This is a genomic window from Pseudomonas sp. SC11, assembly GCF_047039205.1.
Classification (GTDB): domain Bacteria; phylum Pseudomonadota; class Gammaproteobacteria; order Pseudomonadales; family Pseudomonadaceae; genus Aquipseudomonas; species Aquipseudomonas boreofloridensis.
On the sequence record NZ_CP178183.1, the window covers coordinates 4,044,768 to 4,099,911 of the forward strand.

The window sequence follows — 55,144 nt, forward strand, 5'->3', positions numbered from 1 at the left end:
CACCCAGGACACCTCGCTGCTGCACCGCTCGATCCGCGAGAACCTGCTGTACGGGCGACCGGAGGCGAGCGAGGAAGAGGTCTGGGAGGCGGTGCGCGGCGCCCGTGCCGACGCGTTCATCCCGCAGTTGTCCGATGCTCAGGGCCGTACCGGCTTCGATGCCCATGTGGGCGAGCGCGGGGTCAAGCTGTCCGGCGGCCAGCGTCAGCGCATCGCCATTGCGCGGGTGCTGCTGAAGAACGCGCCGATCCTGATCATGGACGAAGCCACCTCGGCGCTGGACTCGGAGGTGGAGGCGGCGATCCAGGAAAGCCTGGAGACGCTGATGCAGGGCAAGACGGTCATCGCCATCGCCCACCGCCTGTCGACCATCGCGCGCATGGACAGGCTGGTGGTGCTGGAGCAGGGGCGCATCGTCGAAAGCGGCAGCCATGCCGAGTTGCTGGCGCAGCGGGGTCTGTATGCGCGGCTGTGGCATCACCAGACAGGCGGGTTCGTCGGGGTGGATTGAGGGGTTCTAACCGACCCTATCGCGGGACAAGCCCGCTCCCACAGGTACCGCGCTGTCCGTCAGTGCAACGCGGTACCTGTGGGAGACAGGCGGGTTCGTCGGGGTGGATTGAGGGGTTCTAACCGGCCCTATCGCGGGACAAGCCCGCTCCCACAGGTACCGCGCTGTCCGTCAGTGCAACGCGGTACCTGTGGGAGCGGGCTTGTCCCGCGATAGGGCCGGCACAAACCCCACTCAACCTCGCCGATACGGCAGCATCTCGCGTGCCTGCTCGGCATACGCCCTCACCCCGTCGCGCTCCTGCTGCAAAAATTCGTCCACCGCTCGGCGCAGGCCGGGGTGACGCAGGTAATGCCAGGAGCGTGTCAGTACCGGCTCGAAGCCTCGGATCAGCTTGTGTTCGCCCTGGGCGCCGGCGTCGAAACGTTGCAGACCGTGGGCGATGGCGTAGTCCATGCCTTGGTAGAAACAGGTTTCGAAGTGCAGCCGGTCGAACTCATCCAGGCAGCCCCAGTAGCGACCATACAGGCTGTCGCCGCCCACCAGGCTCAAGGCCATGGCTACGTCGCGCCCGTTCTGCCGGGCGATCACCACCCGCAGCGCCTCGGGCATGCGTTCGGCCAGCAGGCTGAAAAATTCACGGGTCAGGTAGGGTGCGCGGCGGCGCACCGCGTAGGTGTTGGCGTAGCAGCGATAGACGAAGTCCCAGCGCACCGGGTCCAGTTCATCGCCACGCAGCCAGTGGAAGTCGATGCCCTGCCCGGCCACCTGCTCGCGCTCCTTGCGCATCTGCTTGCGCTTGCGCGAGGCCAGGGTGTCGAGGAAGTCCTGGAAATCGCGGTAGCCCCGGTTGCGCCAATGGAACTGGCAACCCAGGCGCTCCATCCACCCAGGCTGCCCCATCATCTGCTGGTCCAGGGCGCTGTCGGTGAAATTGATATGCGCCCCGGACAGTTCGCCCTTGACCAGGTACTCGGGCAAGGCCTGCAACAGCAGCGAAGCATCGGCCGACTCGGCACTGAGCAAGCGCGGCCCACTCACCGGGCTGAACGGCACCGCGCCGAGCAGCTTGGGGTAATAGGCGATGCCGGCGCGCTCGCAGGCCTCTGCCCAGCCGTGGTCGAACACGTACTCGCCGAACGAATGCCATTTGCGGTACGCCGGCAGCACGGCGCGCACCTGGCCGTCGCGCTCCAGCACCAGATGCTCGGCGGCCCAGCCGGTCTGCGGGCTGACGCTGCCGCTGTCTTCGAGGGCGCTGAGAAACGCATGGCGCAGAAAGGGCTGGCCGGCAGGCACCAGCGCGTCCCACTGCGGCGCCGCAAGGTCGCGCAGGTGGGCAAGACTGTAGAGGCTGGTCACGACGTCGACTCCCTGGACACAAGCGGCCAGTATCGCCAAAGGCGTCGACTCGCTCAAATTGTGACGATTTCGCTTATAGCCAAAGGTTAGCTGACTTAACCGCAGCGCCATCAAAAAGACATTATTCTGTCATCCGCCCCCGCAATACTTGCGCCTGTTTTCGGGAAGCCAAGAACCTGTCTAGCCAGGCACTTTCCGTCGACATGCCAACTCGGGGCGAGGCGTACACGGGCCTCCCCACACCTTTTCAACAGGGAGAACCTTATGCGTCTTGTTTCTACACTTACCGGAGTTAGCCTCACCGGCATGATGCTGGCACTGAGCGCCCCGGCCAGTGCTGCAGTCGACGCCAAGCTGCTCGAAATGCTCCGCGCCAATGGCTCGATCAACCAGGCGCAGTACAGCGAACTGCAGGCCGACCTGGCAAAAGAAACCAAGGAAAAGGTCGACCAGAAAGCCCAGGCCGATCGCCTGAGCTCCTTTGAACAGAAAGTCGCCTGGGCTGCCAAGACCCAGATCAAGGGCGATGTGCGCCTGCGCTACGAAGACGTCAACGTCGACAACCCACGCAGCGGCAGTGGCAACCAGGACCGCGAACGCGTTCGCGCCCGTGTTGGCTTCTACAGCGAGATCAACCCGCAGGTCGACGCTGGCGTGCGTATCGCCACCGGCAGCAGCGCCGACGGCCGCTCCACCAACCAGAGCCTGGACAACTACTTCGAGAAGAAATCCCTGTGGGTCGACCTGGCCTACCTCGACTGGCACCCCACCGCCATCCCCAACCTGCACCTGATCGGCGGCAAGATGCAGCAGCCGTGGGTGAGCATGGGCGACATCATCTGGGACAGCGACCTGAACCCCGAAGGCGTGGCCGTCACCTACAAGACCAACCTGGGCGGCACCGAACTGTTCGGCAGCGCCGGTCACTACATGCTCAAGGACAACGTCGACGGCGACGGCGTGCAGTTCAAGCACGACGCTCAGCTGTACCACGGTCAGTTGGGTGCTCGCTTCGCGCCAGCCGATACCCTCAAGCTCACCGTCGGCGGCAGCGTCTACGGCTATGACAACGACAAGGAATCGGCGGCCCTGCGCCAGTTCGGCAACACCACCAACGAGTTCAACCTGGTCGAAGGTTTCGGTCAGATCGACTTCACCGGCTTCGCCATCCCGTTGGCCGCCTACGGTCAGTTCGTCAAGAACACCGAAAGCACAGACGGCGAAGACAAAGGTTGGTTGGCCGGTCTGAAGACCAAGGTCGGTGCCTGGAGCATGGACTACAACTACCGCGACGTGCAGCGCAACGCTGTGGTCAGCGCCTTCACCGATTCGGACTTCGGTAACGGCTTCACCGGTGCTCGCGGTCACAAGTTCAAGGTCGGCTACGAGATCGACAAGAACTTCGCCGTCGGCGCAGCCTATCTGATGGCCAAGACCGACCGTTCGCAACTGCCGAACACCGATGCAGACGTCGATACCCTGCAGGTCGACCTGGAAGCCAAGTTCTAACCGAACGCTCCCCTGCGTAGCTCAGCGGGAAGTGCCGAACCCCATCCGGCGCTTTCCGCTTTTTTTCGTCTGCTGCACAGGCGGGCGGCGATCAACGCCGCCGCGATCAACGCTTGCGCAGAATCACGCTGCCGATCGAATAGCCCGCGCCGAACGAGCTCAGCACCGCCACCGAACCCGGCGCCAGGTCATCCTGATACAGGTGGAAGGCGATCACCGAACCGGCCGAACTGGTGTTGGCATAGCGGTCGAGGATCACCGGCGCTTCCTGCTCGCTCACTTCGCGCCCCAGCAGCTTCTTGACGATCAGGTGGTTCATGCTGAGGTTGGCCTGGTGCAGCCAGAAGCGCTTGACGTCGGCAGGCTGCAGTTGATTGTCGGCCAGGTGCTTGCCGATCAGCTCGGCGACCATCGGGCAGACTTCCTTGAACACCTTGCGGCCTTCCTGCACGAACAGTTTGTCCGTGCTGCCCTCGCCCTCTTCAGCCGCGCGGTTGAGGAAACCGAAGTTGTTGCGGATGTTGTTGGAGAAGGTGGTCAGCAGCTTGGTGCTGACGACGTCGAACTGGTGCGCCGAGGTGGCCTGGTCGGCCCGCTCGAGCAGCACCGCCGTGGCCGCGTCGCCGAAGATGAAGTGGCTGTCGCGATCGCGGAAATTCAAATGCCCGGTGCAGATCTCCGGATTGACCACCAGGATCGCCCGGGCCTGGCCGAGTTGAATGGCGTTGGCGGCGTTCTGGATGCCGAAGGTGGCCGAGGAACAGGCCACGTTCATGTCGAAGCCGAAGCCCTGGATGCCCAGCGCCTGCTGCACTTCGATGGCGATGGCCGGGTAGGCGCGCTGCAGGTTGGAGCAGGCGACGATCACCCCGTCGACATCGGCGGCGCTGCGCCCGGCACGTTCCAGCGCCTGGCGGGCGGCGGCCACGGCCATTTCGCAGAGAATCGACGGCTCGTCGTTGGCGCGCTCCGGCAGGCGTGGCTTCATGCGCTGCGGGTCGAGGATGCCGGCCTTGTCCATGACGAAGCGGCTCTTGATGCCCGAGGCTTTCTCGATGAACGCCGCGTCGGACAGCGGCGCGGCCTCCAGTTCGCCACGCTCGATGGCTTCGGCGTTGTCATAGTTGAACTGTTGCGACCAGGTGTTGAAAGACTCCACCAGTTCTTCGTTGGAAATGCTCTGGGCCGGGGTAAACAGGCCGGTGCCGCTGATCACGACGTTGTGCACGGTCGTTCCTCTGGTCTGTGGCACGTCAGTGCCAATTTGTAGTCGGATGGACAGCTTGCAGCAGGATCGCGACCGAACCCGCCGCCCGCAGGCGCGGGCTCAACCGCGACGAGGCCCGCATCGCCGGACCAAAATTGCGCCAAGTGTGCCACAAATCGGCGCAGTTTAACCCTCCACCAGCGCCCATTGCTTGCTCAGACGTTTGTCTGAAATCGCCACCTTGGTCCCCAGTTGCTGGGCGAACAGCGACACCCGGTACTCCTCCAGCAGCCAGCGGTAGAGCGTGAGTTCCGGATCGCGCTTGCCCTCCTGGGCGTGCTTGTCGGCACGGGCTTTGTACTGGGTCCACAGGGTGCCCAACTCGCCGCTCCACACCCGGTCCTTCTGCACCTGCGCGCCTAGCTTCTCGAGCCGCAGTTCGACGGCCTTGAGGTAGCGCGGCAGCTCCTTGAACCACTGCGTCGGGGTTTCGCGCACGAAGCCTGGGTAGACCAGGTTGGCCAACTGCTGCTTGATGTCGTTCAAGGCCACGGCCTGGCTCAGGTCGATCTTGCCCTTGAAGCGCTTCTGCAGCCCGTGCCAGAGCTTGAGCACCTCCAGCGTCTGGCGCGCCAGGCGCTCGGCATGCTCGGTCCAGTCACCGCGCTTGCGCTCGGCCAGCGAAGCGAGCGCGGCGCCGTCTCGCGGCAACGTGGTTTCGCCTTCCAGCACGCAGCTGTCGAGGCTGGCCAGCAGGATATCTTCGACCAGCGCGTCGATGCGGCCCAGCTCGCGGTATAGCAGCCCCAGTTCGGTCAGCCCCGGCAGCTTGCCGCGCAGGAACTTGGCGGGCTCGGCCAGTTGCTGCAGCAACAGGCGCTGCAGGGCACGGCGGTGCTGGAATTGTGCTTCGGCCTGGGTCGAGAAGCGCCCCTCGCGCACACGCCCCGCGTCTTCAACCAAGGCCGGGTACACGGTCAGCGACAGGCCGGCGATCTTCTGCTGGGCGGTCTGCGCCACTTCGGAGAACGCCTTGGCCTGCACCGGCTGCTCGGTCTTTTCAGTGCGTGGCAAGGCCAGCGCCGCTTGGCTGGCGGCGGCGAAGCGGGCGGTGAGTTCGGCCAGGTCGCGGCCCTCGCCGAGAAACTTGCCCTGGCCATCGACCACTTCGACATTCATGCGCAGGTGCCCTTCGACCTGCCCGGCCGCTTCTGCCCAGGCTTCGTCGGACACGCGGGCACCGGTCATGCGCAACAGCTCGTGACCCAGCGCCTGGGGCAGCGCACCCTGGCCGAAGCCCAGTCGCGCCAGCGCGGCCTTGACGAAGTCCGGCACCGGCACGAAGTTCTTGCGCAACGCCTTGGGCAGATTACGCACCAACGCCACGCACTTGGCCTCCAGCAGCCCCGGCACCAGCCACTCCAGGCGCTCGCCCGGCAAGGTCGGCAGCAACGGCGCCGGCACCCGCACGGTGACCCCGTCGCGCGGGTGATTGGGTTCGAAGTGGTAACTCAGCGGCAGGCGCAGATCGCCCACCTGCAGGTGATCCGGGTACTGCGCGGCGGTGACTTCGCTGGCTTCGCGGGCCAGCACGTCTTCCTCGCGCATGATCAGCAGGTCGGCGTCCTTCTGGCTGTTCATCCGGTACCAACTGTCGAAGGTCGCGCTCTGGTGGATCTCCTGTGGCAGGCGCGCCTCGTAGAAGGCGTAGAGGGTTTCTTCGTCGGCCAGGATGTCGCGTCGGCGCGCCTTGGCTTCCAGTTCGTCGAGTTGTTCGAGCAGGCGCTTGTTGGCCGCCAGGCACTTGGCCCTGGACTGGATTTCGCCGCCCACCAAGCCTTCGCGGATGAACAGCTCGCGTGAGGTCGCCGGATCGATCGGCCCGAAATGCACCGGGCGACGGCCGACGATGATCAGCCCGTACAGGGTGATCTGCTCGTAGGCCACCACCTGGCCACGCTTCTTCTCCCAATGCGGCTCGAAGTGGTTCTTCTTGATCAGGTGCCCGGCCAGCGGTTCGATCCAGTCCGGCTCGATCTTGGCCACCATGCGCGCGTACAGCTTGGTGGTCTCGACCAATTCCGCCGCCATCAGCCATTGCGGGCGCTTGCGGCCGATGCCGGAGGACGGATGGACCCAGAAGCGGCGCTGGCGCGCGCCCTGGTAGTCGCCCTCTTCGGCCTTGTGGCCGATCTGGCTGAGCAGGCCGCTGAGGATCGCCTTGTGCAGGCGCGGGTAGTCGCACGGCTCCTTGTTCACCGTCAGCTGCAAGTCGCGGCAGATCAGCGACAACTGCCGGTGGGCATCGCGCCACTCGCGCAGGCGCAGGTAGTTGAGGAACTGCTTGCGGCACCAGTTGCGCAGCGGATTGGCGGTGAGGGCCTGGCGCTGCTCCTCGAAGCCGCGCCACAGGTTGACCAGCGCGGCGAAGTCCGAATCGACGTCCTTCCACTGGGCATGGGCCTGGTCGGCGGCCTGCTGGCGCTCCGGCGGACGTTCGCGCGGGTCTTGCACCGACAGCGCGCTGGCGACGATCAGCACTTCCTGCAAGCTGCCCTGGCGGGCGCCTTCGAGCAGCATGCGGCCCAGGCGTGGGTCGATCGGCAGGCGCGCCAGCTGGCGACCCAGCGGGGTCAACTGGTTCTCGCGGTTGACCGCCGACAGCTCCTGCAACAGGTTGAAACCATCGCTGATGGCCTTGCCATCCGGCGGTTCGATGAACGGGAAGGCGTCGATGGCGCCCAGGCGCAGGTGCAGCATCTGCAGGATCACCGCCGCCAGGTTGGTGCGCAGGATCTCGGGATCGGTGAACGCCGGGCGGCCGTTGAAATCCTCTTCGCTGTACAGGCGGATGCAGATCCCCGGCTCGACCCGTCCGCAGCGACCTTTACGCTGGTTGGCGCTGGCTTGCGACACGGCCTCGATGGGCAAGCGCTGGACTTTGGCGCGGTAGCTGTAGCGGCTGATACGAGCGGTGCCGCTGTCGATCACGTAGCGGATGCCGGGCACCGTCAGCGAGGTTTCGGCGACGTTGGTGGCCAGCACCACGCGTCGGCCGCTGTGGGACTGGAAGATCTTCTGCTGTTCGGCCGGGGTGAGCCGCGCGTACAGCGGCAGGATCTCGGTATGGCGCAACTGCGCCTTGCGCAGGATCTCGGCGGCATCTCGAATCTCGCGCTCGCCGGGCAGGAACACCAGCACATCGCCCGGGCCCTTGCCCTGGCTGCGCTCGTGCGCGGCAATTTCGTCCAGCGTGGCGAGGATCGCCTGATCGACGCTGAGGTCGTCCTCGACCACGTTGCCTTCCTCGTCCTGCTCGCTGGTCAGTGGGCGATACCAGGTGTCCACCGGATAGGTGCGCCCGGACACCTCGATGATCGGCGCGCCGTCGAAGTGCTGGGAGAAGCGCTCCAGGTCGATGGTCGCCGAGGTGATGATCAGCTTGAGGTCGGGACGGCGGGGCAGCAGTGTCTTGAGGTAGCCGAGCAGGAAGTCGATGTTCAGGCTGCGCTCGTGGGCTTCGTCGACGATGATCGTGTCGTAGCGTTCGAGGAAGCGGTCGTGCTGGGTTTCGGCCAGCAGGATACCGTCGGTCATCAGCTTGACCAGGGTGTTGGCATCGCTCTGGTCTTCGAAGCGCACCTGGTAGCCGACCAGCGCCCCCAAGGGCGTGCCCAGTTCCTCCGCCACCCGCGTGGCGACGCTGCGCGCGGCAATTCGCCGTGGCTGGGTGTGGGCGATCAGGCCATGGCTGCCACGGCCCAGCTCCAGGCAGATCTTCGGCAACTGGGTGGTCTTGCCCGAGCCGGTCTCGCCGGCGATCACCAGCACCTGGTGTTCGGCCAGGGCTTTCTTGATCTCGTCGCGCTTGGCGGCGATGGGCAGGTTGTCGTCGTAGCGGATGCTCGGCACGCTCTGCTGGCGCGCGGTGACCTGGGCGCAGGAGGCCTGGACCTTCTGCGCCCACTGCGCCAGCTTGGCCTCGTCGGGGCGCTTGCGCAGCTCGTGCAATTGCCGCCGCAGGCGGTGGCGGTCGGCGAGCATGGCGTGGTCGAGGGTGTGCAGCAGTGTATCGATGGCGTGGTCAGTCATGGGGCTTCTGGGTGATGCAGGTGGCCCTGCTTTCTCATGATCGGCATTCGGAAGGTGGGCGATTGTCGCAGATTTGCCGGGGCTTTGCTGGATGGGGTGGCTGAGCCGGGGGCTGTTGCAGCGCAGCGGGCTTGGACGTCAGGGGCGACGACGCTCGAACACCGCCGAACGCTCGAACAGCAGTCGCGTGCCGATCAGGGTGAAGAAAATGGTCCAGTCCAGACCGTCCAGCCACAGGATTTCGCGCTCGCCCAACTGCGTGCAACTGGTGATGCTGGCCACCATGAACAGCAGACACACCGCATCGCGCAGACGCGCCGATCGGCACAGCCAGTCCAGCACGCAGCCGGCGACCAGGATGAAGGCCAGGGTGGAAAGGGTGGACATGGAAGCTCCTGCATTGACGATGTCGGCGTCGCGGCGTGCATCGGAAGTGAAACCTTCACCCGATCATGCGACGCGGCCTACCCGACAAATCCGAAAAGGGCAGCGCAAAGACTTCTCTATTGGCAGGACAGATTCCGAATGTTTAGTGATAACAGGAGTGAACGTCGCCACTCATCGCTTTAATCACCCTTCCAGCGCATGTGAGTATCCAACCCATGACCGCCGAGCCGATCACCCCGCCCCCGCCTTCACGTCCTTCGCTAGCGAAGGCCAGGGCGCGTGCCGGTGAGAATCCGCTGGTGCACGTCATCCTGGCCTTCTGGGCGCTGTGGCACTGCCGCCATGCACGCCCGCCGGACACCTCGCTCGCCTTTTCCTGACGCCCACCGCAGCCCTGTGGCTGCCTGACTTCGTCCGACGCACCGCGCCTGTTTCGCGGTGGTCCCGTGCGCACCCTCACCCAGGGCGCGCGAGCGAGCGCTTACATGCATTTTGCCGATCCCAATCACGCCCGCCAGTTTCTGGCGAGCAACCCCGATATCGAGTTGTTCGAGCTGTTCATCCTCGACGCCAACGGTGTACCACGCGGCAAGCTGCTGCACCGCGACGAGCTGTTGGCGGTGTATGAACAGGGCCGACCGTTGCCCAGCACCATCCTCGGCCTGACTATCCAGGGTGACGACGTGGAAAACTCCGGCCTGGTGTGGGACGTCGGCGACATCGACTGCCGCGCCTACCCACTTGAAGGCAGCCTGGTGCGTCTGCCCTGGCGCAGGGTGCCCACTGCCGCCGTGCAGGTCAGCATGCATCCCAGCGAAGGGCTGCCGGCCAGTGTCGCCGACCCCCGGCATGTGCTGCTGCACAGCCTCCAGGCCCTGAAAGCCGACGGCTACCACCCGGTGATGGCCTGCGAGCTGGAGTTCTACCTGCTCGATCAGCAGCGCGATGCCCAGGGCCAACCGCAGCCGGCGCTGGACCGCGACGGTGGCAGACCGCGTGCCACTCAAGTGTATGGCTTGCGCGAACTGGAGCAGATCGAGCCCTTCCTCGCCGACCTCTACGCCGCCTGCAAGGCCCAGGGGATACCGGCGCGCACGGCGATTTCCGAGTATGCCCCCGGGCAAGTGGAAATCACCCTGGAGCATAGCGATGCGCTGACGGCGATGGACCAGGCCGTGCGCTACAAGCGCCTGGTCAAAGGCGTGGCTCACGCCCATGGCATGCAGGCGTGCTTCATGGCCAAACCCTTCGCCCACCTCGCCGGCACCGGCATGCACATGCACCTGAGCCTGGCCGATGCAGCCGGTCGCAACCTGTTCGCCAGCGACGATCCGGCCGGTACGCCGCTGCTGCGCCAGGCGGTGGCCGGGATGCTGCGTCACCTGCGCGAATCGTTGCTGCTGTTCTGCCCCACCGCCAACGCTTACCGTCGCTTCCAGGCCAACAGCTATGCACCGCTGGCGCCGACCTGGGGCGTCGACAACCGCACCGTGAGCCTGCGCGTGCCGGGCGGGCCGGCGGCCAGTCGGCATATCGAGCATCGCGTCTGTGGCGCCGATGCCAATCCCTACCTGGCCGCCGCTGCGATGCTCGCCGCCAGCCACGCCGGTATCCGCCAGCAGCTCGATCCGGGCGCACCGGTGCAGGGCAACGGCTACGCCCAGGCCCAGGAACACCTGCCCACCGACTGGCTGACTGCCCTTGAAGCCCTGGAGGGCTCGCAGTGGGCACGCGACGCCTTGGGCGACGCTTTTCTCGGCGTGTATCTGAAGGTCAAGCGCGCCGAATACCGCCAGTTCATGGCCGAAGTGGGCGAACAGGACTGGCGCTGGTATTTGCACCAGGCCTGATCCCCCGAACGACAAGGAATTTCTCATGCATGCAGCAGTGAACGGCGCCCAGGCGCAACGTGCCTCTTCCTACTACAGCGCCACGCTCAACGACCCCGTCGAGTACCCCCGCCTCGAGGGCACGGTCGAGGTCGATGTGGCGATCATCGGCGGCGGTTTCACTGGCGTCGCTACAGCGGTGGAGCTGGCCGAGCGCGGCCTGAAAGTGGCCATCGTCGACACCCACCGCATCGGCTGGGGCGCCAGCGGGCGCAATGGGGGTCAGGTCACCGGCAGCCTGTCGGGCGACGAGGCGATGCGTACACAGATGCGCCGGCGCCTCGGCGCCGAAGTGGACGACTTCATCTGGCAACTGCGCTGGCGCGGGCATCAGATCATCGAGCAGCGCGTGGCACGCTACGGCATTCAGTGCGACCTCAAGCACGGCCACCTGCACGCGGCCATGAAGCCCTCGCACCTGGATGAACTGCGCGCCTTCGAAGCCGAGGCCCAGCGCCGCGGCATGGGCGATCAGGTGCAGTTGCTCGACCGTCGCGGCGTCTCCCAGCACCTGCAGAGCCCGCTGTACCTGGGCGCGCTGAAGAACAGCCGCAACCTGCACCTGCACCCGCTCAACCTGTGCCTGGGCGAGGCCCGTGCCGCCGGCCAACTGGGGGCGTTGATCTTCGAGCAGTCCGAGGTGCTGGAGATCGTACACGGTGCGCGTCCGGCGGTGATCACGGCCCGCGGGCGCATCGACGCGCGCCAGGTGCTGCTGGCCGGCGACGTCTATCACAAGCTCGAGCAGCGTCAGCTCAAAGGCAAGATTTTCCCGGCCATGGGCGGGATCGTCACCACCGCTGCGCTGGGCGAGCTGGCCGAGCAGATCAATCCCCACGACCTGGCGGTGTACGACTGCCGCTTCGTCCTCGACTACTACCGCCTGACGGCCGACAAGCGCCTGCTGTTCGGCGGCGGCGCCCACTATTCCGGACGCGACTCACGGGACATCGAGGCCGAGCTGCGGCCATGCATCGAGCGCACCTTTCCCGCGCTCAAAGGCGTGCCGATCGAGTTCAAGTGGAGTTGCGCGATGGGGATCGTGGTCAACCGCATTCCGCAGTTGGGCAAGCTGTCGGACAACGTCTGGTATTGCCAGGGCTATTCCGGGCACGGCATCGCCACCAGCCACATCATGGGCGAAATCATGGCCGAAGCCTTGACCGGCACCCTGGAGCGCTTCGACACCTTCGCCCAATGCCGGCACATCAAGGTGCCGATGGGCGACCTGCTGGGCAACCCGTTGTTGTCGGTCGGGATGTGGTACTACCAGATGCTGGAAAAACTGCGCTGATCTCCGAGCCCCGCCCCTGCGGTAGGCGCGGGCTTGCGCCGCGTCTACAGCAGGGGTTGCCAGGGCTCAGGCAGTCTTCTTCAGGCCCAGCTTCTTCAGCTCTTCATCGCGCAGTTCGCGGCGCAGGATCTTGCCGACGTTGGTGGTCGGCAACGCATCGCGGAACTCGATGGCCTTGGGCACCTTGTAGCCGGTGACGTTGGCACGCATGTGGGTCATCACCTGCTCCTTGGTGAGGGTCACGCCGGGCTTGGCGACGATGAACATCTTGATCACCTCGCCCGACTTCTCGTCCGGTACACCGATGGCTGCGCACTGCAACACGCCAGGCAGCGTGACCAGCACATCTTCCAGCTCGTTGGGGTACACGTTGAAACCCGAGACCAGGATCATGTCCTTCTTGCGGTCGACGATGCGCATGTAACCATCCGGCTGGATCACCGCGATGTCACCGGTCTTCAGCCAGCCGTCGCTGTCAAGGATCTCGGCGGTGGCATCTTCGCGCTGCCAGTAGCCCTTCATCACCTGCGGCCCCTTGATGCACAACTCGCCGATCTCGCCCAACGGCAATTCCTGGCCGTTGTCGTCGATGACCTTGCACAGGGTGGACGGCACCGGAATGCCAATGGTGCCCACCTGGTTGGCTTCCGACGGGTTGACCGCCGCCACCGGGCTGGTCTCGGTCATGCCGTAGCCTTCGCAGATAGCGCAACCGGTGACCGCCTTCCAGCGCTCGGCCACGCTCAATTGCAGGGCCATGCCGCCGGACAGGGTGACCTTCAGAGCGGAGAAATCCAGGCTGCGGAAGGTGTCGTTGTTGCACAGCGCGACGAACAAGGTGTTGAGCCCGACGAAGCCGCTGAACTTCCACTTGCTCAGTTCCTTGACCATGGCGGGCAGGTCACGCGGGTTGCTGATCAGCACGTTGTGGTTGCCGATCAGCATCATCGCCATGCAATGGAAGGTGAAGGCGTAGATGTGGTAAAGCGGCAGCGGCGTGATGATGATTTCCGAGCCTTCCTGCAGGTTCGAGCCCATCAGGGCGCGGCACTGCAGCATGTTGGCGACCAGGTTGCGGTGGGTCAGCATCGCCCCCTTGGCCACGCCCGTGGTGCCGCCGGTGTATTGCAGCACGGCCACGTCGTTGGCCTCGGGGCTGGCTTCGGTCACCGGCTGGCCCTTGCCCTTGGCCAAGGCCTCGTTGAAGCGCACCGCCTGCGGCAGGTGGTAGGCCGGCACCATCTTCTTCACGTACTTGATGACGCTGTTGATCAGCACGCGCTTGAGCGGCGGCAGCAAGTCGGCCACCTCGGTGACGATCACGTGCTTGACCTGGGTCTTGGGCAGCACCTTCTCGACCAAATGGGCCATGTTCGCCAGGCACACCACCGCCTTGGCCCCGGAGTCGGTGAACTGGTGTTCCAATTCGCGGGCGGTGTACAGCGGGTTGGTGTTGACCACGACCAGACCGGCGCGCATGGCGCCGAATACCGCGACGGGGTATTGCAGGACGTTGGGCAGTTGCACGGCGATACGATCGCCGGGCTTGAGATCGGTGTGCTGCTGCAGCCATGCGGCGAAGGCGCCGGACAGGGTGTACAGCTCACCGTAGGTGAGGGTCTTGCCGAGGTTGCTGAACGCCGGCTTGTCGGCAAAGCGCTGGCAGGATTGCTTCAATACGGCCTGAATGTTGGGAAATTCGTCAGGATTGATTTCCGCCGTAATTCCGGCTGGGTACTTATCCTTCCAAAAATGTTCGATCATGGAAGCCCACTCCTTTAGCAACAGCGAATGCTCTACGCGTCGATGCGCTTATTATTGATATGGGATGAGGGCTCAGTGCAAACCGCATCATCCGAAGCGCGCCGAGAGTAGCAGCTTTGCCGGGGGCCGCCTAGGGCCGTGGCGGCCCGCACAGTCACAAAAATGACCTTAAATTACATTTTGGTCACATTTTGAATTTCGCCCTCCTGCGGCGAACAAGCACTGAACCTCTCCGACTGCGCGGTGGCAGCAGCGACCCACCCCCGCTGCTGCCATCGGCACCTCAGGCAATGTTGCGCAATTCGCGGCGCAGGATCTTGCCCACCGGGGTCATGGGCAGCGAGTCGCGCAGCACGATGTGCTTGGGGACTTTGTAGCCGGTGAGGTTGGCCTTGCAGAAGGTTTTCAGTTCCTCGACGCTGACTCCGCCCGCTCGCGGCACCACGAACAACTTCACCGCCTCGCCGGAGCGCTCGTCCGGCACGCCGATCACCGCACAACTGGCCACCTGCGGGTGGCCCATGAGCACATCTTCGATTTCATTGGGGTACACGTTGAAGCCCGAGACGATGATCATGTCCTTCTTGCGGTCGACGATACGGGTGAAGCCTTCGGCATCGATCACCGCGATGTCACCGGTCTTGAACCAGCCCTCGGCATCCAGCGCCTCGGCCGTGGCCTCGGGTTGTTGCCAATAGCCCTTCATCACCTGCGGTCCCTGGATGCACAGCTCGCCGCGCTCGCCCAGCGGCAGCTCCTGACCCTGGTCATCGACGACCTTGAACGCCGTGCCCACCACCGGGATACCCACCGTACCCAATCGCGCCAGCGTGCCGTAGGGATTGGTGCTGGCCACCGGTGAGGTTTCGGTGAGGCCATACCCTTCGACGATGCGACAGCCCGTGAGCGTTTCCCAGCGCTCGGCCGTGGCCTTGACCAGTGCCGTGCCCCCCGAATTGGTGACCTTCAGCGACGAGAAGTCCAGCGACGCGAAGCCTGGGTGGTCCATCAGCGCGACGAACAACGTGTTGAGCCCCAGCAACGCCGAGAAACGCCACTTGCCCAACTCCTTGATGAAACCAGGAATGTCGCGGGGATTGGTGATCAGCACGTTGTGATTGCCGGTGGCGGTCATGCACATGCAGTTCGCGGTGAAGGCATAGATGTGATAAAGCGGCAGCGGCGCGATCATCACCTCCTGCCCTTCCTTGATCAGCGGCTGGCCGTCAGGGCCATGCTGGGAAAAGCAGGCCAGCACCTGCTGCATGTTGGCCACCAGGTTGCGGTGGGTCAGCATCGCGCCTTTGGCCAGGCCTGTGGTGCCGCCGGTGTACTGCAGCACGGCGACGTCATCGAGCGTGCGCGATACCGGGGTGCGGCGAAGGTCGCGGCCCTGGCGCAGCACCTGCTTGAACGACAGCGCCTGGGGCAGACGATAGGCCGGCACCATCTTCTTCAATTTGTCGACGACGGTGTTGATCAGCCAGCCCTTGGCGGCAGGCAGCAAGTCGCCCATCTTCGCCTCGATCAGGTACTCGATGCCGGTGTCCGGCAGCACGTTCTGCACGCGCTGGCCAAACATGTTCAAGTACACCAGCGCGCGGGCGCCGGAGTCCTTGAACTGGTGACGCATCTCGCGTTCGGTGTACAGCGGGTTGGTATTGACCACGATGAGCCCAGCGCGCATGGCGCCGAACACGGCGATCGGATACTGCAGCACATTGGGCATCTGCACGGCGATGCGCTCGCCAGGCGCCAGATCGGTCTGGTGCTGCAACCAGGCGGCGAAGGCGGCCGAGTGGCGATCCAGGTCGGCATAGGTCAGGGTGACGCCCAGGTTGCTGAACGCCGGGCGCTCGGCGAAGCGCTTGCAGGCGCGCTCGAAAACCTCGACGACCGACGCATAGTCGCCCATGTCGAGGATGGAGGGCACGCCCGCCGGGCGTTTGTCGTTCCAGAAGTCGGCTTGCATTTATTGTTGTTCCTCAGCCTGAACCGTCCATGCCCTGATTGCCCTTGGCAAACAGGCGTTCAGCCGACGTTAGCAGGTAAGCCTGAGAGGACAAACACAGGAAGGGCTGCCATTAACATCGTGAATCTTATTTGTGCCCTCCCTGCAATTCTGGTCATTGTGCATACACTGATCTGAGGCCCGTGCGCAAAGGATCGGTCATGTCTCCCAACGCCTTTTGGCTACCCACCGGCGAGTGGTGCAGCCTGTATGTCCACCAGTGGTTGCCGCACACCCCGGTCAAGGCCGTCGTGCTGCTGGTCCACGGCATGGCCGAGCATGGCGGACGCTATGGACGACTGGGCCAGGCGCTGAACCAGGCCGGTTTCGCCCTGTTCGCACCCGACCTGCGCGGTCACGGCCGCACCGCCGCGCCGGCCGATCGGGGCCTGTTCGCCGAGCGCAATGGCTGGAGCACGGTGCTCGATGACCTGGGCTTGCTCAGCCAGTACATCGGCCAGCAGTTTCCCGGCACGCCTCTGTTTCTGTTCGGCCACAGCATGGGCAGCTACCTCGCCCAGGCCTATTTGCTGCACCACAGCGCCAGCCTGCAAGGCACCGTGCTCAGCGGCTCGAACAGCCGGCCGGCGGCGCTGTACCGTGCGGCGCGGCTGATCGCCCGCCTGGAAACCTGGCGCCAGGGACCGCGCGGGCGCAGCGGCGTGATCGACTGGCTGTCGTTCGGCGCCTTCAACAAGGCATTCAGGCCCAACCGCACCGCCTTCGACTGGCTCAGCCGCGATGCGCAGGAGGTGGACGCCTACCTCAACGACCCGCTGTGCGGCTTTCGCTGCTGCAATCAGCTATGGCTCGACCTGCTGCAAGGCCTGGTGCAGATCAGCCAGCCCCGCCACCTGGCGCAGATCGACCCAGACCTGCCGCTGCTGGTGATCGGCGGCGAATGTGATCCGGTCAGTGCCGGCGGACGTCTCACCCATCTGGCCGACGCGCTGCGCGCCACCGGTAACCGCCATGTACAATTGCGCGTCTACCCCGATGCCCGGCACGAAGTGCTCAATGAAACCCATCGCGACGAGGTCACCCGCGACATCATCGTCTGGCTGGAACAGGCCCTGGCCCTGAACCGTCCAGCCCGTAGCGAATGAACACCCGCCTCGTCCCTCTCAAGGAAGCCCTGATGACCCAGGTCAGCAACACGCCCTACGAAGCCCTCGAAGTCGGCCAGACGGCCAGTTACGAAAAAGCGGTGGAAGAACGCGACATCCAGCTGTTCGCTGCGATGTCCGGCGATCACAACCCGGTGCACCTGGATGCCGAGTTCGCCGCCAAGAGCATGTTCCGCGAGCGCATCGCCCACGGCATGTTCAGCGGTGCACTGATCAGTGCTGCGGTGGCCTGCACCCTGCCAGGGCCGGGCACCATCTACCTGGGTCAGCAAATGAGCTTCCAGAAGCCCGTGAAGATCGGCGACACCCTGACCGTGCGCCTGGAAATTCTCGAGAAGCTGCCCAAGTTCAAAGTGCGCATCGCCACCAACGTCTACAACCAGAACGACGAACTGGTGGTCTCCGGTGAGGCCGAGATTCTCGCCCCGCGCAAGCAGCAGACCGTCGAACTGGTGTCGCCGCCGAACTTCGTCGCCAGCTGAGGGCTCAGCCTGCCAGGACCTGCGCGTAGCGCGCACGGTCCACGTTTGCGCCGCTCAATACCACTGCCACACGCCTGCCGACCTGGCGTTCGCGCTCCTGCAGCAGCGCCGCCAACGCCGCAGCACCGGCGCCTTCGGCGGTGTTGTGGGTGGTTTCGTGGTACAGGCGCATGGCTTGGGCGATCTCGTCGTCGCTCACCCGCACGATCCGCGCCGCGTGCTCTCGCACCAGGGCGAAGGCCTCGGGGTTGGGCACGCGGCAGGCCATGCCGTCGGCGAAGGTGTGCGCGCTGGCGGTGGTGACGATACGCCCCGATTCGAAGCTGCGCGCATAGGCATCCGCCGCACTGGAGACCACGCCGACGATCTCGGTGCGCAGCCCCAGCAGGTTCCGCGCCTGGATCAACCCACAGATGCCCGAGCCCATGCCGATCGGCACGTAGACGGTGTCAAGACCGGTCACCGCCTCGAACAGCTCCAGGGCGTAAGTCGCCACGCCGCGTACCAGTTGCGCATGGAACGACGGCACCATCAGGTAGCCACGGGCCTGGGCCAGTTGTGCCGCGTGCTCGCGAGCCACGTCGAAATCGACGCCATGCTCGATCAGTTCCGCCCCCAGCGCGCGCATGGCCGCGTTCTTTTCCAGCGAATTGCCTTCAGGCACCACGATCACCAGCGGCAGGCCCGCTTGCCGCGCCGCCAGCGCCATGCTCTGCCCGTGATTGCCACGGGTCGCGGTCACCAGGCCAGCGGGCACTTCGCCGCTGTCGAGCAGTGAACGCACGTAGACCAGTCCGCCGCGCACCTTGAAGGCGCCGGTGGGGGCATGGTTTTCGTGCTTGACCCATACCTGGCATCCAGTCCGCTCGGCCAGCAGCGGCCAGGCCAACTGAGGCGTCGGCGGCACATGCTGATGAACGAAATCGGCGGCTTCGCGCAAGGCGGTGAGGTCGAACATGGCGGTCATCCTTCTCGGTTGCAGTTGCCTCGATCCTGAGTGCCCGGCATTGTATGGGTCAAACCTTATATTGCATGGGCAGCAATTTCGTGTGGACACCTCACCTGGTCGATGATGACCAACCCCGCTACCTGGCGCTGGTCGATGCCATCGCCATGGCCATCGAGCGCGGTGAACTGACAGTCGGCGAGCGCCTTCCCCCGCAGCGGCGCCTGGCGTGGAAGCTGGGGCTCAATCCGAGCACCACGCAGCAGGCCTACCGCGAGGCGGCCGCCCGCCACCTGGTGGCCGGCGAAGTCGGGCGCGGCACCTATGTGCTGGCGGGGAGCAAGGAAGCGACGCTGTTTCGCCTCAAGCAGCACGACCGCCATCCGACCTTAATCGACCTGTCGACCAACGTGCCGGTGGCCGACCTGGCCCCACAGGATCTGCAACAGAGTCTGCAATCGTTGCTGCAGGCAGGCGACTTCAACCTGCTGGATCACTACCTGGACCATGATCGACTGCTGCTGGGCCGCCTGCAGGGCGCCCATTGGCTCAGCCTGCGCGGCATCACCGTGGATGCCGACGATCTGCTGCTGTGCGGCGGCGCGCAACAGGCACTGACCTGCGTGTTGCAGTCGCTGTGCCAGCCCGGCGAGCCGGTGATGGTCGAAGCGCTGAGCGCGCCCGGCATCAAGGCGGCCTGTCGACAGCTGCGCCTTCCCGTGCAGGGCGTGGCCCTGGACGGTCAAGGCTTGCGCCCCGAGGCGCTGGAGCGGGTGGCGAGGGCCAGCGGCGCGCGGGTACTGGTGACCACGCCGACGCTGCACAACCCCACCGGAGCGTGCATGGACGATGCCCGTCGCCAGGCCATCGCCGACGTGGTCCGACGCAATGAGCTGTGGGTGATCGAGGACGATGTCTACGGTGCGTTCAGCGAACGGCCACCGTTGTATCCACTGCTCGATGGCCGTGGCGTGCTGGTCAGCAGCCTGTCGAAAACCGTGGCCGCCGGGCTGCGGGTGGGCTGGATCGCGGCGTCGCCGGACCTGCTCGAACGCATCGACCCCCACACCCGCGCCACCCACTGGTCGGTATCACCGCTGAATCTGCAGATCGCCTGCCAGTGGATCGGCGAGGGGACGGCAGCACGCCGGTTGGCCCAGCAGCGCGAGGAAGTCGAGCAACGCTGGCGTCTGGCCCGACGGTGGTTTGGCGAGGCCTTGCTCACCCGCGAGGCGCCGTCCCCGCATATCTGGGTGCGCACACCCGCCTGCGCCGAAACCTTGGCGGCAGCGTGTCGGCAACGGGGCGTGGAAGTGGTGCCAGCCAGCGTGTTCGCGGTGGGCGGCGAGGCAGTGAAAGCGGTGCGCATCAGCCTGTCGGCGGCCGTCAGCCGCGCGCAGCTCACACAGGGGCTGGAGATCGTGCGCGCAGTGCTGGACGACGGCAGTGACTCAGGTGCCTAGCCCTGCTGGCAACCCTCGCCCATGGCTCGGTATTGAAGGGTGTGCACCTGCCCCTGGTGATCTTCGTAGGTCATGGTCGCGGGTACCACCTCGCAGACATTGGGCAGGGTCGACAGATGGATGACCCGCTTGATATCGAGGTTGGTCGAGTAGTCGTATTGCACCGGGGGTTGGGCCTGGGCCGTCTTGACCTCATCCGCCAGGGCGAACGAAGACATCCCGACCAATGCGAGGATCAGTAATGGTTTCATGATTCAAGACCTTGAAGACAATCGGCTAGATCGACTTCTTGTGCCGTCACTGGCGTGGAGAAGTTGTCACCGAAGCGGTGACACGAAGCACGAATCCCGCTTCGGACAGTGCGAAAGGGATAGCTGAAATTTTACGCCCGCCACGCAATACGTGAACCCGGCAGTCGGAGTTTCACCCTTGCTCCAAATGCAACAATCTGCGACAAAGCTGCCCATGACTCCGCCTGACTATCAACGGCTATGCCACTCACAGCGCCGCTTGCTCGATCATTTCTATCGCCAGCAGGGCTCGCGCATGCGCGCCAGTGGCGACGGTGAGTCATGGGTAGCACGGGCTGACGGCCTGATCGGCGCGCTGAGCCTGACGCCGGTTGCCGGGGGTCAGTGGTTGACGGGATTGTTCGTCGCCGAACCCTGGCGCAGGAAAGGTATCGCGGCGGGATTGATCGAGGCGTCACTGGCAGCACGTCCAGGCCCGACCTGGCTGTTCTGCCACCCCGACCTGCAGACCTTCTATGCTCGGCTGGGTTTCGACTCAACCCATACCCTGCCCGCTGAACTGGCTTCTCGGTTGGCCCGCTACCAGCGCAGCAAGTCACTGGTGGCGCTGGTGCGGGCGGGGTTCACACCAGGCTGAATCGCGCTTCAGGCATCAGGCTGGCGCGGGTGCGACTCGGCCGATACCGGCTGCTCGTGGCCAAGCACGGTGATGGTCTCCTTGGGTTTCTCGCCGTCGAAGTCCTTCTCCCCAGGATCCTTGCCCTCGGCCGACATGTGCTCGATCACCGCATTCATCTCGGCGCCCAGCAGCAGCACCGCAGAGGAAATGTAGAAATACAGCAGCAGGACGATGATTGCCCCGATGCTGCCGTACATGGCGTTGTAGTCGGCGAAGGTTTTCACGTAATAGGCAAAGCCCAGTGAAGCCAGGATCCATACGACCACCGCCAGCACCGACCCCGGCGTGATGAAGCGGAATTTCTGTTTCACATCCGGCATGACGTAATACATCAACGCCACCGCGACCATCATCAGCAGGATGATGACCGGCCAACGGAGCACCGTCCAAACGGTGACGATCACCTCTTGCAGGCCGACCTGGGCGGCGATCCACTCCATCACCTGCGGGCCAAGTACCATCAGTGCCGCCGCCATCAGCAGCATGCCGGCGATACCGATGGTGTAGAAGATCGACAGGGGAATGCGCTTCCACACCGGACGGCCTTCGGGCACGTCATAAGCGGCGTTCATTGCGCTCATCATCAGGCGCACGCCGGCAGAGGCGGTCCACAGGGCGATGACGATACCCACCGACACCAGCCCACCCTTGGACTGCTGCAATTGGTCGATCACCGGATTGACCTGCTCCAGCGCCTGGGGCGGTAACACCAATTCGGTTTGCAGGCGCAGCCAGGAGAAGAAGTCGGGAAGGTGCAGGAAACCGATCAGGGCGATCAGGAACAGGATGAAGGGGAACAGCGAAAACAGCATCTGGTAGGCCAGTGCCGAGGCGTAGGTGGACATCTCGTCGTCAAGGAACTCCTGGACGGTGCGCACCATCACGCGGTGCAGAGGCAGCCCCTGCAAGGCGGGAAAAATCATAGCGTCTCCTTTCGCCGCTCGATCGTCGTGGTTGTCACAAGGCGGTCAAGTCTAATAGACCACGCGGCTGGTGTACTGCTCCCTGCCTATTTCAGGAAAAACCTACTCAGGTTGCGACAACCCACAGTAAAAGGCCGCCGCGTGAAAGAGCGTAGTCGCTCATCCACTTGGCGGCCTTGAGCGTTACAGGCAGTTACTTGTCGAGCTTGTCCTTGACCTTGCCGACTGTCTGCTGAGCTTCACCCTTCAGTTCCTGGGCTTTACCTTCGGCCTTCAGCTTGTCGCTGTCGGTGACCTTGCCAACACCTTGCTTGACGTTGCCGATGGCTTCGTTCGCCAGGCCCTTCGCTTTGTCTTTAGTGCCGCTCATGGTGAATCTCCTGATAGAGACACGTGAACCGTGCCGACAAAAGGTGGACCGCTGGGCTTGTCGGGGAGTTTCAAACTTTTTCACCTCGCCGAACCCGGCGGCAAACAACGGGCGAATACCGCACCGAATCGACCTTCGCTCACTGCAAGGACCTGACCCGCGCCTCTAGAATCGGCCGCTCATAACAACAACAGATTGCGGACCTACCTGCCCATGCGTCTGATCACCTTGCTCGCAGCCGCCCTGCCGCTGCTGCCCCTGCCTGCCCTGGCGGCAGACCCGACCACCCCTGAAATCCTGCGCGTCGATCGTTACAGCGACGATGGCCAGCCCGGCACCCTGCGCTGGGCGCTGGAAACCAGCAATGCAGCCCCTGGCCGTTATCGCATCGACATCGTGCCCGTGGGCGAGCCGCCTTATGTCATCCGCCCCAACCGGGCGCTGCCGGAGATCAAGGGGCCGCTGCGCATCACCGGGCTGTCCTGGGCGCGTGACGGTCAATACATCGCCATTGACGGCTCCGGCTACATCCGCGACCAGGGCGTGCGGACCTGCCCCGGCGCCCTGCCCGGCCAGTTCGGCACCAACGTGCGCACGACCCGCTACCCCGGCCTGGTGCTGCGCGACACCCAGGGCGTGCACTTGAGCGGTTTGGAGGTGCGCAATTTCTGCATCGGCATCCTGGTCAACCGCGCCAGCGGCAACGTGATAGAGGACAACCGCATCGTCGCCAACAAGGGCGGTGCCGGCATCATGCTCACCGGCGACGACGGCGCCGGTAATCCGACCGCCACCACCACGATCAACAACAAGGTGTTGCGCAATCAACTGATCGACAACGGCGACGGTCTGGAACTGACCCGTGGCGCGGCCTTCAACCTGGTGGCCGACAACCTGTTGCGCTCCACCGACGCCAATCCCGAGCCGTCCCAAGGCATCGAAATCCTGCTGGGCAACGACAACACCGTGGTGCGCAACCGCTTCGAGCACTACTCCGACGGTCTGCAGATCAACTGGGGCAAGCGCAACTACCTGGGCGCCAACACCTTCACCGGCAACTCCATCGGCGTCAGCGTCACGGGCGAAGACAACGTGCTCGACGGCAACCTGATCCACGGCAACCGCATCGGTGTGGCCCTGCGTCCAGAGCCACAAGTGACTGCCACGCGCCTGACCGCCAACCGCATCTGGGGCAACAGCCTGGACATTCGTCGCTGCCAGGCGGGCGGCTCGTGCGTGCCGAACCAGCGTACCGGGGCCATCGTCTTCGGCGTGCCGGCCCAGGCGCATGCGCTGTACGTCGGCTCGCGCGGCGTCGGAGCGGAATTGGCGAAGCAGGACCAAGCGATCATCTGCGATGCCAACGGCCAGCCCCAGCCGTGCCAGCCGCTGCCCAACCATAATCAACCCGCGCCACGACTGTTGGCGTTGGACGGCGCGTTGCTCAGAGGAGAGGTGCAGGGACCGGCCTCGAGCCGGCTGCGTATCGAAGTGTTCGGCAACCCCACGGCCGACGGCCAGGAGGCCGAACACTATCTGGGCGAGGTGCTGGCCAACAGCGATGCTCAGGGCCACGCACGCTTCGAGATGACGTTGAGCGACATCGACGCACTGCACAGTTTCACCGCCACGGTGACGACCGCCGATGGCGCGACCTCGGAGTTGAGCCCGTCATTACGGCGATGAGCCGGGCCACGGCCGCGACGGCCGGTGCGCCGTGGCTGCCGTGAACCCTGCAGACCTTGCCGCGCCCCGCGCCGCCTTGCACAATGTCAGGCCTTTCAGGCGTCAACCCGCAGGAACCTGCATGAAACTCGACAAACCCACCGCCATTGCCCGGCGCAACGAAGCGCTGGCCCGGCCGGTGCTCGACCGCGACAACACCCTGTTCGCCATCCTCGACAAGAAACGCAACCTGTGGTGGTTCGAGGTGCCGGTGGGCTTGCTGCGCAAAGGCCAGCCCGACTGGGTCAACCTGCTGCTGCACACCCCCGATACCGACACGCTGCAACACTTGAAGGTGCCGGTGAACTTCCTGCGCGCGCATCAGGAACAGATGGAAATCCGCAACCCCGGCAAGCGCCGCTCGACCATCAGCCTGGCACTCAGCGCCGACCGCGACTCGCTGCTGCGCGACACCCGCCCGGGCGGTGAGCAGTTGGACTTCAGCCCCTTCGTGCAGGGCTGATCAGGCGCGCTCGATGCGATCGTCATGGATGACGATCAGCCCTTGCCTGAACAAGCCACCGATCGCTTTCTTGAAGTTGCCCTTGCTGACGTTGAACAGCTTGGCGATGACGTCCGGCGCGCTCTTGTCGCACACCGGCAACACCCCACCGGCCTCCTCCAGGCGCTTGAGGATCTGCGCCTGCAGGTCGTCGGCCAGCGCCGCGCCCACCGGTTGCAGGCTCAGGGCAATCTTGCCGTCGTGGCGCACTTCCTTGATGAAGCCCTGTTCGTGCATCCCCGAACGCAGGAACTTGAACACCTCGTTCTTGTGGATCAGGCCCCAGTGGCGACTGTTGATGATGGCCTTGAAGCCCATCGGCGTCTCGCCAGCCACCAGCAGTTCCACCGGCTGACCCGGCGAATAGTCGGCCGGGGTGCGATCGAGGTAGCGGTCCAGGCGCGCGGTGGCGGTGATGCGCCGGGTGCGCTTGTCGAGGTAGGCGTGGACCACGCAGTAGTCGCCGATCTTCAGCGGCTGCACTTCTTCGGAGTAGGGCATCAGCAGGTCCTTGGACAGCCCCCAGTCGAGGAAGATACCGGCGCCGTTGATGTCCTTGACCTTGAGACTGGCGAAGCCACCGACCTGGATCTTGGGCTTTTCGGTGGTGGCGATCAGCTGATCTTCGCTGTCCAGGTAGATGAACACGTTGAGCCAGTCGTCCAGCTCCAGCTCAGCGTCTTTGGGGAAGTAGCGCCTGGGCAGGAGGATCTCGCCGTCGGCGCCGCCGTCCAGGTAGAGACCGAACTCCACGTGTTTCACGATTTGCAAACTGTTGTAACGCCCAAGCAGAGCCATTTCCGATGTTCCTCCAGACAAGGCGGCTATTCTACACCCGATGCGCCCAGGCTGCCGATCCGCTGGAACCGCCGAGCGTGCCGCCGCGTCTACTCCCTGGTCCGCCACCTGCAAGGATTCGCGCATGCCTGCCCAGCTCATCCGCACCCTGGTGCTCATCGTCGGCCTGGCCCTGACGCTGGGGGCCTGCACGCGTATCGACCTCGCCTACCGCAACCTCGACCGCCTGGTGCCCTGGTCGCTGGGCGACTACCTGGACATGAACCGACAGCAGAAGGCGCTGCTCGACGAACGGCTCAAGGATCACTTGGCCTGGCACTGCAAAACGCAGTTGCCGGGCTATCTCGACTGGCTCGACAAGGTCCGGCAGATGGTCGCCGACCAGGCGGTCACCGACCAGGCCTTGCAACAGCGCACCGCCGAGGCGCGCCTGGCCATCGGGCGGGTGGCCGAGGCGATCACCCCGTCGGCCGCCGAGTTGTTGCGCGACATGAGCGATGCCCAGGTGGCCGAGATGCGCAAGGCGTTCAGCGACGACATCGCCGAGCGCCAGAAAGAATACGTCAACACCCCGCTGCCCAGGCAGATAGAAGAGCGCGCCACGCGTATGCACAAGCGCCTCAAGCCCTGGCTGGGCGAGCTCAGCGCCGTCCAGCGTCAGCGGGTGATGAGTTGGTCCCAGGCGCTGGGCGATCAGAACCGCGAGTGGATCGCCAACCGCCAGGCCTGGCAGCAGCAGTTGCTGCTGGCCATGGACCAGCGCCAAACCCCAGCTTTCGAGCCGCGCCTGGCGCAGTTGCTACAAGACAAGCAGAGCCTGTGGTCGCCGGCCTACCGCGCTGCCTTCGACAACACCGAGCGCCAGGCCCGCAGCCTGTTGGTCGACTTGCTGCAGCAGAGCAGCGCGGCGCAGCGCCAGTTGCTGATCGAGCGGCTGGGCAAGGTGCGCCAGGACTTCAGCCAGTTGAAGTGCCTCAAGGGCTGACCGGTTCACATCGCAAGAAACGACAGGAAAGCCCCTCCCCGCTCACGTACACTCGCGCCCCTGTCCCGTCCACCGGAGATGTCCGTGAGCCCCATCGCCCTCGCCCGCCTGCTGATCCTCGCCGCCGTCTGGGGCGCGAGCTTCCTGTTCATGCGCATCATCGCGCCAGAGCTGGGCGCGCTGCCCACCGCCTTTTTCCGCGTGTCCATCGCCTGCCTCGGGCTGCTCGCCATCCTCGCCGCCGGGCGCGTGCGCTGGGACTTTCAGGGCAAGCTCGGCGCCTGTCTGGTGCTGGGCATGATCAACTCGGGCATTCCGGCGACCTTCTATTCGGTGGCCGCGCAAGTGCTGCCCGCCGGCTACTCGGCGATCTTCAACGCCACCACGCCGCTGATGGGCGTGCTGATCGGCGCGCTGTTCTTCCATGAGGCCATGACCCTGCCCAAGCTGTGCGGAATTTTCCTGGGGCTGTTCGGCGTGGCCATCCTCAGCGGTGCCGGCCCGGTCGCGCTGGACCTGGCGCTGCTGCAAGGCGCCCTGGCGTGCCTGGCCGCGACCACCTGCTATGGCTTCGCCGGCTTTCTCGCACGGCGCTGGATCAGCGGGCTGGACAGTCGGCTATCGGCCCTGGGCAGCATGCTCGGTGCCACCTTGCTGCTGGCCCCGCTGTTCGCCTGGAGCGCCTTGACCCAGCCGCCGCCCAGTTGGGGCGGCTGGTCGGTGTGGGGCTCGTTGCTGGGACTGGGGCTGGTGTGCACGGCGTTCGCCTACATCCTGTACTTCCGCCTGCTGGACGAGATCGGGCCGGTCAAGGCCACCACGGTGACCTTTCTGATTCCGGTATTCGGCGTGCTCTGGGGGGCGTGGCTGTTGGGCGAGCCGCTGTCGCTGGCGCACCTGTATGGCGGGGTGATGATCGGCGCGGCGTTGTGGCTGGTGCTGCGACCGGCGCGCCGCTGAGGGAAGGCACCGGCGTCGTCGACGACGCCGGGACAGGCAGATCAGAACAACCAGCGATACAACAGGTAGGCCACCAATACGGCCAGCACCGGTCGCAGCACACGGTAGGCCTTGGGGTTGGCCCGCTTGAACTGTTTCACATGGGTACTGATGCGGTTGCTGAAGCGCTTGCTCCAGGCGTAGGCCTGGTTGATGCCCCCCACGCGCTCGTCGTCGGTGTTCTGCGGCGCGGTGGCGCGGCCGAGGAACGCGCTGACCTTGCGGTTGATGCGGGTCATCAGCGCGCTGTTTAGCGGACGCTCGACGTCGCAGAACAGGATCACCCGGGTCACGTCGGTTTCGTTCTTCACCCAGTGCACGTAGGTTTCGTCGAACATCACGTCCTCGCCGTCACGCCAGGCGTAGACCTGGCCGTCGACGTAGATGCGGCAGTCGTCGGAGTTCGGCGTGGACAGCCCCAGGTGATAGCGCAGGGAGCCGGCGAACGGATCGCGGTGCGGATTGAGGTGGCTACCGCCCGGCAGCAGAGCGAACATCGCACCCTTGACGTTGGGAATGCTGTTGACCAGTTCCACGGTGCGTGGGCACAGCGCCTCGGCCGAAGGCAGGGCCTTGTCGTACCACTTCAGGTAGAACCGCTTCCAGCCCTTCTTGAAGAACGAACCGAAGCCGGCATCGTTGTCTTTTTCCGCGGCGCGGATGTAGCCCTCGTCGAACAGGCGCATGGCCTCTTCGCGAATTTCCTGCCAGTTGTTCTTCAGTACGTCCAGCTCGGGAAAGCGCTGACGGTCCAGGTACGGCTTGGACGGCACCCCGGAGAACAGGTACATCAGGCTGTTATAGGGCGCGAACAGCGCCGAATGGTTGACGAACTGGCGCAGCACCGGCAAGCGCGCCTTGCCCCGCAGGTGCACGAACAGCACACTGGCGAAGAACACCAGCAGGACACCCGCCTTGGCGAGGAAGGAAAAGGTCATGCAACACTCCTTTGGGGGAATCAGGCCGTCCCCGAATAGCCGGACATGATAAACCCATCCCAGACAGCTGCAACCTGATCCCGATCAAGCCTTTTTTTTGGAGCTACAAGTGGCGAGCTTCAAGCGGCAAGCTGATCGGTGGCGCTCCACGGTGCAGCTTGCAGCTTGTTGGCGCTTGGCGCTGAGCGCCTGCGCTCAGGGCTGGAGTTCCTGGTCGGTGAACAGGTCGCTGAAGAGCATGCTCGACAGGTAGCGCTCGCCGGAGTCAGGGAGAATCACCACCAGCGTCTTGCCTTGCATTTCCGGCTTTTCTGCCAGGCGGACGGCAGCGGCCATGGCGGCGCCGCAGGAGATGCCGCAGAGGATGCCCTCTTCCTGCATCAGACGGATGGCCATGGCCTTGGCTTCTTCGTCGGTGACCAACTCCACCTGATCGACGATCGACAGGTCCAGGTTCTTCGGGATGAAACCGGCACCGATGCCCTGGATCTTGTGCGGGCTTGGCTTGAGCTCCTCACCGGCCAGGGCCTGGGTGATCAGCGGCGAGGCCGCCGGCTCCACCGCCACCGACAGGATCGACTTGCCCTGGGTGTGCTTGAGGTAGCGTGATACGCCGGTGATCGTGCCGCCGGTGCCCACGCCCGCCACCAGCACATCGACCGCGCCGTCGGTGTCGTTCCAGATTTCCGGGCCGGTGGTCTTCTCGTGGATGGCCGGGTTGGCCGGGTTCTCGAACTGGCCTGGCAGGAAGTAACGCGCAGGGTCAGAGGCGACGATCTCGTCGGCCTTCTCGATCGCGCCCTTCATGCCCTTGGCCGGATCGGTCAGCACCAGCTCGGCGCCCAGCGCCTTGAGCACCTTGCGCCGCTCCAGGCTCATGGACGCCGGCATGGTCAGGATCAGCTTGTAGCCACGTGCAGCCGCGACGAAGGCCAGGCCGATGCCAGTGTTGCCCGAGGTCGGTTCGACCAAGGTCATGCCCGGCTTGAGCTTGCCGCTGCCTTCGGCGTCCCAGACCATGTTGGCGCCGATGCGGCACTTGACCGAATAGCCTGGGTTGCGTCCTTCGATCTTGGCCAGAATGGTCACCCCACGCGGGGCGATGCGATTGATCTGCACCAGCGGCGTGTTGCCGATGGAATGGGCGTTGTCGGCGTAGATACGGCTCATGGCTGCAGTCCTTGAATCGTGGGAAACAGGCGGAAAACCTCAAGGGTAAGCCTGCCCCCAGCACGGCGTAAAGCCCGGTCGAACCAAGCCGGGCAACGGGCGGTCAACCGCACAACCTGACCTGGAGACCCTGGGATGAAAGCTCGCTATCGCTGGCCGCTGCTCGGCCTGGCTGGCCTGGTCGTGCTGTTGGTGGCCCTACACCTGGCCCTGCCCTACCTGGTGCGCGACTACCTCAACGACAAGCTGGCCGACATGGGCGACTACCGCGGCCAGGTCAGCGACGTGGACTTGGCCTGGTGGCGCGGGGCCTACCAGATCAACGGGTTGAAGATCGTCAAGACCAGCGGCAAGGTGCCGGTGCCGCTGCTCGATGCACCGCTGATCGACCTGTCGGTGAGCTGGCATGCACTGTGGTACGACCAGGCGGTAGTGGCCGAAGTGGCCTTCGTGCGCCCGGAACTGAACTTCGTCGACGGCGGCAGCAAGCAGAACTCCCAGACCGGTCAGGGCACCGACTGGCGCGCGCAATTGGAAAAGCTGTTGCCGATCACCCTGAACGAGGTGCGCATCGACGACGGCACCCTGACCTTCCGCAACTTCAATTCCAAGCCCCCGGTCAATCTCAAGGCCACTCGACTGCAGGCCAGCATCCGTAACTTGACCAACGTGCGCGACGAGGCTGGCCGGCGCGATGCCAGCTTCCAGGCCACAGCCTTGATCGCCGGCGACGCCAAGGTGGAAAGCCGCGCCACCTTCGATCCGTTCAGCGACTTCGACGACTTCGAGTTCCGCCTGCGGGCCACGGGTATCGAACTGCGCCGCCTCAACGACTTCGCCAGCGCCTACGGCAAATTCGATTTCAATGCCGGTAATGGCGATGTGGTGATCGAAGCCCAGGCCGAAAACGGCCGGCTCAAAGGCTACATCAAGCCGCTGTTGCGCGACGTGGACGTGTTCGACTGGCAGCAGGACGTGGAGAACAAGAACAAGGGCGTGTTCCGCTCGATCTGGGAAGCGCTGGTCGGGGCCAGCGAAACCGTGCTCAAGAACCAGCCGAAGAATCAATTCGCCACCCGCGTCGAGCTCAGCGGCAGCGTTCACCAGCAGGACATCAGCGCTTTCGAGGCATTCCTGCAGATCCTGCGCAATGGCTTCGTCCAGGCCTTCAATGCCCGCTACGAACAGCCCGCGCCGACCTCGAATTGAGCACTGCCTGAAGGGGCATTCAGCCAGTGAATATCGGGTCTGCATTTTCGCTCGCCGGGGTGCGGGTTATAGTCGCGGGCACATTACCGACACGCGTCGTCAGCGGTGCAGCCTTCGCGGATGAACCCGCTCCCCCAAGGCTACCGCTGAGACCTCATAAAGGAACGGCACCATGAAATTCGAAGGCACCCGCAACTACGTCGCCACCGACGACCTGAAGCTGGCGGTCAATGCGGCCATCACCCTCGAACGCCCGCTGCTGGTCAAGGGCGAGCCCGGCACCGGCAAGACCCTGCTCGCCGAACAACTGGCCGAGGCCCTGGGCGCGCGCCTGATCACCTGGCACATCAAGTCCACCACCAAGGCCCAGCAGGGCCTGTACGAGTACGATGCCGTCAGCCGTTTGCGCGACTCGCAGTTGGGCGTGGACAAGGTCCACGACGTGCGCAACTACCTGAAGAAAGGCAAGCTCTGGGAAGCCTTCGAGGCCCAGGAACGGGTCATCCTGCTGATCGACGAAATCGACAAGGCCGACATCGAATTCCCCAACGACCTGTTGCAGGAACTCGACCGCATGGAGTTCTACGTCTACGAGACCGACGAAACCATCAAGGCCGCCCAGCGCCCGATCATCATCATCACCTCCAACAACGAGAAAGAACTGCCCGACGCGTTCCTGCGCCGCTGCTTCTTCCACTACATCGCCTTCCCCGACCGCGACACCCTGCAGCGCATCGTCGATGTGCATTACCCGAACATCAAGGCCTCGCTGGTCAGCGAAGCGCTGGATGTGTTCTTCGACGTGCGCAAGGTGCCGGGCCTGAAGAAAAAGCCTTCCACTTCCGAGCTGGTCGACTGGCTCAAGCTGCTGATGGCCGACGACATCGGCGAAGCGGTGCTGCGCGAGCGCGATCCAACCAAAGCCATTCCACCGCTGGCCGGCGCGCTGGTGAAGAACGAGCAGGACGTGCAACTGCTCGAACGCCTGGCCTTCATGAGCCGTCGCGGCAACCGCTGAGGGCCTGGCCATGCTGCTCAACCTGTTCAACGAACTGCGCGCAGCCAAGGTGCCGGTGTCGCTGCGCGAACTGCTCGACCTGCTCGACGCCCTGCAGCAGCGTGTGGTCTTCGCCGACATGGACGCGTTCTACTACTTGGCCAGGGCCATTCTGGTCAAGGACGAACGGCATTTCGACAAGTTCGACCGCGCCTTTTCCGCCTATTTCAACGGTCTGGAACGCCTCGACCATCACCTTGAGGCGCTGATCCCCGAAGACTGGCTGCGCAAGGAGTTCGAGCGTTCGCTCAGCGCCGAAGAGCGTGCGCAGATCCAGTCCCTGGGCGGGCTGGACAAGCTGATCGAAGCCTTCAAGCAGCGCCTGCAAGAGCAGAAGGAACGTCACGCCGGCGGCAACAAATGGATCGGCACCGGCGGCACCAGCCCGTTCGGCTCGGGCGGTTTCAACCCCGAGGGCATTCGCGTGGGCGATGCCGGGCAGCGCCAGGGCAAGGCGGTCAAGGTGTGGGATCAGCGTGAGTACAAGAACCTCGACGACCAGGTCGAACTGGGCACACGCACCATCAAGATGGCCCTGCGCCGCTTGCGCAAGTTCGCCCGTGAAGGCGCCGCCGAGGAACTCGACATCGACGGCACCATCGACCATACCGCCCGCGATGCCGGGCTGCTGAACATCCAGATGCGCCCGCAGCGACGCAACACCGTCAAGCTGCTGTTGCTGTTCGACATCGGCGGCTCGATGGACGCCCACGTCAAGGTCTGCGAGGAGCTGTTCTCGGCCTGCAAGACCGAGTTCAAGCACCTGGAGTACTACTACTTCCACAACTTCGTCTACGAGACGGTGTGGCGGAACAACCTGCGCCGCAACGCCGAACGCTTCGCCACGTTCGACCTGCTGCACAAGTACGGCGACGACTACAAGGTGGTGTTCGTCGGCGACGCCGCCATGGCGCCGTATGAAATTACCCAGCCGGGCGGCAGTGTCGAGCACTGGAACGAAGAAGCGGGTTATGTGTGGATGCAGCGCTTCAGGGAGAAATTCCGCAAGATCGTGTGGATCAACCCGTATCCCCGGCAGACCTGGGACTACACCGCGTCCACGCACCTGGTGCGTGAACTGATGGAAGACCGCATGTACCCGCTGACCTTGCAGGGCCTGGAAGAAGCGATGCGCTACCTGTCGAAGTAGCGCGACCATTCATCCGCGATGGGCCTTACTGCCAACGTTGCAGATACGCCTGCTGCTCGCGCCATGCAGTGTCCTGCACCACCGCCCTGAAGCGCACTACCGCCCCCGGCATGCACTGCGCCAACTGCGCCAGCGCCAGGGGCGTGAGTGCCCCGAGTCGCGGATAGCCGCCGATGGTCTGGCGGTCGTTGAGCAGCACGATCGGCTGCCCATCCGGCGGCACCTGCACGGCGCCCAGGGGAATGCCTTCGGAAATCATCGGCGGTCCTTGGTACACCAAGGGCGGCCCCAGCAGACGGCTGCCCATGCGGTCCGCTCGGCTGTCCAGGGTCCAGTCGCGGTTGAACGCCTCGAACAGGCTGAGGCCGCTGAACGCGCCGATCTGCGCGCCCATCACCAGGTCCAGTTGTGGCTTGGCCGAAGGGGTCGGGCGCAGGGCGGCAGGCACCTCACGCACCGCTGGCGTGCCCTCGCCGAAGCGCAACGTCTGCCCTTTGGCCAATGGCCCGCCGCAGCCGTCCAGGCCGCCGAGTTGCTCACGTGCCACGGTGGCGCAACTGCCCAGCACCGCCGCCCCGTGAAAACCGCCGGGCGCAGCCACGTAGGCGCGCACGCCCTGGCGGGGCTGCCTGAGGGTCAGGCGCTGGCCTTTACCCAAGGCCAGGCTGCGCCAAGGGGCAACTGGCTGGTCATCGATGCGCGCGTCCAGGTCGGCGCCGGCCAGGGCCACCACGCAGTCCTGCTCGGCCAGCACCGTGAAACCGCCCAGCGCCACCTCCAGCACCGGGGCGTCCAGGGCATTGCCCAGCAGCCAGTTGGCCCAGTACATCGCCACCCAGTCCAGCGCGCCACCCTGGGTCACGCCCAAATGCCGCACACCCAGGCGCCCGCCATCCTGCAACTGGCACAGGGCGGTGCTGGCCTCGATCGTCAACTGCTTCATGCGTAGGCCTCCTGCGGGCGATCGTCGCCGCCCAAGGCGATGAACTCGGCGTGCGACACGGCCACGAAACGCACCCGGTCACCCGGCTGCAACAGGCTGTAGCCGTCACGGTCACGGTCGAACAGGCGCACCGGGGTGCGCCCGAGCAGGTTCCAGCCGCCCGGCGACACCGCCGGATAGGCCGCCGTCTGCCGCTCCGCGATCCCCACGCTGCCAGCGGCTACGCGCTTGCGTGGCGTACTCAGGCGCGGCGTGGCCAGGCGCTCGTCCACCAGGCCCATGAAGCCGAAACCCGGCGCGAAGCCCAGGGCGAACACCGGGTATTCGCGCTCGCTGTGCAGTTGCACGACCTCCTGCTCGCTCAGGCCACTGCGTGCGGCCAGCAAGGGCAGCTCGGGACCGACGCTGGGGTGGTACCACACCGGGATCTCATGGCGGCGTCCGCTGCTGCCTGCGTCAGGCGCAAGTCCCGCCAGCGCCTGGTCGATGCGCGCCCGCGCCGAGGCCGGGGCCAGATCGGACTGCAGCATCAGCGTGGTGTAGGACGGCACCAGGTCGATCAGGTGCGCGCCGAACGCCGCGCGCAGGCGCTGGCTGGCGGCGAGGATCCACGGCATGTTGGCCTCGTCGATGGCGTCGAACAGCCGCACCATCAGGCTGTCGATGGCCACCACTTCGATACGCGGGTTCATCGCGGCGCCCTCATGCCTGCAACGCGTCCAAGGCCTCGCGGATCTGCCGGACGGCCGCCACCGAGCTTTCGTTGTCACCATGCACGCACAGGGTGGCGGCGTTGAGCCGCAGCGCGCTGCCGTCATCGGCCACCAGCGCCTCACCGCGCGCCAGGCGGACAGCCTGCTCCACGACCAGTGCCGGATCGTGATGCACGGCGCCGGGCAGGCGTCGCGACATCAGGTGACCGCTGGCGGTGTAGGCGCGGTCGGCGAAGGCCTCGAACCACAGCGGCACGCCGACCTCCTCGCCCAAGGCCTGCGCGGCGCGGTCGTCGGCGGTGGCCATCAGCATCAGCGGCAGACCGGCCTCGTACGCCGCCACCGCTTCGAGCACGGTCCGCAACTGACGCGGGTCGGCCATCATGTCGTTGTACAGCGCGCCATGGGGCTTGACGTAGGCCACGCGCCCGCCGAGCACCTTGCAGATACCGTCCAGCGCGCCGATCTGGTAATGCAGCAGGTCACGGATCTCCTCGCTGCTGCAGGCCATGGAGCGGCGACCGAAGCCGTTGAGGTCGGGGTACGCCGGGTGTGCGCCGATGCTGACGCCATGCTCCAGCGCCAGGGCGACGGTGCGGCGCATGGTGCCGGGATCGCCGGCATGGTAGCCGCAGGCGATGTTGGCGCAGTCGACGAAGGGCATCACCTCGGCGTCCAGGCCGGTGCGCCAGTTGCCGAAACTTTCGCCCATGTCGCAGTTGAGCAGCAGGCGTTGGCGGTGTGTCGAGGGGTTCATCAGGGCCTCGTCTTGTTGGTATGGTTCGGGGCGAGCCGCGCTGCGGCGTGTGCGTCATTGTCGGAACGCCGCGCAACCGGCGTCCAATGAGAAAAACCTGCGGTCTGGAACAAGAAAAACCGATCGCCCAGCCTTGCGAGCCCTCCATGAACCTGCGCTTTCTCGAAACTTTCGTCTGGGTCGCCCGGCTCAAGAGCTTTCGCCTGACGGCCGAGAAGCTGTTCACCACCCAGGCCTCGGTGTCCAGCCGCATTGCCGCGCTGGAGGCCGACCTGGGCGTGAAGCTGCTGCTGCGCGACTCGCGCGGGGTGAGCCTGACGCCCGAAGGCAGCCGCGTGCTGGAATACGCCGAACGCATGCTCGACACCGCCCAGGCGATGAAGCAGTCGTTGGGCGCCGAGCGCACGCGGGTGGGCCGAGTGCGCCTGGGCATCATGGACACGGTGATCCACACCTGGATGAGCGCGCTGGTGGCTGAGCTGACCGCGCGCTATCCGCAGGTGGAGATCGAACTGGTCGCCGACACCGCGCTGAACCTGCGCGAGCACCTGCACAAGGGCTTCGTCGATGTGATCCTGCAGACCGACCTGCTGCGTGAAGAACGCATTCGCAGCCTGGACCTGGCGCGCTATCCCATGGGCTGGATCGTCGCCAGCGGCTCGGCCCTGCACCGCGAGTACGCCGACCTGGCCGAGCTGGCACGCGAGCGAATCCTCACTTTTTCACGCAACTCGCGTCCGCATCAGGACGTCGCCAGCCTGCTGCAGGCAGCGGGCGCGCACAGGTTGCGGCTCAATTGCGTGAATTCGGTGTCGGCGATCACCCGACTGCTGCGCGACGGCTTCGGCGTCGCTGCACTGCCCCCGGCGCTGGTGGCCAGCGAGCTGGCACGGGGCGAATTGGCCTTGCTCGACGGCCTGCTGGCGCCACCGAGCCTGGAACTGGTGGCGTCCTGGCAGACCGGCGTGGAGCTGGTGGAGGAAGTGGTGGGTGTGTGCCGGCAGGTGCTGGCGCGCTACGCGCAGGAGGCGGGCGAGCGCAGGATCGTGCTGGTGCAGGCAAGTAGAGCCTAGCGCCAGCTCTCCTTCACCGCGCCCCGCCGACCACCGAGGATCACCCAACCGATGCCCAGCAAAAGGCTCTCGACCAGCAGCGCCAGCAGGAACCCGCAACCGATGCCCCAGCCGATCGCCTCGGGCACCAGCAGGATCTGGTAGCTGTAGCCCTTGAGCGTTTCCTCGCGAAGCTGCGGATCGGCCTGCGCCACGACATGCCAGGTACGGCTGACCCAGTTGCCCTGCAACGCCTGCCACTCGCTCTCCAGCAACTGGTTACGGGTCATCAGGCTTTCGATGCTGTTGGCATCGCTGTTGAACACCGGGTCGTCGCTGCTGCGGTAGTGCCGCAGCAGCGCTTGCAGATCGCCGTTGAAGAAGCGCTCGGCGGTTTCCTGGAAGCCCGCCAGGGCCTCGCGCGACTCGAGCATGTGCGCTTCGACGCGCTGACTGTAGTCCTTGACCAACCCCGGCACCTGGATGCCGGCCAGCAGGCCGACGGTGAACAGCAGCAACCGCAGGTAACTTCTGAACATGCTCGCTCCTCAGCCGTTGGCGACGCACTCGCCATGGCGCCACAGGGCCCACTGGCCGGGGGTATAGCGCTGCCAGGTTTCGTTTTCGGTGAGCGCCTCGGTGGCGATCACCGTGACCACGTCGTTGGGGGTGGTTTGCGACTGGAAGTCGACGATCAGGTCGACATCCTTCAGGCGCGCGGCGCCGAACGGGGCGCGCCGGGTGATGTGTACCAGCTTGGTGGAGCAGTAGCAGAACAGCCAGTCGCCGTCGCTGAGCAGGCAGTTGAACACGCCTTTGTCACGGTAACCGGCGCACGCCTCGACCAGCACCGGCAGCAGCGCCTCGGCTTCGACCGGCTCGGGGAAGGCCTCGCGCACGCGGTTGAGCAAGTCGCAGAACGCCGCTTCGCTGTCGGTGTCGCCCACGGGGCGGTAAAAGGTCTTCTCGCCGACGAAGCCTGCCAGTTGACCGTTGTGCGCGAAGCACCAGTTACGCCCCCACAACTCGCGAACGAACGGGTGGGTGTTGGACAGGCAGACCTTGCCGACGTTGGCCTGGCGGATGTGGCCGATGACAACCTCGCTCTTGATCGGGTAGCGCTGCACCAGGTTGGCCACTTCCGATTCGCTGCTGGCGGTCGGGTCCTGGAACAGGCGCAGGCCACGCCCCTCGTAGAAGGCGATACCCCAGCCGTCGCGGTGCGGGCCGGTGCGCCCGCCGCGCTGCATCAGGCCGGTGAAGCTGAAAACGATATCGGTCGGGACGTTGGCGCTCATGCCCAGCAATTCACACATCGACCAGCGCTCCGTGTCAGATCCGGGGTTCGACGCGACCGCCGCCATTGGCGGGACGGCGCGGTGCCGGGGCGGGCGGCTCGCTGCGGTAGCGGTCGCGCGGGTCGACCTGCGGGGCGTCGTCGACCATCGCCTCGTCTTCGGCGGCGCGTCGGCTGGCAGCGGCCTCGGCCCGCGCCTTGCGCTCGCGAGCACGCTTTTCCAGCGGCCAGCGCACCAGCACGAACAGCAGGTACAGGGCGAAGGCGATCATGCCGTACATGGCCAGGTCCGACGCCGCGCGCCAGGCGTTGTTGCCCACCTTGAACGCCAGGTCCAAGGCGGTGATGGCAATGGCCGGGGCGAAGCTGTCCTTGACCGGATCGACGATGGTGGGGCTGAACAGCAGCACGGCCACCAAGACCCGCAGCGGCTCGCGCAGCCAGCGCCACATCCAGCCGGTGAGCTTGAAGGCCACCAGCAGGCAGCCCACGGCAGCAACGGCGTAGAGGCCCCAGGCCAGTGTGTAGTCTTGTTCGATCATGGTGTCCGTGCAAGGCAGGCGAAGAGGCGCCTATGATAAACACTTTTAGGGGCACAGGTGCCCTTTCCATCTCGGGACATTTCATGCCTATCAGACCCCAGCCCCCCATCGCCCGCCAAGCCCCCGGCCACGATCCCTACGCCTGGTTGCAGGAACGCGACAACGCCGAGGTACTGGCCTACCTGGAGCAGGAAAACGCCTACCAGCAGGCGTGCCTGGCCGACCAGGCCGAAATGCGCGAGCAGCTATTCGAGCAGATCAAGGGCCGCATTCTGGAAACCGACCTGTCGCTGCCCTCGCCCTGGGGCCCTTTCCTCTACTACACCCGCACCACCGCCGGCGACGAGTATCCACGTCACTACCGCTGCCCGCGTCCGGCCGACGACAGCCTGCAGGTCGACGAAAGCGCCGAGCAGTTGCTGCTCGACCCCAATGCCCTGGCCGAGGGCGGCTTCCTGGCCCTGGGCGCGTTCAACGTCAGCCCCGACCATCGCCTGCTGGCCTACAGCCTGGACACCCGTGGCGATGAAATCTACACGCTGTACGTCAAGGATCTGGACACCGGCGCCCTCACCGCCCTGCCCTTCGACGACTGCGACGGCAGCCTGACCTGGGCCAACGACAGCCGCACCCTGTTCTTCGCCGAACTGGACGAGACCCACCGGCCGTGGCGCCTGCTGCGCCACACCTTGGGCGAGGCCGACGCGACGCAGGTCTTCGAAGAAGCGGACGGACGCTTTTTCCTGCACTGCTACCGCAGCAGCTCGGAGCGTCAGTTGGTGCTGCTGCTCAACAGCAAGACCACCAGCGAGGCCTGGGTGCTCGATGCCCAGACGCCCAAGGCGCCCTTCACCTGCCTGGCGCCACGGGTCGAAGGCCACGAATACTTCCCCGACCACGGCCAACTCGACGGCCAATGGCGCTGGTTCATCCGCAGCAACCAGGATGGCATCAACTTCGCCCTGTTCCATGCGCCCGCCGACCGTGTTCCCACCCACGCCCAGTGGCAGGTGCTGGTGGCGCACCGCAACGAGATCATGCTCGAAGGCCTTAGCCTGAATGCCAGCGCGCTGACGCTGAGCCTGCGCGAAGGCGGTCTGCCGATCATCGAGGTGCGTCCCCAGGGTCTGCCGGCCTACCGCGTCGAACTGCCGGACGCGGCCTACAGCTTGTACGTGCAGGACAGCCTGGAGTTCGCCAGCGCGTCTATCCGCCTGCGCTACGAGGCCCTCAACCGCCCCGCCCAGGCGCGCCAGTTGACCCTGGCCAACGGCGCGCAGCAGGTGCTCAAGCAAACGCCAGTGCTGGGCCCGTTCGATGCCGACGACTACGTCAGCCAGCGCCTGTGGGCCACCGCGGCGGACGGCACGCAGGTGCCGATCAGCCTGGTGCGCCGACGCCAGGACCTGGGCCGCAGCGTGCCACTGTACCTGTATGGCTACGGCGCCTACGGCGAAAGCCTGGACCCCTGGTTCTCCCACGCTCGCCTGAGCCTGCTCGAGCGCGGCGTGGCCTTCGCCATCGCCCACGTGCGCGGCGGCGGTGAGCTGGGCGAAGCCTGGTATCGCGCCGGCAAGCAGGCGCACAAACAGAACAGTTTCGACGACTTCATCGCCTGTGCCGAACACTTGATCGCCCAAGGCGTGACCCGCTCCGAGCAATTGGCGATCAGCGGTGGCAGCGCCGGCGGCCTGCTGATCGGCGCCGTGCTCAACCAGCGTCCCGAGCTGTTCCGTTGCGCCATTGCCGAAGTACCCTTCGTCGATGTGCTCAACACCATGCTCGACCCCGAGCTGCCGTTGACCGTCACCGAGTACGACGAGTGGGGCAACCCCGAAGAGCCCGAGGTGTACGCGCGCATCCAGGCCTATGCGCCCTACGAGAACGTCAAGGCCCAGGCCTACCCGGCGATGCTGGTGGTGGCTGGCTATAACGACAGCCGCGTGCAGTACTGGGAGGCGGCCAAGTGGGTGGCCCGGCTGCGCACCCGCAAGACCGACGACAACCTGCTGCTGCTCAAGACCGAAATGGGCGCCGGCCACGGCGGCATGAGCGGGCGCTACCAGGGCTTGCGCGACGTGGCCCTGGAGTACGCCTTCGTGCTCGATGAGCTGGGCGTTACGCGCTAGCGTCAGTCGCTTTTGACCGGCGGCGCGGGCGACAGGCCCGGCAAGGGCTGATCCTTCGGCGGCCCTGGCTTGGGCATGGGCGGCAACAGCGGCCCGCCGGCCTCGCTGCCGCCGGCCTTAGGCGGCACGCTCGGGGTGATCTGTGGATAGGGCGTGGGCGTGGGCGTACCCGGCGCGCCGGGCGCCGGGGCCAAACCGCCCGAAGGCTGGCCGGCAAGCGCGGCGCACGGCGCGGCGAGCAGCCACACACTGGCAAGCAGTACAGGCAACATCGATCACCTCCCGTCCGGAACCTGCCTACAGGCTACGCCCAATCGCGCGCGTTTGCCTGTGCGCTGCACCGCAGTCGCGCTAGACTCAGCGCAACCACCGTCATAGCCCTGATAACGATAAAGGTAACACCATGAGCTCGGCCTCCACCTCCGCCGCCACCGCCCGTCTCGACCGCATCCTCGCCGACGCCAAGCGCGACAAGGAAATGGGCTACCGCGACAAGGCGCTGAAGATGTACCCGCACGTCTGCGGACGCTGCGCCCGTGAATTCGCCGGCAAGCGCCTGTCGGAACTCACCGTGCACCACCGCGACCACAACCACGACAACAATCCCCAGGACGGCTCGAACTGGGAACTGCTGTGCCTGTATTGCCACGACAACGAACACTCGCGCTACACCGACCAGCAATACTTCGGCGAAGGGTCGCTGAGCACGCCCAAGACCAATGTGGCCACGCACAACCCCTTCGCCGGCCTCGCCGCGCTGATGAACAAGGACTGACCGTCCAATCGCGCCCACACGACGTCGGCGAGCCCGTATAATCGCGCTCTTTTTTTGCGAAGGGCCCCGACTCGTGGCGAACAAACGGTACAGCTGCATCGGCCTGTTCAACCCCAAATCCGCGGAAAACGTCGGCTCGGTGATGCGCGCCGCAGGCTGCTACGGGGTCAACTCGGTGTTCTACACCGGCAAGCGCTACGAGCGCGCCCGCGACTTCGTCACCGACACCAAGCGCGTGCACTACGACATCCCGCTGATCGGCATCGACGATCTGCAGCGCATCATCCCGCTGGGCTGCACGCCGGTGGCGGTGGAGTTGGTCGAGGGCGCCCGGCCGCTGCCGGAATACACCCACCCCGACCGGGCGATCTACATCTTCGGCCCCGAAGACGGCAGCCTGGACGACAGCGTGCGCGCCTGGTGCGAGGAAACCATCTACATCCCCACCCACGGCTGCATGAACCTGGCCGCGACGGTCAACGTGGTGCTCTACGACCGCCTGGCCAAGGGCCTGAACACCCGCTCGGGGCCGAAGTTCAAGTAGTGGTGCGCAGCGGCCAGCGCCGCCGTGCACAGGACCGCGCGCCTTGGCACCTCCTCACGACGCGTTGATCCAGATGGTCTTGAGCTCGGTGTACTGATCGTGCGCCCAGATCGACTTGTCGCGCCCACCAAACCCGGACTCCTTGTAGCCGCCGAACGGCGTCGAGGCATCGCCTTCGCCGAAGCAGTTCACCGTCACCACACCGGCGCGGATTTCCCGCGACAGGCGCAACGCGTTGCGCAGACTGCCGGTATAGGCGGATGCGGCCAGTCCATAGACCGTGTCGTTGGCGATCTCGATCGCCTCGTCGAGGGTCTTGAAACTGGTCACGCTCAGCACCGGGCCGAAGATTTCTTCGACGAACAATCGGTTGTCCCTGCTCACGTTGTCGACGATGGTCGGCTGCACGAATACCCCAGCCTGGGTTTGCCCGCCCTGAACCACAGCAAGCTGCTGTTCAGCCGCATACGCCAGGTACGACTTGACCTTCTCGAAGTGCGCCTTGCTGACCATCGCCCCCAGACGATTCTGCGGATCGAGCGGATCACCCAGCTTCCAGTCCTGCAGATGCTTGCCGATCAGCCCCAGCAGCGCGTCCTTGACGTCCTCGTGAACGATCAGCCGCGAAGACGCCGAACAGTTCTCACCCATGTTCCAGAAAGCCCCGGCGGTCACGAACTGGGCCACCTCGTCGAGGTTCTCGCAATCGTTCATGACCACCGCAGGGTTCTTGCCGCCCAGCTCCAGGACGACGCGCTTGAGGTTGGATTCCGAGGCGTACTTGAGGAACAGCCTGCCGGTGTCGGTCGAACCGGTGAAACTGACCATCGAAATGTCCATGTGCCGGCCGATGGCCTCGCCCACTTCGCGGCCGCCGCCCGGCACCAGGTTGAACACCCCCGCCGGAATGCCCGCCTCATGGGCCAGTTCCGCCACACGCAGGGCGCTGAGCGTGGTTTCCTTGGCAGGTTTGACCACGATAGAGCAGCCCGCAGCCAACGACGGAGCGATCTTCCAGGCCAGCATCAGTAGCGGAAAGTTCCAGGGCAGCACCAGGCCGACCACGCCGATGGCTTCGCGCACCACCAACGTCACCGCGTCGTGACCGGTGGGCGCGGTCGCGTCGTAGATCTTGTCGATCAGTTCCGCGTGCCAGCGCAGGGTATGAATGGTTTCCGGGACATCGACGGTCTGGCATTCGCTCACCGGTTTGCCGCTGTCCAGGCTTTCCAGCACTGCCAGCTCATGGGCATTGTCCTCCAGCAGTTGGGCGAACCTGAGCAGCAAGCGCTTGCGCTCGCCGGGCTGCAGCTTGGACCAGGAGCCGGCCTCGAACACGCGCTTGGCAGCCGCCACGGCCACGTCGACGTCGTGCCTGTCGCAGGCGGCAACTTCGGCCAGTGGCTGGCCGGTGGCCGGATTGGTGGTGACGAAGGTTCTGCCGCCGATCGCATCGCGGAACTCACCGTCGATGAACGCCTGCGTGCGCGGTTGCAATCTGGCAGCGATGGCCGCGTATTCGGCCTTGCTCAACAATGGGGCCATGGTCCTGTTCTCCTCAATTGATCTTGGCGATGGTGGCCTTGAGTTCGCTGACCACTTGGGCGAGCACTTGCTGCTCGGCCACATCGAGGTCTTGCAACGGCTTGCGCACTCCTGCGCTCTTCAGGCCATTGAGCGCCACGCCATGCTTGATCGATTGCACGAACTTGCCGCCCTCGAGGACGTCCATCAGCGGCATCAGGGCGGCCATGATCCGGCGGCCCTTGTCGAAGTTCTTCTCGACCACGCAGGCCTCGTACAGCGCCACATGTTCACGCGGGATGAAGTTGGAGCCGGCGCAGACCCAGCTCTTCGCGCCCCAGGCGAAGAATTCGAGGGCCTGATCGTCCCAACCGCAGGACAACTGGATGTGCGGCCGGCGCGTCGCCAAGCGGTGCAACTGGCCCATGTCACCGGAGCTTTCCTTGATGGCGACGATGTTTCCGACTTCAGCCACGGCGTCGAAGAACGCATCGCCCATGCCCACGCCCATGCGGCCTGGGTAGTTGTAGAGCATGATCGGCAAACCGGCGGCGGCGTCCACCGCCTTCACGTGCAACGCGATTTCCTGCTGGGTGGGCAGTGCATAGGGTGGGGTTCCGACCAGCAGTGCGTCGGCCTGGATCTGCCTGGCGTGTTCGGCGAAGGCCACCGCATCTTCGGTGCGAATGCCACCGGTCCCGACGATCAGCGGCAAGCGCCCGTGGAGCACGTCCTTGGCCTTGGCAGCCAGGTCGATCCGCTCCTGGGCGGTGTGCGCGTAGTACTCCCCGGTCGAGCCGCCGATGATGACGCCATGGATTTTCGCCTCGACCAGGTATTCGAGGACTTCGGCGAATGCAGCCATGTCGATCGAGCCATCGGCAGCCAGCGGGGTGATAGCAGGGGTGTAGATACCTTCGAAGTGCATGACGGGTTCTCCTGTGAATGCAAAGGGTGTCGGCCGCACCGAGACATCGGCGCGGCCGGAGGGATCAGCTCAGCGAGGCTGCTTGTTGCAGATTCAGCGAACGGGTTTCAGGCGCCAGCGCCCAGGACACGACCAGGCCGAGCAAGGTGACCGCCGCAGCGGCGTACATGGTGAAGGCGATGCCGTAGCGATCGAGCACTATCGGCACCAGCCAGGTACCGATAGCCGCACCGACCCGTGACAGCGACGTCCCCACGCCGACGGCGTTGGCGCGGATCTCGGTGGGGAACAGTTCGTTGGGGTACACCAGTTGCAGGACCTGGGCGCCACCGATGAACAGCGCATAGGCACCGAACAAGGCGAGGATCAGCCACTCGGCGCCGGCGTGGAAAACGCCCAGCCCCAGCAATGCCAGGCCCGACCAGAAGAAGCTGTGGATCAGCATGCTGCGCCGGCCCATGCCATTGATCAGGCGCGTGGCGATGATGCACCCGACCACGAACAGCAAGGTGATCGCCACCGAGCCGAACGAGGCCCAGTCCCCTTTCAGGTTGAGCGCGCCGAGCACCTTGGGCGCGAAGGCGTACACGGCGAACACCGGGATCACCGAGCAGGACCAGAACACGGCGACGAACATCATGCGTTTGCCGTAGCCCGAGTGCAGCAGGCTGCGAAATGACAGCGTCTGCTGCTCGGGCTCCTCGGGCAGGTTGAGCAGGCCGAAATCGTTGCCGTATACGCTGCGAATCACGACCTCGGCTTGCTCCGCTCGCCCTTTGCTGAGCAACCAGCGTGGCGACTCGGGCGTGCCGATGCGCACCACGAACAACAGCGCACCGATCAACGCCGGGCTGGCCAGCACCAGACGCCAGGCATCGTCGCCCCCTTGGCGCAGGAGGAAATCGCCGAGCATGTAGGCGAAGGCGGCACCGGCGAACCACAGAATGGTCAACGTGGCCAGGCGCGGACCGCGGTTGCGCTTGGGCAGAAACTCGACCAGCAGCGAGGTCGCTACCGGGTACTCGATACCGACCGCGACGCCCACCACGAAGCGCAGCAGGAACAGCGCCATTGCCGACTCCACCCAGAACTGGCTGAGCGAAGCGAGAATGAACAAGGTCGGACCGACGAAGAACACCCGCTTGCGACCGAAACGGTCGGTCAGCCAGCCGCCCAGGAAACCACCGAAGAAAATGCCGATCAGCGCCGACGCGGCAATCATGCCCTGCCAGAAGCTGTCCAACGACAGTCCGGCGGTCATCTGCACCATGGCGACACCGATGATGCTCAGCACGTAACCATCGACGAAAGAGCCACCGCCGGAACGCACGGTGAGCCACTGATGAAAGCGATTAAGCGGTACGTCTTCGATTGATACAGTATTCGTTGTCATTATTTTTCCCCTGCCAATATCGAACGCAGGCCGTTTTCAGGACGCACGAACCCGCGACACTGAACTTGGCGTCAGCGACGGGAGCCCGAAGTTGTTCTTCGAACCGAAACAGCACGCAATGGAAAGTGCAGGCCGGACTTACCGAGTCCAGCGAATATCAAGTGATGTCGAACGCTTCAATGCCCTTCAGCTTTCTTGCCCGGCGCGGTATTGCCCCCACTTCAGATTGAAATTGAGCCCCAGCGACACCAGCGGCGCCGGGGGGTTGGCACTGGGTCCAGGCGTGTCGAGGACGAACTGGATCAATTCATTGCGTTGGCCTGCCAACCAGTCGCCGAGCAACTTTCCGGTCGCCGTGCCACGGGTCACGCCCAAGCCATTGCAGCCCAACGCACCGTAGACATTGGGCGCCAACTTGCCGAAATGCCCCATGTGATTGCGCGACATCGCCAATGCGCCACCCCAGGTGTATTCGAACGGCAGCGCCGGCAACATCGGAAACCGCCGGGCAAAGGATTGGCGATGCCGCTGGGCGACCCGGGCGAGGTATCTGGCGTTGGCCCGACCGTCCGGGTTGAAGCTGAAACTGTTGCGGATCAGCAACCGGTTATCCGGCGTGCGGCGCACCGTGGTGCCGAAAGGATCGGCCGGAATCAGCCCCCAGTAGGGCTTGCCGCCCAGGCTCGCCTGCTCTTGCGCCGTCATCGGCCGAGTCAGGCTGGCGTAGGTGAAGACCGGCAGCATGCGGCCTTTGAGAAATCCGAAATTCATACCAAAGGCGTTGGTGGTGAGCACCAACTGATCGGCCGTGATCGACCCTCGCGCATGGGTGAGCACCGTCTTGGTGCCGTACTGCACGTCGGTGATCGGCGTATGCTCGTACAGCGTCACGTTGGCCGGCAAGTTATCGGCCAGCCCCTTGACCAGCGCCGAGGGCTGGATCAAGGACGTGCCCGGGGTGAACAGCGCCTGGCGATAAAAATCGGTCCCGATGTGCTCCGGCAGTTCGCCGGCCTCGAGCATCTGATAAGGCTGATCGAGCCGGTCCAGGCCGCGGCGGTAAGCCTCGAGCACGGCAATGCCGCGTGGCTCGACAGCGGCCTGGTACTTGCCGCAATGCGTCATCTGGCACTCGATGGCGTAGCGCTGGACCAGTTCCTTGAGAAACGACTGGCCGCTGAGGTTGAGCTTGAGCGTCTTGCGGGCGATGGCGATATCACCGATGTAGTCTTCAGCGCCGATGTCATGGGGCAAGTCGATGGCGAAGCCCGCGTTGCGCCCGGATGCGCCATAGCCGACCTCCTGGGCTTCGATCAGCACCACCTGATCGTCAGGAAAATGCACAGCCAACTGACGCGCGGCGGCAAGCCCGGTAAAGCCGGCGCCGACCACGACCCACCGCGCCTGACTATGGCCGCTGTGGGCAGGCGCGACGCGGCGCCCTTGGCTGAGGTGATACCAGCCACAGGTGCTGTCGTCGGCGGGCAACGAGGTGATCTTTGTCATGTAGGAACCCGATATTGTTGTTAGCGTCTGTTCCTCATCACGCTCGCCCCTGCCAGCGTCCTGCCGGCGTCCAGGGTGACGGTGAGTGCTGCAGCTACAAGGCCAATGCCACTTCCATTCCCTGGGGCGCCGCGTATTCGGCCATGCGGCGCCGGGACAGCTCGAAGTGCTCGCGCACCAGCTCCCCAGCAGTCTGTGGATCGCGACCCTTGATCGCTTCGATCATCTGATCGTGCTGCACGCAGGCCAGCTCCAGGTCGCGCTGCATGTCATCGGTGGTCGGGTGACGGTAGAAAATCTTGCCCAGGCGGGTGTGGTCGATCAGCAGCCGTCGCAGGCTGGGCATCAGGTAGTCGTTGTGCGCCATCTTGCCGATCTGCAGGTGGAAAGCGTCGTTGTACAGCACGCGGTTCTCCACATCCTGTTGCTCGATCGCCGCACGAAACAGCGCCTGTATTCCCTTGAGCTCGTCGATTTCTTCGGCACTGGCATGGGTCGCCGCCAATTGCGTGGTGGCGATGTAGATCAGCGGCGCAGCCAGGAAAAAGCTGTGCAGAGAGTCATGGTTCATCGCCGCAACGCGCGGGGCGCGATTGGCTTCCAGTTCGATGTAGCCCTCGGCAGCGATCTGACGCAGCAGTTCACGCACTGGCGGTCGCGACAAACCGAATTCTTCGCACAGTGCCAGCTCGTCCACGCCGGCACCGGGCGCCAGCTCCATGCTCAGAATGCGTCGGCGCAGGGCATCGGCCAGCACCGCCTTGCGATCAGGCGCGACTGCGGGGGCGTGGTGGTCATCGTGACTGACGTTCATGGCGGCTTTTCGAGTGCTCATAGGTCTATGTCTACAATTTGTATAACGAATATAGGGACGCTTTAGACAATTTGTCTACAGCGAATCAGGCGAGGGGTCGGCCTCAGACAAAGGCGTCGCTATTTGACCATAAGTGGGTGTCGGCGCGAGGTAAACCCGCGTCTTGGCCAGACCTCGACGCAATGTATACACAAAGAATACAATCAGTCGCGCGCGCTTTTTCCTCCTCTTTCACTTTGCGAGGCGCCTCACGTTGATTGCCAAGAGAACGTTCGGTTCGGCCCTGCATGGCCCCAACTCCCGCTTCATTCCTGCCGACCTGGAGACCGACGGCCCTGCCCTGAACGTAGGCTTCCTGCTGCTGGAGCACTTCTCCCTGTTGGCCTTCACCCAGGCGCTGGACGCACTGGTCACCGCCAACCTGATCCAGCCCGGCGCCTTCAGCCACAGCACCTGCAGCCTGAATAGCGCAGCACTGACCAGTGACCTGGCCATCCTGATCGGCCCTAGCGCAAGCCTGAGCGAATGCGTGGCCCAGCCGTTGGACCTGCTGGTGATCTGTGGCGGGCTGCGGACCCCGTTGACGTTGCCCGAGGATCTGGCGACAAACTTGCAGGAACTGGCCCGCCGAAAGGTGGCTTTGGCCGGCCTGTGGAACGGTGCCTGGTTCCTCGGCAGGGCTGGGCTGCTCGACGGCTATCGATGTGCGGTACACCCAGAACATCGCGCGGCGCTCGCCGAAATTGCGCGCCATGGACAAGTGAGCAGCGAGGCCTACTGCATTGATCGCGACCGGCTCAGCGCGGCCAGTCCGGCGGGTGCGTTGAGCATGATGCTGGAGTGGATCGGCCAGCGCCGGGGCCCTGCCCTGGCCGAAGGCATCACAGCCATTCTTGCCTTCGAGTCCTCGCGCTACCGACGTACGACTCCGGCTGCGCAAGCCAACATCAGCGAGCCGCTGCGCGAAGCGATCACCCTGATGAGCGCCAATCTTGAGGAGCCGCTCAGCCAGGACCAGCTCGCGGCATACGTCGGACGCTCCAAACGTCAGATTGGTCGGCTGTTTCAGCGTCAACTCAACACCACACCGGTGCGCTACTACCTGGAGCTGCGGATCACCGAAAGCAGGCGCCTGCTGCAACATTCGGATCTGCCGATCATGGAGGTCGCCGTCGCCTGCGGCTTCGTCTCGGCCAGCCACTTCAGCAAGTGCTATCGATCGTTCTTTGGCTATGGGCCTTCTCGGGAAAAACGCCAGGGCTGCGTCAAGGGCGGCCGACGCCCTGCGAGCCACGCTCACTGAGTCCGCAGCCCATCACGCGCACGGGCCGCTGAGCGATTGTACTGAACGCCAGTCGTGCCCCTGGGTCAGCTGATGAACCCACCCCATCAGGAGATTCCGCCATGTTCGATATCCACTCACCCGCTGCCGAGCACGATCACAACGTCACAGGCTGGGAACGCGTCAGCTCGCTGGCCGGTGGTGCACTGATGGTCAGCAAAGGCATGCGCCGTGGTGGCCTGATCGGCCTGCTGCAGGTAACGGTTGGCGGCCTCGCGCTGGCCCGCGGGCTCAAAGGCCAGTGCCAGGCCAAGGCGTGGCTGCAGAAACAGCGCGCGGACTACCGTCGCCTGAACGCCGAAATTGATCGCGGCGCCGCCGAGCTCAGGGCACTCAAGGACAGCGCCGAATCGGCCACGCGCACAGTGACCGTGACCGGCAAGGATCCACTGAGCGAGGTCTGAGGGCTGCCGCTCAGCGCAGCAGTTTGCTCTGCAGGACGTCGGACTGGCGCCCCAGCACACGCTCGCTGATCTGCACGAATTCCTCCGTGCTCACGCTGGGCAGACGCATCAGGGCACGGGTGACGTCGTCCAGCGAGCGCTGGTCGTGGGTGTGCAGACGAATCTCGCGATCCAGCGCCTGTAGCAGCAACACGCCGCGGGCCACCTGTGCCGCGTCGGCCTGATCGCCGCGCAGCGTGCCTACCTGGGCGCTGTCGTTCTGCAAGCGTGCTTGCACGACGCGGTAGCGGTCATCGCTGAGTCCGCCAGCGCGGCGCAGCAGTTCGGTGGCGTAGTAGTCGGTGAGGCTCTCGCCCAGCCAGTCGCTGCGCTCGCGGTCCTTGATCTGCGCGAACACCTGCACCAGTTCGCGCAGCATCGCACTGCTACCGTTCTCGCCAATCAATGCGCGGCCGCTGTGCAGGTACAGCGAGTTGTGAGAGGCCCGAGCGCCGCGCATCACGTCGTCACGCGCGCCGACCACCAGCAGCTTGGCCGGCGTTCGCGGGAAGACCGCTTGCACCTGCGGCCACACGAACGTGAGCAATGTCAGGGTGTCCATGCGTCGCATGCCCTGCCCTTGCGGCGCGGCCACCGTCACTTCGGTATCGCCCAGGCGGGCGCGTCGACTGCCCAGGTTGCCCGCCAGCATCCAGCCAGTGGGCCGGTCGAACAGCCGCGAGACGTCATCGATACGGAACCTGCGCTTGCCGATGCGCGGCCAGGCCGTCTCCACGCTTTGCCAGCCCGACGGCAGCTCGAAACTCAGGCGCGCCACCAGCTCGGTGCCGTCCTGCTGATCCAGGCGTGCAGCCGGCACCAGTTGCTCACCGCGCCACAACGCCCAGTGTGGCGTGATCCGCGATTCGTGGGCGCTGTTCGCCGGTTTGACGTCCAACTGCACCCGGTAGCTGAGACGGGTCTTGCCGGGGCCGGGTTGCCAGACGCCACGACCGTCGTGCGCCTGCCACTGGCCGTCGGCCTGGAAATCGCTGTAGACGCCCTGACGCCCGAGATCGAAGTCCAGGCTGCGCACGGCGCTGCCATCGGCCAGGGTCACACGCACCTCAGCCTGGCCGCTTTTGGGCAACAGGCGCACCTGATAATCCAGATCGACCTTCTTCGCCCAGGCCGGCACGCTGACCAGCAGACCTAGCAGCAACAACCACGGGCGCATATTCAGGTTCCTCATTCGGCAACAGGACAGACGCCGGGGCTCAACCGGCGCGGAAAATCAGATGGTCTTCCCAATCGTCTTCGTCGACATCGTTCTCGCTGAACATGCGTCCGGATTGGGAAATGCGCTGCTCATGGACTTGCTCGCGATCGCCGCACACCAGGTGATGCCAGGCCGGCAGGTCCTTGCCCTCACTGACCAGACGATAGCCACAGGTGGTCGGCAGCCACTTGAACTGGTCGGCCTTGCCCGGCGTGAGCTGGATGCAATCGGGCACTTGGGCGAAGCGCCCGGGGTAGTCGCTGCACTGGCAGGATTTCAGGTCCAGCAGTTTGCAGGCGATACGCGTGTAATAAATGCTGTTGTCGTCCTCGTCTTCGAGCTTCTGCAGACAGCACAGCCCGCAGCCGTCGCAGAGCGATTCCCACTCGTGCGCATCGAGCTGGTCGAGGGTCTTGCGCCGCCAGAACGGCGCGGTGTCGGCGATCATCAGACAGGTTCCTGCAGTCACGGAAAAGGCCGCGGCGCGCGGCGGCGCCAGTCTAGAGCCTGTCCCGGCGCAATGCCAGACCGCCGGTCAGCGCCCAGACCCTGCGCTGGCCAGGGGAAACGGGTTAATAGCCTCGGGCGAAATCCACTTCACCGCGCACGGGCTGCCCCGCCGTATAGGCCCGCAGGTTGTCGATGAACAGTCGCACCATGGCCTCGGGCGAGGTCGGTGCCGAGCTGTGCCCGGTCAGCAGCAAGCCCCAGGCGGTCCAGAACGGATGGCGCTGCGGCAGCGGCTCCTGCCGGCACACGTCGATCACCGCACCGGCCAGGTGACCGTTCTTGAGCGCCTCGACCAGGTCGGCATCGACCACCGCCACCCCGCGTCCGGCATTGATGAACAGCGCCGTGGGCTTGAAGCGCTGGAACAGCGCGGCATCGTACAGGTCGTGGGTGGCCGGGGTGTCGGGTAGCAGGTTGAGCACGTAGTCGACCTCTGCCACCCGCTGCGGCAGCGCCTCCAGCCCGGCCACTTCGACGAACGGCGCCTGCTCGCGCGGTGTACTGGCGATGCCGTACAGGGTCACGCCGAACGGCAGCAGGAACTCGGCGACGCGCTGGCCGATGTCGCCGGTGCCGACGATCAGCACCTTGCGCCCTTGCAGGCTGTTTCCCGGGCGACCGTCCCAGCGCCGCTCCACCTGGCTGACCAGGCGCGCCAGCACGTCACGCTCGTGAATCAGCATGTAGGTGAGCATGTATTCGGCCATGACCTGACCGAAAATGCCCACGGCGCGGCTCAGCCGATAGTCACGCGGCAGGCCCTCGGCCAGCAGCGGGGTGATACCGGCCCAGGTGGACTGCAGCCAGGCCGGGACGTGCCCCTGGCGCAGCAGGCTGGCGACCAGGTGCGGCTCGCCCAGCCATACCGGGCACTGCGGCGCCTGACGCGCCAGCTCGGCGGAATCGCCACTGGTCAGGACCTCCAGGTCCGGTGCCAGCTCGCCCAGCAGGCGAGCGTAAAGGGCATGATCCTGTTCAGCGATCAAAACGCGCATTTCTAGAAAACCTTGACGTACGACGCAGGCGGTCCGTCAGCGACCGCCTGGATGGGGGTGATCGAACCCGGCTCAGGCCGGATCGTTACGGCGCAGCAATTCTTCGGGCAGGTGCTCGATGTACTCGTCCTGGGGCGGTGGCATCTGCAAGTGATAGCCCTGGCTTTCGAGGTTTTCCAGCACCTTGGCGATGTCCTCGCGGGCCAGGGTGCGCTCTGGGGACAGCACCAGGTCGAAGGCATGCACCGGGGCGCCGAAGAACGGCAGCAGCGCCTCGGGCACGCGCGCCAGGCCATCGGCCTTGAGCACGTAGAGGTACATTTCCTGCTTGCGCGGACTCTTGTAGATCGAACAGATACGTTTCATGGCGTCTCTCCGGCACCTGCCAGATCAGCCAGCAGGGCCTGGCCCATACGTTCGCGGCGCCAGCCGCGCAGCGATTCGGGCAGTTGGTAGGGACCGTTGGGATAGCCGCTCTTGAGCAGGGCTTCCAGGGATTTCTTGCGCAGCATCAGTTCCGGCGCGATGCCCAGACGTTCACCTTCGGCCTGGCCGATGGCGCGCAGGCGCTTGATCAGGCCGGCGGCCTCGATGGGCAGAGGCTCGGCCAGCACCGCCGGCCATTGCTCGGGCGGTTGGCTGGCAGCGTTCTTGATCAGCTTGAGCAGCGTTTCGCCGTCCTGGCGGATGGTGCGCGGATGCATGTCCTCGATCTTGGCCAGGGCCGAGAGGTTGTCCGGCTGCCCTTTGGCCATGGGCCACAGTGCGTGCTCCTTGAGGATGCGATTGCGCGGTACGTCGCGGCTGCGGGCTTCGCGCTCGCGCCAGGCACACAGCTCGCGCAGCACGGCGAGCTGCTGCGGACCCAGCTTCCAGGCCAGCTTGACCTCGCGGTAGAGCGTCTGCGGATCGACCTCGCGGCGCATCTGCGCCACCAGCTCGGCACCGTCTTCCAGCACCCAGGCGTACTTGTCGTCGGACAACCGCGGGCGCAGGGCTTCGAACAGCTCGGCCAGGTGCACGGCATCTTCGGCGGCGTAGCTCACCTGGGTGTCGGACAACGGTCGCTGCAGCCAGTCGGAGCGGGTCTCGCCCTTGGGCAGCTCGATACCGAGCACGTCCTGGACCAGGCGCGAATAGCCCATGGAAAAGCCGATGTTCAGATAGCCGCCCGCCAACTGGGTGTCGAACAGCGGCTGCGGCAGTTTGCCGGTCAGGCGCAACAGCACCTCGAGGTCTTCGCTGCAGGCGTGCAGCACCTTGACCACCGTGCTGTCTTCGAGCAACTCGCCCAGCGGCTGCCAGTCGCGGATTGCCAGCGGATCGATGAGGTAGGCCCGTTGACCGTCGCCGACCTGAACCAGGCCGGCCTTGGGATAGAAGGTGTCGACCCGCATGAACTCGGTGTCGACGGCCACGAAAGGCAGTTCGCGCCAGGCCCGGCAGCGTTCGGCCAGGGTCTGGTCGTCACGGATCCAGTGTATTTCGATGGCCACGAGGCTCTCCCACAAACATTGGCGCGCAGTATATACGGCGCGGGCACTGCTGGTGAAACCCGGGCCATCCGTGGTGGCGATCAGCGGTCGCGAGCGCGACCCTCAGCTTTTCGCCGTCAACCAGGGCCGACAGCCGGCGAACAGGTCCAGCGACTGCTGGTAGACCTGGGTGTGCACCTGCAACAGGCCGAGCATCGAATGGAACAGGTTGTCCTGGCTCAGCGGCGCATCACGCAGCTTGGCCAGGCAGTCGGTGTCCACCGCGAAGTCCTGCCGGTAGCTGTCGGAGAACCAGGCCAGCAGCGGGATGTGCTTCTGCTGGTCCGGCGCCAGCATGTACGGCGTACCGTGCAGGAACACGTTGTATTCACCCAGCGATTCGCCGTGGTCGGAGAGATAGACCATGGCCGTGTCGACCTTGTCCTGGTGTTTGCGCAGGGTATCGATCAGCGAGGCCAGCACCGCGTCAGTGTAGGTCAGGGTGTTGTCGTAGCTGTTGACGATCGCCTCGCGGCTGCACTGGTTCAGGGCGTTGCTGCGGCACACCGGCGTGAAGTGCTCGAAGCCCTCGGGGTAGCGCTTGTAGTAGTCGGGGCCGTGGCTGCCCATCTGGTGCAGGACCAGTACGGTGTCCTGGTCGAGGTTATCGAGCAAGGCATCGAGGTTCTGCAGCAGGATCTGGTCATGGCACTCGCCGCCAGCGCACAGCACCGGGTCCTTCGCCGTGGTCAGGTTGACGTAGTCGAAGCGCGAGCAGGTGCCTTTGCAACCGGACTGGTTGTCACGCCATTTCACCTGCAGGCCGGCGCGGCCGAGAATGTCCAGCAGCCCCTCGCGACGGCTGGCCAGGCTGGGGTCGTAGTCCTTGCGGGTCATGCCGGAGAACATGCACGGCACCGACACCGCAGTTTCGGTGCCGCACGAGTGCACATCGGTGAAGCCCAGCAGGCCAGGCTCCTTGGCCAGGCGCGGGGTGGTGTCGCGGGCATAGCCCAGCACCCCGAAGTTCTCGGCGCGAGCACTTTCACCGACCACCAGCACGGTCAGCGACTTGCGCGCATGCTGCTGCCAGGCGGCGTCGCGGCGGGCATCCTCACCGTACTTCTGGAAAGGCCGTGCAGCACTGCCGAGTTTCTCGCTGGCGTAGGTCAAAGAGGCGCCGACGATGTTGCTCGGGGTGAGCATGAGGCGGATCTCGTGGTGGTTGCGAAACAGCGACGACAGGCCCTGGTAATTGATCAGCGCCACCGAAGCCAGCGCGGTCACGCAGGCCCCGCTGACTACCAGCTTGCCCAGCACCTCACGGTGCCAGGGGCGATAGGCGATCGGCGTCTTCCAGAGCAACAAGGAAGGCAGTACACCGAGCCCGAGCATATACAAGGCAAACTTCAGCGAGAGTAAGTCGCGTACTTCTTCGATGTT

Annotated in this window: 52 protein-coding genes (2 of these 52 only partly in view); 21 read left to right on the top strand and 31 right to left on the bottom strand. The window is 65.0% G+C overall.

The annotated features are described in order from the left end of the window. A protein-coding gene (locus ACK2SD_RS18020) for an ABC transporter ATP-binding protein (RefSeq protein WP_295484877.1) crosses the window boundary here: on the top strand, positions 1 to 511 show its end. Its footprint begins 1,322 nt before the window's first position; only the last 511 of its 1,833 coding nucleotides appear in the window; the start codon falls outside the window, past its left edge; the stop codon is at positions 509 to 511. A 234-nt stretch (positions 512 to 745) separates the two neighbouring features. On the opposite strand, the gene ACK2SD_RS18025 is transcribed toward ACK2SD_RS18020, so the two are convergent. Beyond that, positions 746 to 1,873 carry a GNAT family N-acetyltransferase gene (locus ACK2SD_RS18025; protein WP_412460494.1) on the bottom strand — a complete coding sequence of 376 codons (1,128 nt, stop codon included), beginning with the start codon at positions 1,871 to 1,873 and terminating at the stop codon, positions 746 to 748. Positions 1,874 to 2,137: 264 nt separating this feature from the next. Here ACK2SD_RS18025 and ACK2SD_RS18030 point away from each other — a divergent pair, with 264 nt between their 5' ends. Beyond that, positions 2,138 to 3,382, top strand: coding sequence for a putative porin (locus ACK2SD_RS18030; protein ID WP_039576153.1), 1,245 nt, complete (start codon positions 2,138 to 2,140; stop codon positions 3,380 to 3,382). 106 nt (positions 3,383 to 3,488) lie between these two features. On the opposite strand, the gene ACK2SD_RS18035 is transcribed toward ACK2SD_RS18030, so the two are convergent. From ACK2SD_RS18035 to ACK2SD_RS18045, 3 genes are all read right to left on the bottom strand, one after another. Further along, complete coding sequence (locus ACK2SD_RS18035) at positions 3,489 to 4,610, bottom strand: beta-ketoacyl-ACP synthase III (protein WP_039576146.1); 1,122 nt, start codon at positions 4,608 to 4,610, stop codon at positions 3,489 to 3,491. Positions 4,611 to 4,775: 165 nt separating this feature from the next. After that, positions 4,776 to 8,681 (bottom strand): ATP-dependent RNA helicase HrpA, encoded by a 3,906-nt coding sequence (gene hrpA / locus ACK2SD_RS18040; protein WP_412460495.1) that lies wholly within the window; start codon positions 8,679 to 8,681, stop codon positions 4,776 to 4,778. Positions 8,682 to 8,819: 138 nt separating this feature from the next. Further along, positions 8,820 to 9,068 carry a hypothetical protein gene (locus ACK2SD_RS18045; protein WP_295484889.1) on the bottom strand — a complete coding sequence of 83 codons (249 nt, stop codon included), beginning with the start codon at positions 9,066 to 9,068 and terminating at the stop codon, positions 8,820 to 8,822. Between the two features lie 485 nt (positions 9,069 to 9,553). On the opposite strand from ACK2SD_RS18045, the gene ACK2SD_RS18050 reads away from it, so the two are divergent. After that, positions 9,554 to 10,918 carry a glutamine synthetase family protein gene (locus tag ACK2SD_RS18050; protein ID WP_412462337.1) on the top strand — a complete coding sequence of 455 codons (1,365 nt, stop codon included), beginning with the start codon at positions 9,554 to 9,556 and terminating at the stop codon, positions 10,916 to 10,918. Between the two features lie 25 nt (positions 10,919 to 10,943). Then, positions 10,944 to 12,251, top strand: a complete 1,308-nt coding sequence (locus ACK2SD_RS18055; RefSeq protein WP_412460496.1) for an NAD(P)/FAD-dependent oxidoreductase — start codon at positions 10,944 to 10,946, stop codon at positions 12,249 to 12,251. Between the two features lie 66 nt (positions 12,252 to 12,317). On the opposite strand, the gene fadD1 is transcribed toward ACK2SD_RS18055, so the two are convergent. Both fadD1 and fadD2 read right to left on the bottom strand, forming a co-directional pair. Then, a complete protein-coding gene (gene fadD1, locus ACK2SD_RS18060) occupies positions 12,318 to 14,015 on the bottom strand; it encodes a long-chain-fatty-acid--CoA ligase FadD1 (protein WP_029613689.1) in 1,698 nt (565 codons plus the stop codon). Positions 14,016 to 14,298: 283 nt separating this feature from the next. Continuing rightward, entirely contained in the window at positions 14,299 to 15,987 is a 1,689-nt protein-coding gene (gene fadD2, locus ACK2SD_RS18065; RefSeq protein WP_412460497.1) for a long-chain-fatty-acid--CoA ligase FadD2, read from the bottom strand. A 200-nt stretch (positions 15,988 to 16,187) separates the two neighbouring features. Here fadD2 and ACK2SD_RS18070 point away from each other — a divergent pair, with 200 nt between their 5' ends. Then, positions 16,188 to 17,132 (top strand): alpha/beta hydrolase, encoded by a 945-nt coding sequence (locus ACK2SD_RS18070; protein ID WP_412460498.1) that lies wholly within the window; start codon positions 16,188 to 16,190, stop codon positions 17,130 to 17,132. Between the two features lie 32 nt (positions 17,133 to 17,164). Continuing rightward, entirely contained in the window at positions 17,165 to 17,635 is a 471-nt protein-coding gene (locus ACK2SD_RS18075; protein ID WP_039576132.1) for a MaoC family dehydratase, read from the top strand. 4 nt (positions 17,636 to 17,639) lie between these two features. On the opposite strand, the gene ACK2SD_RS18080 is transcribed toward ACK2SD_RS18075, so the two are convergent. Further along, the gene (locus ACK2SD_RS18080) at positions 17,640 to 18,593 is read right to left on the bottom strand and encodes a threonine dehydratase (protein ID WP_317872024.1); all 954 of its coding nucleotides are present in this window, start codon (positions 18,591 to 18,593) and stop codon (positions 17,640 to 17,642) included. 74 nt (positions 18,594 to 18,667) lie between these two features. On the opposite strand from ACK2SD_RS18080, the gene ACK2SD_RS18085 reads away from it, so the two are divergent. Further along, on the top strand, positions 18,668 to 20,044 hold the full coding sequence (locus ACK2SD_RS18085) for a PLP-dependent aminotransferase family protein (RefSeq protein WP_412460499.1): 1,377 nt from the start codon (positions 18,668 to 18,670) through the stop codon (positions 20,042 to 20,044). Here ACK2SD_RS18085 and ACK2SD_RS18090 read toward each other — a convergent pair. Beyond that, positions 20,041 to 20,295, bottom strand: coding sequence for a DUF2790 domain-containing protein (locus ACK2SD_RS18090; RefSeq protein ID WP_029613691.1), 255 nt, complete (start codon positions 20,293 to 20,295; stop codon positions 20,041 to 20,043). The two genes, ACK2SD_RS18085 and ACK2SD_RS18090, sit on opposite strands and share 4 nt — an antisense overlap. 214 nt (positions 20,296 to 20,509) lie before the next feature. On the opposite strand from ACK2SD_RS18090, the gene ACK2SD_RS18095 reads away from it, so the two are divergent. Then, the gene (locus tag ACK2SD_RS18095) at positions 20,510 to 20,932 is read left to right on the top strand and encodes a GNAT family N-acetyltransferase (protein WP_412460500.1); all 423 of its coding nucleotides are present in this window, start codon (positions 20,510 to 20,512) and stop codon (positions 20,930 to 20,932) included. An 8-nt stretch (positions 20,933 to 20,940) separates the two neighbouring features. Here the strand turns inward: ACK2SD_RS18095 and ACK2SD_RS18100 are convergent, their stop codons facing one another. Next, positions 20,941 to 21,897, bottom strand: coding sequence for a YihY/virulence factor BrkB family protein (locus tag ACK2SD_RS18100; protein WP_029613693.1), 957 nt, complete (start codon positions 21,895 to 21,897; stop codon positions 20,941 to 20,943). A 193-nt stretch (positions 21,898 to 22,090) separates the two neighbouring features. Beyond that, positions 22,091 to 22,267 (bottom strand): CsbD family protein, encoded by a 177-nt coding sequence (locus ACK2SD_RS18105; RefSeq protein WP_412460501.1) that lies wholly within the window; start codon positions 22,265 to 22,267, stop codon positions 22,091 to 22,093. 213 nt (positions 22,268 to 22,480) lie between these two features. On the opposite strand from ACK2SD_RS18105, the gene ACK2SD_RS18110 reads away from it, so the two are divergent. Both ACK2SD_RS18110 and ACK2SD_RS18115 read left to right on the top strand, forming a co-directional pair. Beyond that, entirely contained in the window at positions 22,481 to 23,953 is a 1,473-nt protein-coding gene (locus tag ACK2SD_RS18110) for a nitrous oxide reductase family maturation protein NosD (RefSeq protein ID WP_412460502.1), read from the top strand. A 121-nt stretch (positions 23,954 to 24,074) separates the two neighbouring features. Next, positions 24,075 to 24,455, top strand: coding sequence for a hypothetical protein (locus tag ACK2SD_RS18115; RefSeq protein ID WP_037028026.1), 381 nt, complete (start codon positions 24,075 to 24,077; stop codon positions 24,453 to 24,455). Here the strand turns inward: ACK2SD_RS18115 and ACK2SD_RS18120 are convergent, their stop codons facing one another. Then, positions 24,456 to 25,292 (bottom strand): S1 RNA-binding domain-containing protein, encoded by an 837-nt coding sequence (locus ACK2SD_RS18120; RefSeq protein ID WP_039576122.1) that lies wholly within the window; start codon positions 25,290 to 25,292, stop codon positions 24,456 to 24,458. Positions 25,293 to 25,416: 124 nt separating this feature from the next. Between ACK2SD_RS18120 and ACK2SD_RS18125 the strand changes: the two genes are divergently transcribed. Next, the gene (locus tag ACK2SD_RS18125; RefSeq protein WP_412460503.1) at positions 25,417 to 26,277 is read left to right on the top strand and encodes a DUF6279 family lipoprotein; all 861 of its coding nucleotides are present in this window, start codon (positions 25,417 to 25,419) and stop codon (positions 26,275 to 26,277) included. Positions 26,278 to 26,361: 84 nt separating this feature from the next. After that, positions 26,362 to 27,237, top strand: coding sequence for a DMT family transporter (locus ACK2SD_RS18130; protein ID WP_412460504.1), 876 nt, complete (start codon positions 26,362 to 26,364; stop codon positions 27,235 to 27,237). A gap of 41 nt (positions 27,238 to 27,278) precedes the next feature. On the opposite strand, the gene ACK2SD_RS18135 is transcribed toward ACK2SD_RS18130, so the two are convergent. Further along, on the bottom strand, positions 27,279 to 28,214 hold the full coding sequence (locus tag ACK2SD_RS18135; protein ID WP_412460505.1) for an aspartyl/asparaginyl beta-hydroxylase domain-containing protein: 936 nt from the start codon (positions 28,212 to 28,214) through the stop codon (positions 27,279 to 27,281). A 195-nt stretch (positions 28,215 to 28,409) separates the two neighbouring features. Next, entirely contained in the window at positions 28,410 to 29,384 is a 975-nt protein-coding gene (cysK, locus tag ACK2SD_RS18140) for a cysteine synthase A (RefSeq protein WP_039576116.1), read from the bottom strand. A gap of 135 nt (positions 29,385 to 29,519) precedes the next feature. Between cysK and ACK2SD_RS18145 the strand changes: the two genes are divergently transcribed. The 3 genes from ACK2SD_RS18145 to ACK2SD_RS18155 all read left to right on the top strand — a co-directional run bounded on the left by ACK2SD_RS18145 (position 29,520) and on the right by ACK2SD_RS18155 (position 32,800). Then, positions 29,520 to 30,593, top strand: coding sequence for a DUF748 domain-containing protein (locus ACK2SD_RS18145; protein WP_029613697.1), 1,074 nt, complete (start codon positions 29,520 to 29,522; stop codon positions 30,591 to 30,593). Between the two features lie 172 nt (positions 30,594 to 30,765). Then, positions 30,766 to 31,611 carry an AAA family ATPase gene (locus ACK2SD_RS18150; RefSeq protein WP_029613698.1) on the top strand — a complete coding sequence of 282 codons (846 nt, stop codon included), beginning with the start codon at positions 30,766 to 30,768 and terminating at the stop codon, positions 31,609 to 31,611. A gap of 10 nt (positions 31,612 to 31,621) precedes the next feature. Further along, complete coding sequence (locus tag ACK2SD_RS18155) at positions 31,622 to 32,800, top strand: vWA domain-containing protein (RefSeq protein ID WP_412460506.1); 1,179 nt, start codon at positions 31,622 to 31,624, stop codon at positions 32,798 to 32,800. 25 nt (positions 32,801 to 32,825) lie between these two features. Here ACK2SD_RS18155 and ACK2SD_RS18160 read toward each other — a convergent pair whose 3' ends face one another. From ACK2SD_RS18160 to ACK2SD_RS18170, 3 genes are read right to left on the bottom strand one after another with little or no spacing between them, the layout of a single operon-like run. Next, positions 32,826 to 33,743: a biotin-dependent carboxyltransferase family protein gene (locus ACK2SD_RS18160; protein ID WP_412460507.1), complete on the bottom strand. Its 918-nt coding sequence runs from the start codon at positions 33,741 to 33,743 to the stop codon at positions 32,826 to 32,828. Then, a complete protein-coding gene (gene pxpB / locus ACK2SD_RS18165) occupies positions 33,740 to 34,435 on the bottom strand; it encodes a 5-oxoprolinase subunit PxpB (RefSeq protein WP_412460508.1) in 696 nt (231 codons plus the stop codon). Before pxpB ends, ACK2SD_RS18160 begins: the two co-directional genes overlap by 4 nt. Positions 34,436 to 34,445: 10 nt before the next feature. Further along, complete coding sequence (locus ACK2SD_RS18170) at positions 34,446 to 35,213, bottom strand: 5-oxoprolinase subunit PxpA (protein ID WP_412460509.1); 768 nt, start codon at positions 35,211 to 35,213, stop codon at positions 34,446 to 34,448. Between the two features lie 146 nt (positions 35,214 to 35,359). Here ACK2SD_RS18170 and ACK2SD_RS18175 point away from each other — a divergent pair, with 146 nt between their 5' ends. Further along, positions 35,360 to 36,286 carry a LysR family transcriptional regulator gene (locus ACK2SD_RS18175; RefSeq protein WP_412460510.1) on the top strand — a complete coding sequence of 309 codons (927 nt, stop codon included), beginning with the start codon at positions 35,360 to 35,362 and terminating at the stop codon, positions 36,284 to 36,286. On the opposite strand, the gene ACK2SD_RS18180 is transcribed toward ACK2SD_RS18175, so the two are convergent. The 3 genes from ACK2SD_RS18180 to ACK2SD_RS18190 are packed head-to-tail and all read right to left on the bottom strand — an operon-like array spanning position 36,283 to position 38,104. Then, the gene (locus ACK2SD_RS18180; RefSeq protein ID WP_039576106.1) at positions 36,283 to 36,804 is read right to left on the bottom strand and encodes a DUF2937 family protein; all 522 of its coding nucleotides are present in this window, start codon (positions 36,802 to 36,804) and stop codon (positions 36,283 to 36,285) included. The two genes, ACK2SD_RS18175 and ACK2SD_RS18180, sit on opposite strands and share 4 nt — an antisense overlap. Positions 36,805 to 36,813: 9 nt before the next feature. Next, positions 36,814 to 37,581 carry a class II glutamine amidotransferase gene (locus tag ACK2SD_RS18185; protein WP_029613703.1) on the bottom strand — a complete coding sequence of 256 codons (768 nt, stop codon included), beginning with the start codon at positions 37,579 to 37,581 and terminating at the stop codon, positions 36,814 to 36,816. Between the two features lie 16 nt (positions 37,582 to 37,597). Beyond that, positions 37,598 to 38,104, bottom strand: coding sequence for a hypothetical protein (locus ACK2SD_RS18190; RefSeq protein ID WP_029613704.1), 507 nt, complete (start codon positions 38,102 to 38,104; stop codon positions 37,598 to 37,600). Between the two features lie 83 nt (positions 38,105 to 38,187). On the opposite strand from ACK2SD_RS18190, the gene ACK2SD_RS18195 reads away from it, so the two are divergent. Next, on the top strand, positions 38,188 to 40,233 hold the full coding sequence (locus ACK2SD_RS18195; protein WP_412460511.1) for a S9 family peptidase: 2,046 nt from the start codon (positions 38,188 to 38,190) through the stop codon (positions 40,231 to 40,233). 2 nt (positions 40,234 to 40,235) lie between these two features. Here ACK2SD_RS18195 and ACK2SD_RS18200 read toward each other — a convergent pair whose 3' ends face one another. Continuing rightward, entirely contained in the window at positions 40,236 to 40,505 is a 270-nt protein-coding gene (locus ACK2SD_RS18200) for a hypothetical protein (protein WP_317872037.1), read from the bottom strand. Between the two features lie 131 nt (positions 40,506 to 40,636). Between ACK2SD_RS18200 and ACK2SD_RS18205 the strand changes: the two genes are divergently transcribed. Together ACK2SD_RS18205 and ACK2SD_RS18210 are read left to right on the top strand one after the other, a co-directional pair. Next, positions 40,637 to 41,008: a YajD family HNH nuclease gene (locus ACK2SD_RS18205; protein ID WP_029613705.1), complete on the top strand. Its 372-nt coding sequence runs from the start codon at positions 40,637 to 40,639 to the stop codon at positions 41,006 to 41,008. Positions 41,009 to 41,081: 73 nt separating this feature from the next. Then, on the top strand, positions 41,082 to 41,552 hold the full coding sequence (locus ACK2SD_RS18210; RefSeq protein ID WP_029613706.1) for an RNA methyltransferase: 471 nt from the start codon (positions 41,082 to 41,084) through the stop codon (positions 41,550 to 41,552). A 54-nt stretch (positions 41,553 to 41,606) separates the two neighbouring features. Here ACK2SD_RS18210 and ACK2SD_RS18215 read toward each other — a convergent pair whose 3' ends face one another. From ACK2SD_RS18215 to ACK2SD_RS18235, 5 genes are all read right to left on the bottom strand, one after another. Beyond that, positions 41,607 to 43,097 (bottom strand): aldehyde dehydrogenase, encoded by a 1,491-nt coding sequence (locus ACK2SD_RS18215; RefSeq protein WP_412460512.1) that lies wholly within the window; start codon positions 43,095 to 43,097, stop codon positions 41,607 to 41,609. Between the two features lie 13 nt (positions 43,098 to 43,110). Continuing rightward, complete coding sequence (locus ACK2SD_RS18220; protein ID WP_412460513.1) at positions 43,111 to 44,004, bottom strand: dihydrodipicolinate synthase family protein; 894 nt, start codon at positions 44,002 to 44,004, stop codon at positions 43,111 to 43,113. Between the two features lie 64 nt (positions 44,005 to 44,068). Then, entirely contained in the window at positions 44,069 to 45,397 is a 1,329-nt protein-coding gene (locus tag ACK2SD_RS18225; RefSeq protein ID WP_412460514.1) for an MFS transporter, read from the bottom strand. Positions 45,398 to 45,583: 186 nt separating this feature from the next. After that, entirely contained in the window at positions 45,584 to 46,903 is a 1,320-nt protein-coding gene (locus ACK2SD_RS18230) for an NAD(P)/FAD-dependent oxidoreductase (protein WP_412460515.1), read from the bottom strand. Positions 46,904 to 46,997: 94 nt separating this feature from the next. After that, positions 46,998 to 47,717 carry a GntR family transcriptional regulator gene (locus ACK2SD_RS18235; RefSeq protein WP_412462338.1) on the bottom strand — a complete coding sequence of 240 codons (720 nt, stop codon included), beginning with the start codon at positions 47,715 to 47,717 and terminating at the stop codon, positions 46,998 to 47,000. 256 nt (positions 47,718 to 47,973) lie between these two features. On the opposite strand from ACK2SD_RS18235, the gene ACK2SD_RS18240 reads away from it, so the two are divergent. Together ACK2SD_RS18240 and ACK2SD_RS18245 are read left to right on the top strand one after the other, a co-directional pair. After that, on the top strand, positions 47,974 to 49,020 hold the full coding sequence (locus ACK2SD_RS18240; protein WP_412462339.1) for a GlxA family transcriptional regulator: 1,047 nt from the start codon (positions 47,974 to 47,976) through the stop codon (positions 49,018 to 49,020). Between the two features lie 101 nt (positions 49,021 to 49,121). Continuing rightward, positions 49,122 to 49,463: a DUF2892 domain-containing protein gene (locus ACK2SD_RS18245; protein WP_039576089.1), complete on the top strand. Its 342-nt coding sequence runs from the start codon at positions 49,122 to 49,124 to the stop codon at positions 49,461 to 49,463. A gap of 10 nt (positions 49,464 to 49,473) precedes the next feature. Here ACK2SD_RS18245 and ACK2SD_RS18250 read toward each other — a convergent pair whose 3' ends face one another. From ACK2SD_RS18250 to ACK2SD_RS18275, 6 genes are all read right to left on the bottom strand, one after another. Further along, entirely contained in the window at positions 49,474 to 50,679 is a 1,206-nt protein-coding gene (locus ACK2SD_RS18250) for a hypothetical protein (RefSeq protein ID WP_317872042.1), read from the bottom strand. 40 nt (positions 50,680 to 50,719) lie between these two features. Further along, entirely contained in the window at positions 50,720 to 51,169 is a 450-nt protein-coding gene (locus ACK2SD_RS18255) for a YcgN family cysteine cluster protein (protein ID WP_039576086.1), read from the bottom strand. Positions 51,170 to 51,293: 124 nt separating this feature from the next. After that, entirely contained in the window at positions 51,294 to 52,226 is a 933-nt protein-coding gene (locus tag ACK2SD_RS18260; RefSeq protein ID WP_317872043.1) for a D-2-hydroxyacid dehydrogenase, read from the bottom strand. A gap of 72 nt (positions 52,227 to 52,298) precedes the next feature. Further along, positions 52,299 to 52,592 (bottom strand): YcgL domain-containing protein, encoded by a 294-nt coding sequence (locus ACK2SD_RS18265; protein WP_029614639.1) that lies wholly within the window; start codon positions 52,590 to 52,592, stop codon positions 52,299 to 52,301. Then, positions 52,589 to 53,722, bottom strand: a complete 1,134-nt coding sequence (rnd, locus tag ACK2SD_RS18270; RefSeq protein WP_412460516.1) for a ribonuclease D — start codon at positions 53,720 to 53,722, stop codon at positions 52,589 to 52,591. The genes ACK2SD_RS18265 and rnd overlap by 4 nt, the downstream gene beginning before the upstream one ends. 102 nt (positions 53,723 to 53,824) lie before the next feature. Beyond that, positions 53,825 to 55,144: the 3' portion of a phosphoethanolamine transferase gene (locus tag ACK2SD_RS18275; protein WP_412460517.1), read on the bottom strand. 318 nt of this gene lie beyond the right edge of the window; the window shows 1,320 of its 1,638 coding nt (coding positions 319-1,638); the start codon falls outside the window, past its right edge; its stop codon occupies positions 53,825 to 53,827.

What these genes read in the sequence shown, in the direction of transcription:
- ACK2SD_RS18030 (WP_039576153.1), top strand. Translation starts at nt 2,138, where the DNA reads ATGCGTCTTGTTTCTACACTTACCGGAGTTAGCCTCACCGGCATGATG.
- hrpA (WP_412460495.1), bottom strand. Translation starts at nt 8,681, where the DNA reads ATGACTGACCACGCCATCGATACACTGCTGCACACCCTCGACCACGCC.
- ACK2SD_RS18045 (WP_295484889.1), bottom strand. Translation starts at nt 9,068, where the DNA reads ATGTCCACCCTTTCCACCCTGGCCTTCATCCTGGTCGCCGGCTGCGTG.
- ACK2SD_RS18050 (WP_412462337.1), top strand. Translation starts at nt 9,554, where the DNA reads ATGCATTTTGCCGATCCCAATCACGCCCGCCAGTTTCTGGCGAGCAAC.
- ACK2SD_RS18055 (WP_412460496.1), top strand. Translation starts at nt 10,944, where the DNA reads ATGCATGCAGCAGTGAACGGCGCCCAGGCGCAACGTGCCTCTTCCTAC.
- fadD1 (WP_029613689.1), bottom strand. Translation starts at nt 14,015, where the DNA reads ATGATCGAACATTTTTGGAAGGATAAGTACCCAGCCGGAATTACGGCG.
- fadD2 (WP_412460497.1), bottom strand. Translation starts at nt 15,987, where the DNA reads ATGCAAGCCGACTTCTGGAACGACAAACGCCCGGCGGGCGTGCCCTCC.
- ACK2SD_RS18070 (WP_412460498.1), top strand. Translation starts at nt 16,188, where the DNA reads ATGTCTCCCAACGCCTTTTGGCTACCCACCGGCGAGTGGTGCAGCCTG.
- ACK2SD_RS18075 (WP_039576132.1), top strand. Translation starts at nt 17,165, where the DNA reads ATGACCCAGGTCAGCAACACGCCCTACGAAGCCCTCGAAGTCGGCCAG.
- ACK2SD_RS18080 (WP_317872024.1), bottom strand. Translation starts at nt 18,593, where the DNA reads ATGTTCGACCTCACCGCCTTGCGCGAAGCCGCCGATTTCGTTCATCAG.
- ACK2SD_RS18085 (WP_412460499.1), top strand. Translation starts at nt 18,668, where the DNA reads ATGGGCAGCAATTTCGTGTGGACACCTCACCTGGTCGATGATGACCAA.
- ACK2SD_RS18090 (WP_029613691.1), bottom strand. Translation starts at nt 20,295, where the DNA reads ATGAAACCATTACTGATCCTCGCATTGGTCGGGATGTCTTCGTTCGCC.
- ACK2SD_RS18095 (WP_412460500.1), top strand. Translation starts at nt 20,510, where the DNA reads ATGACTCCGCCTGACTATCAACGGCTATGCCACTCACAGCGCCGCTTG.
- ACK2SD_RS18100 (WP_029613693.1), bottom strand. Translation starts at nt 21,897, where the DNA reads ATGATTTTTCCCGCCTTGCAGGGGCTGCCTCTGCACCGCGTGATGGTG.
- ACK2SD_RS18105 (WP_412460501.1), bottom strand. Translation starts at nt 22,267, where the DNA reads ATGAGCGGCACTAAAGACAAAGCGAAGGGCCTGGCGAACGAAGCCATC.
- ACK2SD_RS18110 (WP_412460502.1), top strand. Translation starts at nt 22,481, where the DNA reads ATGCGTCTGATCACCTTGCTCGCAGCCGCCCTGCCGCTGCTGCCCCTG.
- ACK2SD_RS18115 (WP_037028026.1), top strand. Translation starts at nt 24,075, where the DNA reads ATGAAACTCGACAAACCCACCGCCATTGCCCGGCGCAACGAAGCGCTG.
- ACK2SD_RS18120 (WP_039576122.1), bottom strand. Translation starts at nt 25,292, where the DNA reads ATGGCTCTGCTTGGGCGTTACAACAGTTTGCAAATCGTGAAACACGTG.
- ACK2SD_RS18125 (WP_412460503.1), top strand. Translation starts at nt 25,417, where the DNA reads ATGCCTGCCCAGCTCATCCGCACCCTGGTGCTCATCGTCGGCCTGGCC.
- ACK2SD_RS18135 (WP_412460505.1), bottom strand. Translation starts at nt 28,214, where the DNA reads ATGACCTTTTCCTTCCTCGCCAAGGCGGGTGTCCTGCTGGTGTTCTTC.
- cysK (WP_039576116.1), bottom strand. Translation starts at nt 29,384, where the DNA reads ATGAGCCGTATCTACGCCGACAACGCCCATTCCATCGGCAACACGCCG.
- ACK2SD_RS18145 (WP_029613697.1), top strand. Translation starts at nt 29,520, where the DNA reads ATGAAAGCTCGCTATCGCTGGCCGCTGCTCGGCCTGGCTGGCCTGGTC.
- ACK2SD_RS18150 (WP_029613698.1), top strand. Translation starts at nt 30,766, where the DNA reads ATGAAATTCGAAGGCACCCGCAACTACGTCGCCACCGACGACCTGAAG.
- ACK2SD_RS18155 (WP_412460506.1), top strand. Translation starts at nt 31,622, where the DNA reads ATGCTGCTCAACCTGTTCAACGAACTGCGCGCAGCCAAGGTGCCGGTG.
- ACK2SD_RS18160 (WP_412460507.1), bottom strand. Translation starts at nt 33,743, where the DNA reads ATGAAGCAGTTGACGATCGAGGCCAGCACCGCCCTGTGCCAGTTGCAG.
- pxpB (WP_412460508.1), bottom strand. Translation starts at nt 34,435, where the DNA reads ATGAACCCGCGTATCGAAGTGGTGGCCATCGACAGCCTGATGGTGCGG.
- ACK2SD_RS18170 (WP_412460509.1), bottom strand. Translation starts at nt 35,213, where the DNA reads ATGAACCCCTCGACACACCGCCAACGCCTGCTGCTCAACTGCGACATG.
- ACK2SD_RS18175 (WP_412460510.1), top strand. Translation starts at nt 35,360, where the DNA reads ATGAACCTGCGCTTTCTCGAAACTTTCGTCTGGGTCGCCCGGCTCAAG.
- ACK2SD_RS18180 (WP_039576106.1), bottom strand. Translation starts at nt 36,804, where the DNA reads ATGTTCAGAAGTTACCTGCGGTTGCTGCTGTTCACCGTCGGCCTGCTG.
- ACK2SD_RS18185 (WP_029613703.1), bottom strand. Translation starts at nt 37,581, where the DNA reads ATGTGTGAATTGCTGGGCATGAGCGCCAACGTCCCGACCGATATCGTT.
- ACK2SD_RS18190 (WP_029613704.1), bottom strand. Translation starts at nt 38,104, where the DNA reads ATGATCGAACAAGACTACACACTGGCCTGGGGCCTCTACGCCGTTGCT.
- ACK2SD_RS18195 (WP_412460511.1), top strand. Translation starts at nt 38,188, where the DNA reads ATGCCTATCAGACCCCAGCCCCCCATCGCCCGCCAAGCCCCCGGCCAC.
- ACK2SD_RS18200 (WP_317872037.1), bottom strand. Translation starts at nt 40,505, where the DNA reads ATGTTGCCTGTACTGCTTGCCAGTGTGTGGCTGCTCGCCGCGCCGTGC.
- ACK2SD_RS18205 (WP_029613705.1), top strand. Translation starts at nt 40,637, where the DNA reads ATGAGCTCGGCCTCCACCTCCGCCGCCACCGCCCGTCTCGACCGCATC.
- ACK2SD_RS18215 (WP_412460512.1), bottom strand. Translation starts at nt 43,097, where the DNA reads ATGGCCCCATTGTTGAGCAAGGCCGAATACGCGGCCATCGCTGCCAGA.
- ACK2SD_RS18220 (WP_412460513.1), bottom strand. Translation starts at nt 44,004, where the DNA reads ATGCACTTCGAAGGTATCTACACCCCTGCTATCACCCCGCTGGCTGCC.
- ACK2SD_RS18225 (WP_412460514.1), bottom strand. Translation starts at nt 45,397, where the DNA reads ATGACAACGAATACTGTATCAATCGAAGACGTACCGCTTAATCGCTTT.
- ACK2SD_RS18230 (WP_412460515.1), bottom strand. Translation starts at nt 46,903, where the DNA reads ATGACAAAGATCACCTCGTTGCCCGCCGACGACAGCACCTGTGGCTGG.
- ACK2SD_RS18235 (WP_412462338.1), bottom strand. Translation starts at nt 47,717, where the DNA reads ATGAACGTCAGTCACGATGACCACCACGCCCCCGCAGTCGCGCCTGAT.
- ACK2SD_RS18245 (WP_039576089.1), top strand. Translation starts at nt 49,122, where the DNA reads ATGTTCGATATCCACTCACCCGCTGCCGAGCACGATCACAACGTCACA.
- ACK2SD_RS18250 (WP_317872042.1), bottom strand. Translation starts at nt 50,679, where the DNA reads ATGCGCCCGTGGTTGTTGCTGCTAGGTCTGCTGGTCAGCGTGCCGGCC.
- ACK2SD_RS18255 (WP_039576086.1), bottom strand. Translation starts at nt 51,169, where the DNA reads ATGATCGCCGACACCGCGCCGTTCTGGCGGCGCAAGACCCTCGACCAG.
- ACK2SD_RS18260 (WP_317872043.1), bottom strand. Translation starts at nt 52,226, where the DNA reads ATGCGCGTTTTGATCGCTGAACAGGATCATGCCCTTTACGCTCGCCTG.
- ACK2SD_RS18265 (WP_029614639.1), bottom strand. Translation starts at nt 52,592, where the DNA reads ATGAAACGTATCTGTTCGATCTACAAGAGTCCGCGCAAGCAGGAAATG.